The following is a 57,671-nucleotide window of genomic DNA, read 5'->3' on the forward strand; positions in this document are numbered from 1 at the left end:
CAGCTACAAGATGCCACGTCGGACGCATAACATGTGTTCGCAAAATCTCACCATCTCGCAAAGCCTTCTCCACAGTCTGAATCGTTGCCGATTTCAAACGCATTCCCACTGCCCATTTTACCATGGGATAATTCTGTGCCTGCATGGCTCCCATCCAGGAAACCAACTCTTTCGGCTTACGGAAAAGCGGATTCAGCAACTGCTGATTCTGTAAACGGATATTCGGTATCTTCATATAAATAAATTTTATAGCACAAATATAAAAATTCCTTGCAACAAATCACTATAAACAATAGAATCTTGAACTTCGGGAAAGGAGAATCAAAGAAAAATGCCTATTTTTGTCATCTCAAACCTAAGATGATAAAAACAATGCGTTATAGACTTTCAGCTCCTTCCGCAATAAAAGCCACCATTCAATTGCCGGCTTCCAAGAGTATCAGTAACCGTGCACTTATTATCAATGCATTGGCAGAAGGTAACTGTACTCCTGATAATCTGTCCGATTGTGACGATACACGTGTGATGATAAAAGCTCTCACCGACGGTGAAAATACAATAGACATCATGGCCGCCGGAACCGCTATGCGTTTCCTGACAGCTTATCTGAGTGTCACGCCCGGAGAACGAACCATCACGGGTACAGCACGTATGCAGCAACGTCCGATACAAATATTGGTCAATGCACTTCGTGAGTTGGGAGCGGAAATAGACTATGTTAATAATGAAGGATTCCCCCCCTTACGCATAAAAGGCGCAGAGCTGAAAGGAAATGAGATTACGCTGAAAGGAAATGTCAGTTCCCAATATATTTCCGCTTTGCTGATGATAGGCCCGGCACTTAAAAACGGACTTGTACTGCATTTGACCGGAGAGATTATCTCACGCCCCTACATCAACCTGACTTTACAGCTAATGCAGGATTTTGGCGCAAAAGCAGCATGGACTTCTCCGGAAAGTATCTCCGTAGCTCCACAACCTTATACAAGTATTCCTTTCACAGTGGAAAGTGACTGGAGCGCGGCTTCTTACTGGTATCAGATTGTAGCATTATCTCCCCGGGCAGAAATTGAATTATTGGGATTGTTCCATAACAGCTATCAGGGAGACAGTCGTGGGGCGGAAGTTTTCTCACGGTTAGGGATAACCACTGAGTTTACTCCTAAAGGAGTCAAGCTGAAAAAGACAGGGAAAGCACCGGAAAGACTGGAAGAAGACTTCGTTGATATTCCCGACTTGGCGCAGACATTTGTGGTGACTTGTGTCCTGATGAATATACCTTTCCGTTTCACAGGATTGCAAAGCCTGAAAATCAAAGAAACCGACCGCATTGCCGCTTTAAGAAACGAACTTAGAAAGCTGGGATACGTCATTGAAGAAGAGAACGACAGCATATTGACCTGGAACGGCGAACGTTGCGATCCCGATGAAACACCCGTCATTGCGACATATGAAGACCACCGGATGGCAATGGCCTTTGCTCCTGCTATATTCCGCTGTCCCAATATACAGATTGCAGACCCACAGGTCGTTACCAAATCATATCCGGGATATTGGGAGGATTTGAAACAGGCAGGTTTTCAGGTAACAGAAGAATAGTAATTACTGTCTTGTGGAAGATTTTAATAAATATACTTCTCACATCAACTATTCCCCTCTTGTAGACTTCGCACTGCAACAGGGGAAACAAATTCTTTATAAGAAAGGAGAATACTTTGTCCGCCAGGGAGAAATCTGCCGGACAATGGGATTCGTCGTTTCCGGCTCTTTCCGCTACTGCTGTACCAACAGTGCAGGCGAAAGCAGCATTGTAGGATACACCTTCGATGATTCTTTCGTCGGCAATTATCCGGCTTTCCAATTACAAGACCAGTCGAATGTAGATATACAAGCCTTGTGCGACAGTTCAGTGTATGTGGTTACTCACCAACAACTAGCCGACTTTTATGAAACGAACAACGAACATCAGAAATTGGGACGCCGCATTGCGGAAACGTTATTGTGGGAAATCTACGACCGGATGATTTCAATGTATAGCCTGACACCTGAAGAGCGGTATCTCGACATTATCAACCGTTGTCCCGACCTGTTGAAACTGATAACATTAAAAGAACTGGCATCCTACCTCCTGATTCGCCCAGAAACACTAAGCCGCATCCGAAGAAAAGTGGTACAAAAGTAATTTCTTGATTGAAATCAAGAAATTATCCACACCCGCTCCCTACTTTTGCAGGCAAACGTAGAGAAAATCATGAAGAAGATAATAATTATAGGCGCAACTTCCGGTATTGGCCGCGGGTTGGCGGAAGCGTATGTTCAGGAAGACTGTCTCATCGGTATTACCGGTCGCAGGGAAAACCTGCTGCAAGAGATTTGCGCCCAGGACAAAGACAAACTATTCTATCAAGTATGCGACATCACTGACACGCAGGCAACCATCCAATGCCTGGAAGCACTCGTACAGGAAATGGGCGGAATGGATATACTGATTATCTGTGCCGGCACGGGAGAACTCAATCCTGAACTTTCCTACCAACTGGAAGAGCCTACCCTATTGACCAATGTAATAGGATTCACCAACATAGCCGATTGGGGATTCCGGTACTTTGAGCAACAGAAAGGTGGTCATATGGTTGCTATTTCTTCCGTAGGCGGTACGCGTGGCAGTGGTGTCGCACCTGCTTACAATGCTTCAAAGGCTTATCAAATCAATTACATGGAAGGGCTAAGGCAGAAGGCTACCAAATCTCCTTATCCTATTCATACGACAGATGTCCGTCCGGGGTTTGTAGACACAGCGATGGCTAAAGGAGACGGATTGTTTTGGGTTACCCCAGTAGATAAAGCCGTGAAACAAATAAAGAGAGCCATTGCAAAAAAGAAAAAGATTGTTTTTATCTCAAAAAGATGGAGATATGTAGCATGGATTTTCAAATGTATACCGTCTATTCTCTATTGCAAAATGTAATAGCCTGTACACAAAACAACAAAAATCAACAATATATAGGAAAGCAACCAAGTTCTATAAGAACTTTCCGAAAGACATTTGAATCAATTAAAGAACTTGTTTTCATAAGTACATCAATCTATAGGGTTATAATTCAAAAATATATAATAAACTCCTGTTGATAATCCAGGGGGATATTGATATCAATTTGTGCTACTTTTAAGGCGTAAAATTCTATAACATCACTTTGCAAAAATAAGAACATTTTTTATAAATCCAAGCTGATATACTAAAAAAGATAATAAAATAATATTTTCATAGCGGAAATATTGGCATATATAGAAAAAACACAACTTAAAACTATATTATAGAAAGGTTATAAAGAAACAACTCATTGCATAAGTCCTTATAGTACTTAGTATTCCGACTGGCCTGCTATGCCACAATGATGTGTTTGCCAATTCTTACAGCAAAAGTGAGAATGAAATTTCAGCGATTGTCCAACAAACAAAAAAGATTACAGGAAATGTAACCAATGAGTCAGGTCAGCCGATCATAGGTGCTACCGTATTAGAGAAAGGACACACATCCAACGGTACCATTTCCGACATTGATGGTAATTTTACAATTACCGTACCTGCCAATGCAACTCTTACCATTTCCTACATAGGATATATGACGCAGGAAATAAAGATCGGGTATCAAACTTCTTTCAAAATCGTACTGAAAGATGATACAAAAGCATTGGATGAAATCATAGTTGTGGGATATGGTTCGCAAAAAAAAGCTAATTTAACCGGTGCAGTATCTTCCGTGAAAATGGATGAGGCATTGGGAGATCGCCCCTTGCTGAATGCCGCTGACGCGCTACAAGGAGCAGTTCCGGGATTGTTTGTTTCCAATGGAGGTAATGCCCCGGGAACAAGCAAATCCTTTCAGATTCGTGGTGCATATTCATTAGGTGTCAAGAACTCGGATGGAACCTATGGAAATACGATCAAGCCACTTGTTCTGATAGACAATGTGGAAGGTGATATCGACATGGTGAACCCGGAAGACATTGAATCTATCAATGTACTGAAAGATGCAGCTTCGGCCGCCATTTATGGAGCACGGGCAGCAGGAGGTGTCATCCTGGTTACTACCAAACGTCCTCAAGGTGCTTCCAGATTCGAACTGAACTACAACAACAACTTCGCATTTGGAAAGGCGGTAAACTTACCGAAACAGGCTCCCTTGATGGATTATCTGCAAGCCTATCTGGATTGTGGATACTCTGATGCATACTGGTCATTAGGTTCACCAAGTGTCAGCAAATGGATGGAATATCTCGCCGCTTACCAAAAAGATCCATCTGCATTCAATACAGTAGGCGATGGCATCTATGTGGATGGATCCGGAGTCCCCTATTACCTGAACGAGAAGGACTTATATAAGAACTTCATGGAAACCAGTTTTCAAATGACACACAACATATCCGCCAGTGGAGGAACCGACAAGCTTCGCTACCGCATATCAGGAGGTTACAATTCCAATGATGGTGTCCTGGTTTCCGACAGAGATAAATTCGAGCGTTTGAATGTAAATTCATTCATTTCCGCTGATGTCACAAAATGGTTTACTCAGGAAGTGACGATGAGCTATGCACACAGCCTACAAACTTCCCCTGGAGGAATGGGAGGAGTATACAACACCCGCTTAGTTTCTTATTATCCCGAAGGTGAATTACCGGCATCTGTCAATACACTGGCGGATGAAGATTTACCCTTATTTACTCCCCGTAATCAGATATTATATTCGAATCCGGTCAACAACAAGAATGATAATCCGCGTATTTTTCTGAAATCCATCCTTAAACCTCTCAAAGGACTGGAAGCTGTGTTTGAATATACATTTGACAAAAACATATATGATTATCACTGGTATACCGGACAATATGACTATACAACCATCCAAGGAGGAAGTTCTAAATCCTTTGTCGATGATTACCTTAGAAAATACAAACAACATACTAATTATAATTCCATCAATATTTATGCCACTTATACCAAAGATATAGCCAATCATCATTTCAAGGTAATGGCAGGTTTCAATCAGGAATCCAGTTATCAGGAAACCTTGGATACATACTCGTACAATCAAGCTGTGCTTGACGTCCCGGCAATGGCATCAGGAACGGGAACGATCAAAGCGACCGATTCTTATAGTGAATATGCCATCCGTGGCGGATTCTTCCGTGTCAACTACAACTATCATGACAAATATTTGCTGGAAGTAAACGGACGTTATGACGGTTCTTCCAAATTCCCCAAAGATTCACGGTTCGGGTTCTTCCCGTCAGTATCTGCCGGATGGCAAATCGCACAGGAGAAATTTATGGAATCCACCCGTCATTGGTTGGATGGTATGAAACTGCGTGCTTCTTATGGTGTCATTGGGAATCAAAACATCAATCCATATACATTCACACCGTCTATGAGCGTAAACAATAAGGCTACCTCATGGATCATAGACGATACATATGTAACCTCTATCAGTTCTTTACCTGCATTAGTCAGCCAAAACTTTTCATGGGAGAAAGTAGGGACAATAAATGTGGGAATAGATCTGAATATGTTCAATAACCGCCTGAACGGAGTATTCGAGTGGTATCAACGGAACACAAACGGGATGCTTGCGCCGGGCGTACAACTGCCGGCTGTCGTAGGTGCCAGCGCCCCTTATCAGAATACGGCTGATATGCGCACGCGAGGTTGGGAACTTAGCCTGAACTGGAGAGATCAGATAGGAAAAGTGGGCTACCGGTTAGGATTCAATCTCTCGGATTATAAATCGGAAATAATAAAATATGACGACAATGCAGCAACAAAGTTATTGAGTTCTTATTATCCGGGGCAGACACTAGGCGAAATTTGGGGATATGTCGTAGACGGATATTATACCGTAGATGATTTTGTAGATACTTCTTCCTGGCAACTCAAAGAGGGAGTCACTTCTATCAATGGTTACAATGTACGCCCCGGTGACGTGAAATTCAAGAACCTGCGTGATGATGACAGTTCGACCAACGTAATTACCAGCGGCGACAATACATTTGATAATCCGGGAGACCGCAAAGTGATTGGCAACACCACTCCGCGCTATCAATATGGAATAAACCTCGGATTGAATTATGCCGGATTTGACCTCAACGTCATATTGCAGGGAACAGGCAAGCGGGATTACTGGATTTCAAACGTTCTCACTTCTCCCATGAACGGTGACAATTTTGTTCCCTTATTTGAAGGTTTGAGTGATTACTGGATGCCCAAAGATCCGGATAACGGTGACTGGAGCGCAGTGAATCCGGATGCCAAGTATCCACGGCTCTACGGAAACCGCGGTAACTCCGGTTCAAACCTCCGGCAAAGTGACAAGTACTTGTCCGATGCCTCTTATCTGCGAATCAAGAACATTACTCTATCCTACAAACTACCTAAAAATTGGGTGAACCGGATTCTCCTGAATCAGATGAAAGCATTTGTCAGTATAGAGAACGTAGCGACATTCACTTCATTACCTTCGGGCATCGACCCTGAAAGGATTGAATGGAACTACCCGTCATTCCGCACCGTTTCATTTGGGATAAATATCACATTATAAACATTAAATCTGATACATAATCATGAAAAAGATACTATTACTTCTTACCCTTTTTACCGGGATAATGTTGACAGGATGCAATGATAGTTTTTTAGAGAAATATCCTGTGACCAGTCTGACTGAAGAAAATGCTTTCCAGTCATACGATAATTTTAAAGCCTTCATGTGGCCTTGTTATGAAATGTTTTCCAATACGAACATAGCTACGTCCACTACTGCCATCGGACGCAACTCCCATTACCTTGGTGATGTATACGCCGGATACCTGGAACAAAGAGGTGCAAGCAGTCAGAATAAATACGCATTCCAAACTGTGACGAACGCAACTTCCGGCAATGGATGGAATTTCTCTTCTTTCATCCGCCGTATCAATATCATGTTGTCTCATGTAGACGCTTCCAATATGACCGAAGGAGAAAAAAATCACTGGAAGGCTGTGGGATATTTTTTCCATTCATTTTGGTATATGGAGCTGATCGACCGTTTTGGAGATGTACCCTGGGTAGATACTCCATTGGACGACACTTCAGAAGAGGCTTACGGTTCACGTATGCCCCGCATCGAAGTAGCGGACAAAGTATTGGAACGGCTGCTATGGGCTGAATCGAATATCGGCGATGCGGCAACCTATATGAAAAAGGATGGTTCGAATACAATCAACCAAGACTGTGTGCGGGCTGCCATTTCCCGCTTCACTCTTCGCGAGGGTACTTGGAGAAAATATCATGAACTAGGAAGTTATGACAGATATTTCACAGAATGCAAGCGTGTCTCGCAACTGCTGATGCAAGATTATCCTTCCTTATATACAGGAACAGACGGGCAGCCTGCCGCCGGCTATGGTGAAATGTGGACTACGGATAATCTCAGCACAGTTCCGGGAATCATCCTTTACCAGCAATGGCTGGAAACAATCAAACCGGGAAATTCATGTTACTATGAGCATACTTCTTCACATGACATAGAAATGCATCAAGGAACAGTAGACCTGTATCTCTGCAAAGACGGAAAAACAATTTCCAATTCGGATTTATATGCCGGAGACAAAGACATCTATTCCACATTCCGTAATAGAGATCCACGTATGTATCATACTATCATGCCACCTTATAAAGTAGTGGACGGTAAAGGAGACTATACGACATGGTCGTACACCAGTGAGCCTGCCGACCGTGAATACATTGACATCATGGGAGCTAACGAATCATGCAGCAACCCGGGAGTGGGAATGAAACGTCTGCCGGGACAGAACTGGAGCGCTTCATTAGTACGGCGTATCCCCAACCTGCAAGGCGGTGCTCAATACACCATCGAAGGAAAGCAATACGGGCCACATGCTTATGTTGCCTGTCGGTCAGGATATTATGTATGGAAAAACTGGGATAACTGGGAAGAAAACTATAATAATGCGCAAGTAAACACAGCGGATAAGCCGATCTTCAAGATTGAAGAAGTTTTGTTGAATTATGCAGAAGCGATGTTCGAAACCAGTGAGTTTAACCAGACCGTTGCTGACGAAACCATAAATAAATTACGTACACGGGCAGGAGTATCCCCGATGACTATAGCGGACATTGATGAGAATTTCGATCCGAAACGTGGAAAATATTACCCGAAAGGGAATACAAACGGTATTCCGGTAGATCCGGTTTTGTGGGAAATACGCCGTGAACGTATTATTGAACTGATGGGTGAAGGATTCGGATTCTACGATGTACGACGTTGGAGAACAGCTCCCTGGTTTGTTAATATGCAGCAGAAAGGAATGTGGATTTCAAAAAGTGAGTTGAGTTCGCTTACTTTACTGAATGAAACCACCGGAACATCAGACGGTGCTAATGGCTCTATGACCGAAGGATATATTTATCTGTTCAATGATCCTGTCAAGGATGGTAAAGGCTGGCTGGAGAAATACTATTTATATCAGGTACCACTGGAAGAGATCGCTTTAAATCCTAACTTAACGCAAAATCCGGGCTGGGAATAACAAACAACTATATCAGTCCAATCTTTAGTTGTAAATCAACCGGTTCTCCTTCCCCCAAAGGAGAGCCGGTAAAAACTTCGAATGTAATTTAATCAATATGCCTTTTCATTCGCCATCTTCCACATATTCAAGAAGGAAGCCTTTGTGATTTCTACAATTTTATCCCAGTTCAACCGGTCGGCATGGTCGGAGGGTTGGTGATAATCGGGATGTCCGTCCGTATGATACCAAATGATAGGAATACCCACTTTAGCAAATGAACCATTATCGCTACCGCCTATCGGGTTAGCCCATGCACGGTAGTCCGGTTCTAACTGCAAACCGTATTTCTTAATATCTTCTTTCAGCCAATCACCAAAAGCAGGATGAGCAGCCGTATAAAAATAGACTACATGGCGAGATTGTTCGGGTTTGTTATTACGGCCAATCATATCAAAGTTCAAATAACCTCTGATTTGAGACATGAAAGGACAAGTCTGCACAAAGTATTTCGAGCCTAACAGTCCTTTTTCCTCTCCATCCCAAAAAGCGAAGATGACATTTCTTTCCGGTTGTTGTCCGCTGGCAACAAAAGCACGGGCTATTTGCAACACAGCCGATACACCGGATGCATTATCATCGGCGCCATTATAAATTTGGTCACCGTCAAGTGCAGGGTCTATTCCTAAGTGGTCGAAATGCGCGCCTACAATCACATATTCCTTGTTATTTTTACCGGGAATCATACCTAATACATTCCTCATGGAGAGCTTTTGGTGCACTTCCTGCTTTAGTTTGGCAATAGAATCGGGATGGACTTCCAAGCGTCCTTTCTTTTGACGCTCTTTGCGATAGGCATCAAAAGGTTGAAAATAACTGCCGTTTAAAGGGTGTACGCCCATCCATTGCAATAAAGAAACGATGTATTCCGAGGATACACGGGAACCATGAAATCCTGCTTCACGTCCTTGGAGTTCGTCACTTGCCAAAAAGTTAATCGTAGCTTCGGTAGAAGAGCGGTTGATGGTGTTCAGTGCTTTGTCTACGGGAGACTGGACAGGTTGGGCAAAGATAAGCATCGTTCCGCCCAATAAAAAAGAAATAAATAGATAAAATCTTCTTTTCATTAGATTCGAGTTCATGTTAACAATCAGTTTTTATTCGTGTCTATATACCAGTTTTTATTTTTAAGTATGCTCATATCACAGGTATTCTCTCCCGAATTGTCGTAGAAAGATATTCGATAATCCTTTTCATGTTCAGGAGTCGAAGGTTTATCACATGCTTTCAACGCACTAAATACCGCATTTAATTCATCCGCCTTTAAGTTGCAAGAATGACAACGCAGTATTTGCACCAGATCATTTGTCGGAATCAATAACTGAGTCAACTTTCTATTGAAGCTACAATCCAGGAAACGAAGCGAGCGATGCTTTGATAAATCCAATGTTGTCAATTGGTTGGAGCGACAGCTAAATTCTGACAACAAAGGCAACTTATCTAAAAAAGCCAATGAACTAAAAGCGCAGTTCTGTATATATAACCCGGCAATAGTCATCTTATCACCTAAATCAATAGTGGTCAGAGGATTATTATTACAATAGAGAGTTCGCAAAGCAGGCACTCCGTCCAGGGAAAGAGCAGTCAATCCATTACCGGCACAATTTAAGTCCTTCAGTTTGGGAAGGTTTACTATATTCAGGGAAGTCAACCGGGGATTGGTATAGATGTCCGCCCTTTCCAGTTGCTTGCACTGGTTTAGTTCAAGACGTTCCAGGTCAGACCAGTTGCCAATATTTATATCTTCCACATTAGGACATGAATTACTCAAATCAAGTTCCGTAGTACCCGAAAAGCTATTCAGATTCAAGCTTCTCATCCTGGGTAAATATCCCATGCGGAGATCGGTCGTGGGAAGAAGCAAGCCACTTACACTAAGAAAGTCCAGTTCTTCCGCCCATATTCTTACCCGATAACTTTTCCGGTTTCCATATTTGTAATTGATAGGTCCGGTCGTTCCCGGGTCTTCCACTTTTTGCAAACGTCCGTCGCCCCATTCAATAGCCATTCTTCCGCCGCCGGCAATCACTTCTATCTGCTTCCAGTCACTGGCGACTTCGACTGTAAACTGCAACGTATTATCATCCGTCAATTCGGGAATTTCAATATCATCTCCAAAGATTCTTTTATCTTCCGCACAGGATGTAAGCCCCAGGAACAGGCACAGTCCTATCAAAGCAAATAAATACTTATTTTCTTTCATTATGGCATATTTTGAAATCTAGTGTACAAAAATAGTAAAAGAAATAAGTAATCCCTTCAAATACAACAAAAAGTAAGCAGATTATGCCTTTTTACCCACATTCAAATTGGGCAAAAAGCGTCTGCTTACTCTTTCTTTATGCTATTAAAGCTCTGTTATCCTGTAATTCCCTGCTTATTTTGAAAAAGGAGACATACGGAAAGCATACTGATAAACCGTACCTTTCCGAATCTCGTACTTAGGTCGAGGACCCGGGCCGCAACTCGCGTTACCTAATCCACGCTGTATGCAATCTAAATTCAAAACGACTTCCGCACGGCGAATATCAGGCAAAGCGTGACCATATTTAACTTCAAACAAATCCTTATCCGTATAATGCAAAGCACTAAAATCGAAGGTATCGGCAGAAGTTATCTTTATCCCCTTCCCTTCCTTGTCCGTCAAGGTCAGCCAACGGGTATCACAACGTCCGCCCATCGTTTGTGAACGTGCATACTTTTCCTGCATATCGCTGGCGGATGATTGATACTTGCCAACGTATGCCGCATTCTTCCGGTCCTGATAATTTTCTATCGGTCCACGTCCATACCATTCCACCTGTTCTAATGAAGGGTTGAACAAAGCCTGCAAAGATAAACGGGGAAGATTGAACTCATCGTTTGTAGTAAAAGAGGCGTCCACATCTATTTCGCCATTGCCATACAAACGGTAAATCAACGTATGAGGAACCTTCACGTTTCCAACAGTTTGCTGTAACTGAATCGTTACCATAGCCGATTGATTGTCTTCCGCCCACTTCCATTCAAAACCGATAACTTCCGTTTTCGGTTCTTCCCATCTGCGCACGTCGTTATTAATGAAACGGAAAGTATTCAATGCCCATCCATCACGCAAATGGAGCATATTCTTTCCATTGTAACGAACTCCGGTCAGTTTGCCTGCTACCTTATCAAACGTAATTTCCACTTCGGGACTACGGAAGAATAAATAGCGTTTTTCTTCTTCCACCACTTTAAACGGATGTTCTTCTACAAGAGTGGAAGAAGTAACCGGTTGCAAACCTGTATGTGGAGCTTTCTGAAGCAAGAGCTGTTCCGTAGCTACGATGTGCCCGGCTTTCGCCCATACGCAATCCTCTTTCAGTTTCACTTCCAAATTCAGGAAGTATTCGCCTTCAGGAGTAAGATAACGGGAATAAGGAATCTGTACGGCACGATGTTCGCCCGGTTTGCCATCGGGCAGGGTAAATTCTTCTTCCATAACAGGTACGCCATCTTTCAGAATCACATAACGCAGATTAAAGTCATGCAAGTTAAGGAAAGCATAACGGTTGCGTACTCCCACACTATTCTCCCCATTCGGTTCGAGAGTGATATACTGATACACCTTTTTCACTTCCCATAACTTCGGAGTAATCCGACGGTCAGGGGTCACAATACCGTTACAGCAAAAGTCATTGTCATTAGGGCGGTCGCCAAAACTGCCACCAAAATAATAGTGGTCGGCAGGTTGTCCGGGCATATTCAATCCCTGGTCTACCCAGTCCCAGATACATCCGCCAATCATACGTTTGGAATGATTCTCTATATAATCCCAGTATTCTTCCAGGTTACCAATGGCATTTCCCATCGCGTGGGCATATTCACAAAGAAAATAAGGTTTATTGCGGGGCTGTTCGTCCTGTTCTACCATACCTTCAATCGAAGGATACATACGGGAGTCCATATCTGCCACATCATTCATTCCTTCATAGTGGATATAGCGGTCATCTATTGCTTTGGCGGCTTTATAAGTAGCTTCAAAGTTACGTCCGCCCCCCGATTCATTTCCCATAGACCAGAAAACAACCGAAGGGTGATTCTTATCCCGTTCCACCATTCGCACCATTCTGTCTACATAGGCTCCTTCCCAACTCTCACGGGTTGACAGAGACATATTGCCGTGACACTCGATGTCGGCCTCATCCATCACATACAATCCGTAATAGTCATACAGAGCATACATCTTCGGATCGTTTGGATAATGGCTGGTACGTACTGTGTTAAGATTGAAACGTTTGAAGAGAAGAATGTCTTCTATCATACTTTCCATCGGAACCGCTTTTCCAAACTGCGGATGCGTATCGTGACGATTGGCTCCTTTGAAAAGAACGAGCGCGTTGTTGATATATACTTTATTGTTCCTGATTTCTATCTTACGGAAACCATATTGCTGGGTAGTTGCTTCCAGTACATTTCCTGCCGTGTCAAGCAGTTCAAAATTGACTGTATATAAGTCAGGAGTTTCTGCGCTCCACAGTTGCGGGTCACGAATCGTAGTCTTGCCTTCGCACACATTCTCCTGTCCGCCGGAAATTTGTCCCGTAGGTATCGTAAACGAACGCAGGGATTCGCCTTTCGTATTGAATAAAGAAACATGTAAAGTTCCTTCCTGAGCTTTCTTTCCATAATTGTGCACATCCGCTTTCACTTTCAGTTCCGCTTTATCCAGGCGGTCGCTTATCAGAGAAGTCAGGTGGATATCACGCAGGCGAACTTTCGGTGTAGCCACGAGATAAACATCGCGGTGGATACCGCTTAAACGGAACATATCCTGGTCTTCCAGGAAGCTACCGTCACACCAACGGTAGACTTCTACGGCTACCGTATTCTTGCCCGGTTTCACGTAAGGGGTAATACGGAATTCCGCATCGTTATTCGCTCCCTGCGAATACCCCACTTTCTTACCGTTCACCCATATATAGGCGGCACTGTAAATACCATCGAAATGGATAAAAACTTCCTTATCCTTCCAATCGGCGGGAAGTGTAAAATCCCGGCGATAAGAACCTACCGCATTCGGTTCTTTTTCGACTGTGTAGCCGCGTTGTCCCTGTATGAAAGGGGGATTGTTACGGATAGGATAAGTGATGTTGGTATAAATCGGAGTGCCATATCCGTGCATTTCCCAGTTAGACGGGACAGGGATTTCTTTCCAATCGGATACATCATAATTCGTTTTATAGAAGTTTACCGGACGTTCGGACGGCTGTTTTACCCAGTTAAATTTCCAGTTACCATTCAGTAGCAGGTAACGGGAAGAGTTGGTACGTTCCCAAGGACGCATATAAACCGGATCCGCCTTCATCTCCTCCGGGTTGGCGAACGGAATAAATGTAGCCCTGCCTTCCTCTTTATTGACGGCATAGATACGTTCATTCTCCCAATCATGGGTACTCTTTACTTTCAGAGCTTCGGCTACTACTTTCAGGTTCGACTTCCGTATCTGCCACTGTTGGTTATTCTTCGAGGCATCCGCCTTTAATTGGAAGACAGGATCGCCCACCGGCCCCGCATCCGAAAAGCCTAAGTTATAGCCGGTTGCCACGTTGGTAAATATATAATTCCCGTTCGGCAAAGCGGTCACTTTCCATTGTTGGTTCGGGTTCCTGGCATCCGATGACCATTGGATGACGGGACAGGCTACCTCTCCTTTACCGCTATTATCAATGTTCATCTGCGTCAGCGGACTGGTAATGGTATAACATCCTTCCTGTTCACACGGAATCAAATTCCAAACTTGCGACTCTTTGTCCGCTTCTCTCTTACTGATAAACACTTTCGTATTGGTATCCAGATTCTCCTGATTGTCAAGAACAAGCCCGTTGACCGTATGGATTTCGTATCCTTGCTTCGGGTCAAATTGCTGTGCTACGGCAGAAGAGACTGAAAACGTCAGTGCAATCAATGCACTTCCAAAGATTTTTAATCGTTGCATATCTAATTTATTATGATTGGAAAAGAGATGATTGTTTATATACACCAAATGTATGAATTGCGGGACAAGCCTTACCGTCCAGAATACGCAAACGTACTTGTCCGGCTTTTACAGGGGCAAAACGTACAATCCATTTATTGCCGACAGACTGTTTATCCGTAGCTTCCGGAATAGGAATCCAGTTCTTGCCGTCTTCGGAATATTCCACACTCCATTTCGTAGTCCGGTGTCCCAGCTCTATGACTTCCTGTATCATCAGGCAGTCAAACTCGGTTTTCTTTGGTAAGGTGAAGACAATATCAGCTTTCACATTCCCGTCTTTTCCGGCAAAATAGGTTTCTTTCTTATCATCTATCATTTTCTCGGGGGCAAACTTGGTTCCTCGTACATTAGTGGCTTTTACTTTAGCTTTAGTCAACAGGTTGACACTGAAAGTTTCATCAATTCCTTGTTTTAGTAATGCCGCATGCAGTGAGTCGGTCGGATGAATCAGTCCCCGTCTGTCAGGCGGAAAATTAAGAAGTAATACACTATTGCGTCCTACGGAAGTGCAATAAATATCCCAAAGTTCACTGACGCTCTTCACGCGGTTATCTTCTTCGGCATGATAGAACCAGCTTGGACGGATAGAGACATCCGTTTCCGCAGGAACATACGCATCTCCTTTCGGACTGCCTTCATTCAGTCCCTTATAATACTGCGCTTCATCACGGATAGCTATCGAATCGGTCGTTGCCCAACAAGGGTCGCCCGCTTCTCCCGCTTCATTTCCCATCCAGCGGACATCTGCGAATGGATATGAATTCTTTGTTCCGAAGATAACGCAATCCGGTTGTTTCTCACGGACAATCTTATACCAGTGACGGTAAATCGGCGTTGTCAGTTCGTCAGCTCCGGCACCATCCCACCAGGTTTCCCATATCTTACCGTAGTCGCTCATCAACTCATTGAGTTGGCAGGCGTAATATTCTTTATAACGTTCGGTGGTATAAAGAGGAGAAAGATGTTCGTGACGATCGTGCGGCCCCAGGTAGATACCTGCTTTCAGTCCATATTCTTCACAAGCATCGACAAACTCACGGACTACATCCCCCTTGCCATTCTTCCAGGTGGCGTTCTTCACACTGTAGTCAGTGTATTTACTCGGCCACAGGCAAAATCCATCGGCATGTTTGGCGGTGAGGATAGCAGCGGGAATCCCCGCTGCTTTTAAAGTTCTCATCCATTGTCCGCAATCTAAAGCTGTCGGATTAAAAATTGCCGTACTGGCACGTCCGTCTCCTTCGTTCACAAATTCCTCGAAAGTGTTGATTCCAAAATGAAAGAACGCAATCATTTCACGATTGTACCATTCCAACTGTCTTTCACTCGGAGTCAGTCCACAAGGCGCAGGCGCTTGTTGTGCCATAGCCATGACGGAACAGGTAGTAGTTACGACTAATGCCAAGAGTTTTTTTATGTTCATGATATATAGATTACGAATAAGATTTAGTTAGTAGGTCCCAGGTTTTGTTTCACAAGTTGCACGAACTGGTCAACGGGGACAACACGTACATTATCATTCAGCCCGTCAATGACTGTTTTGATACATTGTTGGTCTTTTGTCCAGCAATGTACGAAAACAAAGGTGTATCCGTCCGCACTGTGCGGATTAGCAGAACGGCTGTTGATTTGGGAAATAACGGCTGCTTCTTCGCCCCTGCCGTTACTAAGACCTTCCCACAATACGCTTCTCTGCTCAATCACAGGTTTGCCGTTATCCGAAAACTTAATGCCGCCGGCTCCTGTCTCCCCATATCCCGTATAGAATATGGCATCAATATTAGGCTGAGCCAGATACTTGTTATAAACCTTGGAATTAGTCATAATTTTCTGATCCAGGATATTACAGATATTCAAACCTACCTTATCCACATACTCGTTAAGCTTAACCAGATATGCGTCCAAATCGGCGTCCGACATCTTACTAGGAAAAATATAACTGCTGCCACTCGGCCCTGCTACAAAGTAATCCCCTTCCTTGCTATTCTCATAATACCAACGCAATGCTGCCGGAGCCAGGTCATACAAAGAAGGCGAAATGGTATAGCCTACCGGGAATTGTCCATGCAGATCATGGTCGAAGTATCCCTGTTGTCCCCAAAGGTTAAAGGCGATATTGTCACCATCACTTACGAGGAATGTCACATAGTGTACGTTCTCTTCGGTAGTCACCTCTTTGGTTGCCGGACGTTGTTTTAATCCCGACGTATCATAGATGCTGCTCAATGTCGCCAGGTTCGCAGCCTGGTCGGTCGGCAGCATAGATACTCCCAGTTTGGAAGCATTATTCACCATTCCCCATTCATCCAGATCGTAATAACCGAAGCAATAGGCTCCCTCATCCAAGTCTGTCAGAATAGATGTGCGCCAAGTCCAGTCTTTACGGGCGTTATAGTCATAAAATGCAAAGGCGTTCGTCATCGTGATATAGTCACGCAGATGATGAAAAATCTCCGGTTTCATATCAGCCGCCAGGCTTTTATCCAACTGGTCTTTATAATTTTCATACAACCACTTTTCGTCGTGTGAACTTACATTCATTAATTCGGTAGTCACTCCCATCGCCTTGACCTTATCCACCAAAGATTCCTGAACGGCAATTCCACGTAGCAAACCACACAGAGAAGTAGCTACATTGACAGAATGGGATTGTCCGTCTGAATAAGGTTTATAAGTAATGTACCCTTTTATCACTCCTGTCTCTACATAATGTGCCACTAAAGACGACAATGAATTGTAGGTTTTCACAGGAATACCATATTTGTTCTGCATCTGCTTCAACCATACGGAAGAAGGGCCGCCCTCATTTATATAAACCTGATCGCCCGTTACTCTTGCCGCAAGTCCCGCCAAGGTGGAAAGGATTACTTTCTCGCCATCATTCAGTCCGGTGATAGACAAGGAATTCAAGGATTTCAATTCGCGCCCTTTCAGATGTACAAATCCTCTGCTCAACGGTTCGGACGGGTCGATGAGGTCATCTCCCGGTTCTTCAGGTTCTTCAGGATTTCCGGTGGAAGGAGTATATTTGGGTATAACCACACCTGCCGTCGGGTCTTCCATGCAAGAAGCCAGTAAGCAGAATGTTAATAATATATAGATGTATTTTTTCATGATGATTATCTTTCCTGTTACTTAATAATAGAAATCGCATTTATTTCAGCCACAGCAGTAGCCCATTTTCCACTATATACGGCTGTAATGGTCAAGCGGAAATAACGCGCCTGCTTGAATCCGGGGAAATAAGAACGGAATTCTTCTTTCGCTCCTGCGGGCAGGTCACTGTATGTTCCGGCTGATTCCCATTTGGTTCCGTCGAGACTGGTTTCCATCGTCATCTCCTGCGGCCATGCTTCACCGTGATCCCTGGATACATATTGAAAGCCGAGCATCTTCACTTCCTTGCCCATATCCACTACGATATGATGTGGAGGTTCAGGCTCATTGCCCTTCCATTGTGTATGCCAAAAAGTTCCTTTCAGCCCGTCGAAAGCATGAATGGCATGCCCGTTGTCCGAACCTTCGCCGCTGGTTTCTTCCGAAGACACTTCTACTATCTGCCACTCACTGCGATCCGCCAACGGCATCGCCCACACATCTTCTGCGCCACTCAACAGATAATATACTGTCTGCTGAATATGATCGGCTTGCGCTCCCTCTATGGAAGTGATGGTGATTGGTAATAAATAAGAGTCGAACGGCTGAATCTTTCCCTGGGCGTTGACTGCAAGTATCAAGTCGTCAGAAGAGCTCTTCCCTGCCTGAATAACCGCTTCCGTAGTGAGCGTATAGCAGTCTGAAGGAAGCAAAGGGTAATCTGTGCCGCATAAAGAATTATATTCGTTCACTTTGGCTTCGTCTACGCTCAACTGTACCTTAACGTCTCCCGACACTTCCTTACCGGAACGGGTAACATAATCACTGGCAGTCACGGCTACATGAAACACCTCTCTTAACTCTGTATCCAGGTCGAAATTCTTAATCTGCAAAGCTTTCGCTTCCGGGATATAGACTTTGCAAACATCATCATCACTACATCCACTCAGCAAGGCCAATGAACAAAACATCGCACCTGCCGCTATGATAAATCTATTTAGTTTCATACGAATAATCTTTCAAGGTTTACATTGTTATTAATATCCGGGATTTTGTCCGCCTGCCCATCCGTCTTCGCCGCCGTTCTGCTCACGGATTACCGGATTCTTATCCAACACATATTGCGGAATAGGCTGGTAATACATACGGGGCAGGAAAGTACGCTTGCCCACTTCGTGATAATTATATTCCCATACGCCGTCTCCGTCCGTATCTTCAACCTTCATACCGCCAATAGGCTTATTCATCACGCCATTCTCACCGTCACAAATCTTCCAGCGAAGAATATCCCACCAGCGTTTATCTTCGAATGCCAGTTCGATACGTCGATCCCTGCGGATAACTTCACGCAACTGGTTCTCCGTAATGCCCTGCGGATATGTGTCTTCAATGGAAGGCATATTACCGCCACGCGTTCTTACCATATCCAGGTATTCTACGGCTGTCGGTTTATCTCCCGCTTCCAAAGATGCTTCGGCATACATCAGCAATACATCCGCATAACGGAAGAAGATATAATTCGCCATACCGTTGCTCATTTGCAGATTATCCGCTCCATTCACAGATTCGTCAATCGTTTTGCGGGTATAGTAACCCGTATTCGTAACGTCACTTTCGGAAGAAGTATCTATCTCATTCGGACTGCCTACTCCTACGCGGGTAATGATTTCTTCACCCTGCCACATGGAGCCGTCATACAAGATACTCTGATAGAAACGTTTTTCACGACCTTTATATGGATTATTCTTATTATAACCGGAGGCAGGATCAGAGATCGGCAGTCCGTTTGCCATGCAATAGTCGTCTACAAGTTCCTGTGTAGGTTGCATATTCCCCCAACTGGACTGTACTCCTTTCACAAATACCGGGCCGAACAGACCTTCACGGCGTCCGCCGTTCTGCTTGGACATCTGGAAGTCGAAAATAACTTCATCATTATTATTCGTAGCTTCTGTCCAAAGATCGAGGATAGTGGGTTGCAAATGATACACCCCTAATCCTATCACATCTTGCAATGTCGCGGCAGCAGCTTCCCAACGTTTCTTATCCTTGCCGGGATTACGTAATTCACTGGCATGGAACAGTTCCACCCATCCTTTCAGTGTCAGGATTGCTCCTTTGGAAGCGCGTCCCAAATCGGCACCGCTACGACGGTCGGGAAGGTCTTCTTTGATTTCATCCAACTCTTTATCTATAAATTCAAATGTCTTCTGCGCAGTTTCACGCGGATAGAAAATATCCGTACTCACATTATTATCCAACACCTCTGTAATAATAGGCACACCGCCGTAAGCCATCCAAAGATAATGGTAGAACCAGGCACGCAGGAAACGTGCTTCGGCCAGGCGTTCTTTCTTATAATCGGCAGAAAATTCCGATTCCTTCACCTTGTTGATGAAAAGATTGCAGGAACGGATACGTTCATACTGTCCCTTCGCGTCATCGTTATTCTGACGTCCCCATTTCCACATATCCCATGGGCCGGGTATCCAACTGGTAGGAGACAACGCTCCGGTATATATAGTTGTCCGCGCATTCATCCATTCGGCTCCGACATATGAATTGTCCGAATATTGATCCAGATTCTGCGTTTCATTATTCAAATGAGGCAACTGATTATAAATGTCGTTCAGAAACATATCGGCATTCTCTTCCGATCCCCAAACCGTCGTATCTCCGAAACGGTCTTTCGGCTCTATCTCAAGCCAGTCTTCACAAGCAGACAGCAAAGCTAATGTTCCTGCCAGGCAAACTGTTTTTATTATAGTATGTATTCTCATATTCTATACTTTTTATGATGGTTAACTAATTAAAAAGTGACGTTCAGACCAAAAGCATATACTGCCTGCTGCATATAGTATTTACCATTGGCAGACTTGGCTTCCGGGTCTACAAGTTCTTTCATAAACGGAGTCCATGTCCATAGATTCTGACCGGAAGCATATACGCGCGCGGAGCTGATACCGATAAAGTTCAATGCCGAACGGGGCAAAGTGTAACCGATTTCAATACTTTTCAGACGAATGTAGGTAGCGTCACGAACCCACCAGGAAGAAGGCTGACGATGGTTGTTGACAGTCACCTCACTGGTCAGGCGCGGATAGCGAGCGTTCGGATTATCCGGTGTCCAGTGATCCTTGAACTGCAACTTGGTGGCAGAGCCCGAATCAAAGAACGGCATCACCAATGTTTCACCCAATGAAATGCTGGTACGGGTAGCTCCCTGAATCAAGGCATTCAAGTCGAAATTCTTCCATTGGATGCTGGGAGATAGACCGAAAATAATTTCGGGAGCCCAGTTGGAGTATCCGATTACCGTCTGGTCATGTTCATCAATCTTGCCGTCGGGCACTCCGTTAGGGCCGCTTAAATCCTTGTAACGCAAATCTCCCGGATATACTTGTCCCCAAGGCTGTGTAGCGATACCGGACTTCAACGAACCGTCGGGATTGAAATCATCATATGTGAAATAGCCCAGCGCATCATATCCGAACATTGTCCCGTCAGGACGTCCCGTTCTGCGGCGGTTCGGATTATTATATGTAGCTTCCGTTTCAAATACTTCATCCAGGATATTCCGCGCGAACGTAAATGTTCCCTTAGCGCCGACCATCCAGTCTTTGTTGATACGTTTATTGAAGTTCAAAGAGAAATCAACACCCTGGTTGTGCATGCTTCCCGCATTTACCTGCGACAAGGGAATACCATATTCTGCCGGAACCAAAGCATTAGGAGCCATCAGCATATTCGAACGTTTTTCATAAAAATAGTCCGCTTCTAAAGAAAGCATGCCGTTCAGTACGGAGAATTCTATACCGAAGTCAAACTTCTTCGCTTTCTCCCAAGTGATATTCGGGTTACCTTGCAGGTTTTCCCACATACCCATCATGGGCACTCCGCCGAAGTTGACAGCATTACCGAATCCATAATCACTCATGTACTGGTAAGAACTACCCGCCAGGTTTCCGGATTCACCGTATGACAGACGGAATTTCAATTTGTCCATCCATTCTATATCTTTCATAAAAGATTCTTCGCGCAAGTTCCATCCAAGTGAGAAGGCGGGGAAGAAACCGAAACGTTTGCCCGGAGCAAAGTAATAGTGTCCGTCATAACGTCCTGACACTTCAGCCATATAGCGGTTATCGTAATTGTATCCCAAACGGAATGCGTATCCCACCTGACGTTCCTTCCAGGAAGTTCCCCCGTTGCTTATATCAGCAGGGTCGCTGCTGCCCGCATTGATTTCATCAATGTCGATATTATAATTCAGACGCTTGGCATTCATGTTCCACACGTTTCTTTCGCGGGCTTCAATGACTCCCAGTCCGGTCACTGTATGCTTGCCGAAAGTCCGGGAGTAATTAATCATTCCCTGGTAGGTCATGCTCACACTCTCTTCAAAAGATTGTTCCAGATTCGGTTTCTCCGGTCCTTGGAATCCTTCCATATATTGATAGGGAGTTTGTGAGGCATCCAGCGTATAAACAGGGATTGGAGTCATATACTTCTTTTTCTTTATCCGGTACGGGTCGTAGTTGATAACGCCTTTAATGCTCAATCCTTTGACGAAAGGAAGTTGCTGTTCGATAGAAAGTGAAGTATTCAGCTGGTCGGCAGGTTCCTGGCGGTATCCGCTACGGTAGGCCAATCCGAAAAGGGATTTTCCTACATATTGTCCCCACAATCCATTGGAGTATTGGATAGCTGAAATAGGCGGTGTACGATAAGCCTGATACATGATGTCTCCCGTATCGGCTCCCGGATAGTTTTTCTTTTCGTGCCATCCGCCGAGACTTAAACTTATCTTCGTGTATTTGGTGGCATCCACGCTCAGGTTAGCCAGCAGGTTGAAACGCTGATAATCCGTAGTGCTCCACATACCTTGCTGATAGGAATATCCCAAAGATACGTAGTATTGGAATTTGTCGCTACCACCGGACAATTGCAAGTTGTGATTGGTGATTACAGAATTGCTTTGCACTAAATCGCGCAATCCGTTGCTGTTAGGATAACGGTCAGGGTCGGCATCCGGGTCGCCTGCACTTGTTTTACGATACATTTCGAGGTCATGCTGTGAATAGGCGTAATAATTAGGATAACCGGCATTCATAGCGGCTTCGTTTTTCATCAAAGCATATTCATAGGAGTTCACCTGGTCCGTGATGCGGGTGGGATTCTGGAAACCGATGTATCCGTTGTATGACAATACGGGAGCACCGCTTTTTCCTTTTTTAGTAGTTACCAGCACTACACCATTGGCACCCGCCATACCGTAAGGCGCTACGGCAGCCGCATCTTTCAGAATCGTAATATCTTCGATCATGTTTGGGTCGATGCGTGAGAAGTCACGGGGAACACCGTCTACCACTACCAGCGGAGACTGGTTTCCCAATGTAGCCACACCGCGGATTCTCAAATCAGAACCATCGGCTCCCGGTTCGCCCGAGCCTTGCTTCGCGATGACTCCGGCCATACGTCCCGCCAAACTGTTAGAGATATTGATAACCGGCTTTTGCGCAACATCTTTTGTTTTCATGCTCGAAACGGCAGCGGTAGAAGAGATTTTCTTCTGTGTACCGTAAGCCACGACGACTACTTCGTCCAGTATTTCAGAGTCTTCTTCCAGAATGATACGGACATTGTTCTGTCCATTTACTGATACGTTCTTAGTTGCAAAGCCCACATAGGTCACGGACAACACCGCGGTGGAAGGCAAAGCCAGAGTAAACTTACCGTCGATATCCGTGATTGTACCATTGGCTGCGCTCCCCTGCTCCATGATATTGGCTCCGATAATCGGCTCACCGCTTTTATCTACTACGCTCCCTTTGACTGTTATTTTTTTACCTATTGATTTCTTGTCTATCTGCGTTTTCTTCAGTGAAATGTAATTGTCCGCATATTCATACATCAATCCTAGCTGGGGCAATGCATTATCCAGCAGAATCTTTACCTGTTTATTATGAGCGTTGATTTTTACCTTTTGTTCGATATTGATGTCTTTTCCGTAGACAAACAAATATCCAGTCTGTTTTTCGATGTCGCGAATCAGTTCTTTTAGCGAAATCGAGTTCTTATTAATATTCACAACTGCTGTCTGTGCCTGTACCTGATATGTAAAAAGGTTAATAAACAGGAGCAAGGCAAGCAGTGAAAGGATTTTTTTCATAACTTTGCTAAGTGATTTTGTTAGTACTTTAATTTAGGTTCACTATCTTGTGAATCAAGGAAAGTATTAATAGCCGAGGAATTGGGGAAGGTGGTGCAACACTTTCCCCCTTTTTATTCCTCGTTTGATGTCTATTTACTTTCGTTTTTCTTCTTCCGTTGTGTTACATAGGCATTAAACTTTTTAATCTGGTTATTAATAAATAGTTATCTCTCGCAGTGAAATTATCTTGTATTCAAATAAACCTGCCCGGCTGATTGCCTTCAATATCGTTTCAATCTGGTCGCTTTGGCGGAACTTACCCGAAATTATCTTATCCAACAGGGATGGATTATCTACCACAAAGCTGACATCATACCACTGTTCCAACCTTTCAAGCACTTCGCCCAATGGCTTTTCTTCAAAATCATAAATACCTTGTTCGCGATATTCTTTTCCTTCAAAGTGAGAAACAGACTTCATCAATTTTCCTTCTACCAATGATACCTTTTCGTTAGGCATCAGAGTGATTGTTTCTTCCGGATACTCTGCTGAAATAACCTGTACTTTCCCGGAAAGCAGGTCTGTCTCAAACTTCTGACTGTTGCCATAGGCGTATACGTTGAATTCAGTTCCAAGCACTCTCACATCATATTTCTGTGTCTGCACCGTGAAAGGGCGTGAAGCATCTTTGGTCACAGTGAAGAATCCTTCTCCATCCAGTACAACGGTACGTGCATCGGACGAGAAAACAGAAGGCCACTTCAAGGTGGAGAGAGAACTCAGCCATGCCTCGCTACCGTCCGGCAGGGTCAGATGCACCCGTTGGCCTTTCGGAACTGTTATTTCAGTATAAGAAAGCGTTTCCGAATCGGCAAATATATACCAGGCAAGCATCCATGTCAAGGCAATCATCGCGGCAGCCGAAGAAGCGTACCGTATGAATTGTATAATCTGCTTCTTTCTTTGTTTCTTTTCCTGACGAAGCATCAGAGCTTCCAAATTCTGTTCACCCTTCAAAGAATCATCTTCACGGGGTAACAATCCTGATAGGCCGACGACATTTTGCATAGTAGCAAAATCCCGTTTCAGTTCTTCGTCCTTTGTCAGTTGGCTGAAAAGTTCCCGTTTCTCTTCTTCGGTCGGTTCTCCGAAAAAGTATTTATTCCATTGGTTATTCATATTATCGTTCATCATATTGCGCGCTTTTGATAAGAAGACACATAGGTTTGAGTTTACCACCAAAGGAAAATGAAAAAAAATAAAAGAAAGTGGAAATATCAGTTGATGACCTTTTATATAATACCTGATAATTCATTCTCTTACTCTGTTTGGTACGATAATCAGGCTTTCTTATGCAGATATGGCTGCTTTATCATATGTTTTATTTCTATTTATCAATCGCCGACTAGGGTTGTCTATATAGACAACTAGAATTGGCTGATTAGACAACTCGAGTCGGCTAAGTAGACAACGATAGTCGGCTTCTGTTATGCAAACTATTTAAATTGATGAAATCGGCATAGATGAGGCGAAGGCTATAAACTATGAAGGTGTAAACTATGAGGATACAAACTGTGAGGGTACAAACAGCGAAAGTACAAGCTGTGAAAGTACAAGCTATGAAAAAGGGAAGTATCTTATTTCAGACTCCGAACAGAAGCAATAAAGGCAGGCAATGGCGTAGTTCTTCCCGAAGTTTTTTCAGGGCGATAGCCATCTGTCCTTCCACTGTATTCTGCGAAATGCCAAGAGATTCGGCTATCTCACGGTATTTCATACCTTTGAGTTTACTCATGACGAATATTTCCCGGCAACGTTCCGGCAAGGTAGAAATCGCTTGATGAATCTTCTTTTCCACTTCATCTATCGACATTTGAGAGTCATCGAGAAGTTGTAAGCTATAAAGTTTCAGTTGAAATTCCTGTTCCGCAATATCGGAAAGTGGCTGTCTGCGGTCGATTACAGAAAGCTGCGAACGAAGAAAATTCAGGCAACGATGTTTGACGGCTGAAAAAAGATAAGCATCGGGTTGTTGAAGTTCGGGAAGTATCTCTCTATGCTCCCATAAGTAGAGAAAGAAATCCTGTACTATGTTTTCAGCGTCTCCCACCGCTCCCACATAAAGAGAGGCAAAACGTACCAAACGCGCATAGTAAGCCACATAGAGCTTGGAAAAGAGCTGTTGCGCTGTTGGTTGTTCGGAAGAAGTGAAAGAATGTATCATAAACCTCGTATTAGATGCACAAAGGTAACAAAAGGAATAAGAAAATACAAAAGGCAGTTATAAATAACTGATGGTATGACCGGTATAGATGCAACCCCACTTGGAAGCTCTCTATACCGGTCAATGAAAATATATACTGAAAACCTATTGAAACTACTTGGAATAAGAATAAGGGAAGTCCTTGGGTTGTGTACCTCGCTGTGTATTGGGCACGCTGTCCATTGACAGGTTCAGTTCTCCACCTTTCAATAACTCTTCATGAGTCAGATAGTTCCGGGAAAGTTCCGCGCCATTGAACAATGCCTTTTGTATATAGGGGCGGTCTGCCGCGTTCTCTGCTGCCGAAACTACAAACGTTTTTCCTTCGGGAAGATGCAAAGTCACCTTCTTAAACAGCGGAGAACCAATCGCATACTCCGGCATTCCCGGGCAAACGGGGTAGAATCCCATCGCGGAAAATACATACCAGGCGGATGTCTGACCATTATCTTCGTCTCCACAATATCCCTTGCTTCCTGAATTATAGAGTTTATCCATCACATTGCGGATGTGGTATTGAGTTTTCCAGGGCTGACCGATATAGTCATACAAATAAATGGCGTGCTGCACCGGCTGGTTGCCATGTGCATATTGTCCCATATCCAAAGCGACCATCTCGGCTATTTCGTGGATTACGAAACCGTATGTTCCATAATTATAGGTATTCGGAGCGACAAACATAGAGTCAAGGCGGGCAATCATCGGGTCGTGTCCACCCATCAATGAAGATAAACCTTCCGGGTCGTGAAATACGCTCCATGTCCAATGCCAGGAACTTCCTTCCGTGAAAGGGCCGCCCCATTCTGTTGCATCAAACTTATCACGCCAGTTACCTTTCGCATCTTTTGCCCACATAAAACCATGTTCAGGATAGTAGAGATTGCGGTAGTTCTGCGCTTTCCGGTAATACTGTTCTGCGATATCCTGCTTGCCCAATGTTTCGGCAAAACGGGCGACACACCAGTCTGCGTAAGCAAATTCCAGTGTTTTAGCCGTAGCTTCGTGAACTTCGGGATAAGGAATATATCCCAGCTCATCATAATACTCGAAACCGTCACGTCCTACGGAAGCTATTTCCGGATGACGGGCTTGTGTCTGATGAATCATGGCGTCCAATGCTTTCTCCGCATCTACCGTACGTATGCCTTTCATCCATGCATCTACCAACAGAGAGATGGAATTATTACCTATCATACAGCCACGATGACCGGGACTAGCCCATTCAGGCATAAAACCGCTTTCATTGTAGGCATTGATGATGGATTGCGTCACGCGCTCCGATACTTCCGGATAGAGCAGGGTAAACATCGGATGAACGGCACGGAAAGTATCCCAGAAACCATTGTCGGTGTACATATACCCGCTGTGCACCTTTCCGTCATACGGGCTGTAATAAACAGGATTTCCCTGCGAATCGAATTCGTAGAACTCGCGTGGGAAAAGGAGTGTGCGATACAAGCAAGAATAGAAAGTACGAAGTTGCTCTTCCGTACCACCTTCTGCTTCGACACGTCCCAGATAGTTGTTCCATTGTTCGCGGGCTTTATTGCTGATAAGTTTCACGTCTGCATCGACCACTTCACGATTGAAGTTGATGGCAGCCTGTTCGGGGCTGATAAAGGAAGAAGCCGCACGGATAGTCAGTTTCTCTCCTGCCGGAACGTCGAACTTTAAATATGCACAAGTATAATCGGCTGCCACATTGGTTTGGTGATGAAGGAGTGTGTCACCGTTATAAACTCCATATTCACTAACAGGGTGACTGAACTCTACCATAAAATAGTTGGCAAAATTATCCGGTACACCTCCGTTATTGTAACGGGAAGCCCCCTTTACCAATCGGTTGCCCGGCTCTATTGTGATGGAACTTCCGCCATTGTAGGCGTCTACTACCACATACTGTTCCTCTTTATCGGGGAAAGCAACTTCAAAAACAGCGCCACGGGAAGTAGCTGAAAGAGTCGTTTTCACACCATTATCAAACGCAATATTATAGTTATAAGGAGTCGATTTCTCCTGTTCGTGAGAGAAAGGAACCAGGCGTTCTTTATGGCTGACTTTCAGTTCACCGGCAAGCGGCATTATAGAGAATGTGCCGTAGTCATTAATCCAGGGACTGGGCTGGTGTGTCTGCCGGAAGCCACGCATCAGGCTGTCGGTGTACATGTACATCCATCCACTCCCATTCTCGCCCGTCTGCGGACTCCAGAAGTTCATGCCCCAAGGCACTGCCACAGCAGGATAAGTGTTGCCGTGCGAAAAAGCAAAAGTAGACTCGGTCCCCATCAAGGGATTCACGTAGTCTACATACTCTACAGCCTTCTTCGACTGTTGGCACGAAGCAAACAGAAGAGGAAGACAGATTGATAAGAAAAGCAATCTTGAAACCATATCTATTGTTATTTGCGTAAGTTCCACAAATCTCCGCATCGCTTTTCCTCTTTCAAAGAAAAGGAGAAAGCAGTGCGGAGAATCCGTGAAACTCAGGTTAATTAAAATACTTCATTCAGATATCTTTTTGTTTGTTCGGGACGCTGACTCATGCGCAGACGCCATACTAATTCTTGTAGATTGACTACTTCAAAGTTATCATTCAGATGTCCTGCACAAAGTTTTGCTGCACCGGCTCCACGAATGTTTCCGGATTGATTCTCTATCAGCGGGTCATCTGTCTGCCCATGATTCGAGAAACTACTCCATGCGTGTACACAAACCACAGAATAACTTTCCTGCTGTGCTTCCTGTTTCAGCTTTCCACCAATATAAGCTGGAGTTCCTTCCCGTTCGGCATTGCGATTTCCGAAATTCCAAAGGGAATATTTTACGGTAATCACCGGAATATCATATCCTGCCTTGTTGGTCACCCAAACAACTTCGCCGCCACCGCCCGCATAAGGGCTGTACTGAATCGCAACAATACCTTCCAATTGGTCGTTGGCATCTACATACGCCTGAAACGCTTCTTTGGCAGCTTCCGATTTTACATTCATCGCCATCACACCGAGCAACTTCACACGATGCTGGCGCATATGGGCTGCCAAACGGTCGGCCACGACTTTCAGGTTCTTTGTCCGGTCGGCATTCTTACTATAATTGTCTACATAGTAGTAGCCACCTCCCAACATTTCCAAGATGGAACAATTGGGTTTCTGCTGGCTCAACAGATTGTCGAATTGCGCAGGTGCCATCATCGGCAAGACCGAAGCAGGCATACCATATGTCATTCGCACCTCTTCAGCTTCCGGAACATTATAGAAATCCTTAAAGTCGTTCATCATCCACTGTATATTATCACCATCGGACAGGAAGAAAGAGACAAAATTCTTTTTCTTTGTATAATCAAAGAACTGCGGATTCTTGACATGAGCCAACACAGGTTGCTGACGCCGGGAATAAAGCAAAGAAGTCAACGAGTGATTATAACTCCAGTCGCAAGGAATCATCGGGTGTCCGCTCTTGGATACCAAGTCTACGAAAGCATCTTCGCTCACACCTTGCTCCCAGCCATATACCGGTGCATTAGGTTCCAACCAAGCCAGTATTTCTTTCAACAGAGCTGTGTTTTGTCCGCCTAGCGAACTTCCTTGACGCTTATTCAGGTTTAAGACAAACAAATCGTTCTTGATAGCGAACTCGCGTAGCTCACCAGTCTGCACCGGCATTATCACCAAGGCTTTATTACTACATTTATCTTTAAATTCCGCCCAAGCCTGAGCCGTAGATTTGCTTCTCGCATCATACTTCATGGTATATCCCGCTTCTTCGTAATATTCTTTATCACGAACATCTACGATTATAGAATTGTAAATATGCGAAGCTACAGAAGCTACGACTCCACTTTCAGGGTTGTTCTCAATATCTGTCAGTACATATCCGTCGAACATTCCTTTTAGCTGAATAGTCACTCCGTCGGACTGTCCATAATCATTGCGCGCCAATTCCAGTCCGCTCTGCATTCCCTGTTCGTGAACCCCCATATCTTCGAGTGCCTGTTTAGAGAGTTTATAAGAATCATTGCCACTGTGGTCGTGCAACCAAACGGCTATTTCACTTTTTCCCTGTTCCACCGCACGATTGGCTAATCCAGCTAATGATTGGCACATCAAGTGATACTGTAATCCCCGCACTTTCTCTGTTTGCCCCAAATCGTTGCGGCTACCCACTGTCACCACTTCCACACAGTTCCAGTATTTTTTCGGTTTCACTTTCATCTCGGGCATATAGTATTGTCCTACGTTACTGATAGGATCGTAGGCTTCTACATAAAGAGAGGTGTTATTTTCTTCGTCCAATCCCTGATTGATTTTCGGTGATTCATACACTTCGCAACTAGCCACTGTCAGGCTTAATAGCAGGGCAGCACCGCATATAGTCGTTTTCATAATTAATTCTTTCATTTGTTAGTTAACCATTTATCAATAACCTTCATTCTGAGATAATCCATCGACCTTGTTACGTTCATCCTGCGGGATGGGACGTAGCAAATGATTCTTATTCAAATTATCATATTTCACCACAAACGGGTTGTATGCAGGTACACGTGTGAGTAATGTCTGAGTACGTTTCAAGTCAAACCAACGGTCATGCTCTCCCATCAATTCGCGTGCACGTTCATCCATAATGACATTGATATTCAAATCCGTCAGTTTCATGGCCTCATAAGCAGTTGCGTCTTTGGCTGCACGCTTGCGTATGCTGTTGATTCTCTCTATTGCCAGTTTCTTATTTCCGGCGCCCAGATAAGCCTCAGCACACAATAAATAAGTATCTCCCAAACGGAATATCACATCTTCGCGAGAACCGCCTTCACCCCATTGTATCTTTGTATCCTTGAATTTCCGAATCATAGGCATACGGTCTGAAGCGATTTCCAAAACAGGCAATGCCGTGGATTGCGGATACCATACATATTCATCATCCTGCTTGAACGGATAGAATTTCTTCGCATTATTACTCATGCCCGACTTATCATTCCAGCGGGGAAAATAGATTCCCAATTTGCCATAGTCGGCATTATCCGGATTATTGATGTAGTATTCACGTTCAAAAGTAACATCATAACGAGTGTCTATTTCGGGATTTGCATAGAGTTCATGAGCTTTCGGATTCACCCAGTATTTACGGGAAGCGCTAGAGTAATCACTTTGGTTCTTCGTAAACAGTTCCGGTTCCAATGCCGTTATGCTAAAGCCAAACTGTGCCTGCTGCGGGTTTCCTCCTCCCCTGTAATTCTTATCCAGTCCGTATTGGATAGCCCAGATTACTTCGGAATTTGCCTGGTTGTTTTCATCAAACAAAGCCGCGAAGTTCTCCTGCAAAGCATAGCCCGAAGAAGGATTTTCTATCAGTAGATCAAATGTCGTAGCTGCATCGGAAAAATCATTAGCGTCGGCAAACGGTTTATATGCCCGTGTCAGATACATTTTTCCTAAGAAATGAAGTACTGCCGCATTGGTCACTTTTCCTGCGGAGTTGGTAGTCATATCCAACTGGTCTTTAATATCATTCAACTCAGTAATGATAAAAGTGTAGATAGCCTGTTCACTGGTACGTTCCGCCTTTTGAATTACTTCCGTACTCTCTTCAGTCAGTAAGGGTACGGGGCCAAAGGTTTCGACCAGATAATAGTAAGCCATCGCCCGGAAGAAGCGGGCTTGCGCAGTCAGCGAAGTATATTCATTTCCTGCAATAGCGGGCGTACAACGGTTCAGCAGGATATTGCTTTCCTGCGCAATCTTATAAAGCACCTTCCAATAATCGCCCACGATGGGAGCAGTAGAGTTGAAAGTCTTGTCATAGCCATTGAACATACGTTCGGCAGGTTCTTCGGAGATAGCCATATAGATATCTGTTCCGTAATATTGCAGTTCACCCGTATTAAAGACACTGCGATAACGGGCATTAATGTCAGTCAGCAATTTCTGTTGCCCTTCTTTCGTGTTGTAGAAATCGTCTGTTACTGCCGAAGGGTTATAACTGTCTAGAAAATCGGAGCATCCGCTCAGCAAGCATACTGCCAGCAATGCCACATATTTGATTTGTTCTTTTAGTCGTTTCATAAGGTTTTAAGTATTTAGAAGGTTAAATTCACTCCAAAAGTAAACGTCATCGGATAGAGCGACAGAGATTTATACACATCTTCGCCAATCGTTTCCGGGTCCGGACCGAGATAGTCGGTAAACGTAAACGGATTCTGCACATTGATATAAGCGCGTGCGTTTTTCATCTTCATCTTCTTCATCCAGTTTTCGGGGAGAGTATATCCCAACGTTATGTTCTGTACCTTCAGGAACGAACCGGAAATCTTACCTAATACCTGTGTATGGTATGATTGCGCACCAATCTGCTGATATTCGTTACTATGATTTTCAGGAGTCCAGTATTTCACATTTAGTTTGTTCCAATGCTCATTATCCCATGCGGTAAACATATACGTGAAGTCATCATTATAGACACCTCCGATGCGTGCATACATATAGAAAGAGAAGTCCCAGTTCTTATAAGCAAAGGTATTGGTCATACCTGCCGTCCAGTCGGGAGACGGAGTGCCGATAACTTTATGGTCGCGTTCATCAATCACATAGTTTTCATCGAGATCGGCTACCCGGATATGCCCCGGCACTTGTCCGTACTTCGCTGCCAGTTCTTTGTCTTCCATCTGCCAGATACCGACTTTCTCCAAGTCGTAAATAACCTTCATCGGCTGACCGATAAACCAGCGGTTTGCCAAGTCGTCCTTCTTATCTCCGTAGAGGTCTACAATCTTGTTGCGGTTCAGTGAGAAAGTAAGATTAGTCTTCCACGTAAAGTCTTTCGTGGCAACGTTTACCGTATTCAAACCGACTTCCACCCCTTTATTGGATGAAGTTCCTACGTTTTCAAGGATAGAAGCATACCCGTTGAGACTGCCTACCGAACGGGCAAATATCAAATCTTTCGTAGTACGGCTATACACGTCAACCGTACCGCTGATACGGTTGTTCAGGAATCCGAAGTCAATACCGTAGTTCCATTCCGAAGTCATCTCCCAACGAAGGTCTTTGTTACCTTTACGGTCGCCAAGTCCGAAAGCATTTTCTCCTTTCCCACCATAGATATAATGTGCCAAGTCCAGTTTCGTCCAGGTGATATCATGGTCGATACTGTTATTTCCCGATTTACCCCAGCTGACACGAAGTTTCAAACTATTCAGCCAATCTACATTTTTCAGGAAGTTTTCATTCTTCATCTGCCAACCGATAGCTGCCGACGGCATAAATCCCCATTGATTTCCGGTAGCCAAACGTGAAGTCCCGTCATAACGGCCTGTTACTGTAAATAAGTAGCGATCCATCAACGTGTAATTGGCACGTCCCATAAAAGAAAGCATGGATGATTCCCAGTAGTAACTCTTCACGTCACGGATTTCTTCGGCCGTTTCAATCGCATGCCAGTCGGAATTGTAAGGAAGACCGTCACCGCGCATTGACGAACCTTTATGGGTTTCTTTCTGCACACTGTACAGACCGATAGCGTTCAAGCGATGAATGTTTTTCCATGTTTTATCATAGGTGATAATGTTATCCCACACCCAGTTCATATTCCGTCCTTCGCTCCGATAGGCTTCCGGCGCGTTGAGTCCGCCCTTAGCTTGTGTCATCGTTCCGACCCATTCTCCGCTTACATCCGAGTCATATTGGACTGCCACTTGTGATTTCAGCTTCAACCCTTTAATCGGTTGATATTCCAGAAAGCCGGAGAAGTTTGTATAGTTCGCCTCTTTCTCCCTTTTATTATTTTCAATCTGAATGAACGGATTAATCTTGCTGGAAGTAGGCTGGCAATTAAACAGATAGCTTCCGTCTTTATCATACGGGCTGACCGTAGGCGGCAAGAAATACGCATTAATCAATGCGTCATTGGCTCCTTCATTCGTATTATTCAAGGAGATATAGCTATTGATTCCCGTTTTGATTTTATCCGAGAAGCGATATTCTAATCCGATGTTAGCGGTGATACGCTCAAAACTTTCGTCACCTACCATACCATCGTCCTTCAAGTATCCCAAGCCAAAAGAGAAAGATAGTTTTTCCGTTCCACCGGTAGCAGAGATAGAGTGGCTGGTAGTCAATGCATTCTGAGACAGCTCGCGCAACCAGTCATAATATTCACCATGTTTGATACGACGTTTCTCATCAGTAGTCAGGAAGTCCGGACGGTTCAAAGAAGCATCTCCGTATTTCTTTTTCCACAAAGCGGTGCGGTAATCCACATATTCCATACCGTTCCCCATATTACCAATCATTTCAGGAATACGTGTGGGGGTCTTGAATCCTACATAACCGGCATAGTCAATGCTGAATCCCTGACGCTTGTTAGCTCCTTTGGTAGTGATAATCACCACACCGTTTGCACCCCGCGAACCATAGATGGCACTGGAAGAAGCATCTTTCAGAATGTCGATGGACTCAATATCGGCGGCGTTCAAATGCCGCATACCTGTCTGTGAGGGTACTCCGTCAATCACATATAGGGGTTCGTTGGAGAAATTAAAAGAGTTGATACCACGGATTTCTATTTTCGTATCCGAGCCGGGACGGTTGGAAGTCTTGTTCACCAGTACCCCGCCGACACGTCCGTTCAGCGTCTCGGTTACGTCAGTGGTAACTAATTTGCTCAATTCCCTACTGCTTACGGATTGGATAGAACCTGTCAGGTCTTTCTTTTCCACTGTGCCGTAACCTATTACCACTACTTCATTCAACTGCTTGGAGTCGTCCTGCAACTGAATGGTCAACTGAGTCTGATTCTGGCTGACGGTGATTTCCTGTGTTACGTATCCTATAAAAGAGACGGAAATCGTTTTTCCTTTCGGCACTTGAATGCTAAAGTTTCCATCCAAATCGGTCACTGTGCCGGTAGACATTCCTACGACCTGGATACTGGCTCCGGGTAGCGGCTCTTTCAGAGCATCTACCACAACACCTTTCACCGTAAGCACTTGTTGTGCCTGTACGCTTACCCATCCACACGCCAAAAACAGCAGGCAAAGGAAAGCTCTTATCTTTATTGTATTATTCTTCATAATCTTCGTCTGTTTATCAAGGTTAGTTTCCGGCTTTAAACCACTTGTAGTTTCCTACAATCTTTGCAGTATGTTTTCCTGTTTTGTCGGGAATGTTAGTGACATCCTCAGCCACCGACGTAAAGTCCCATGCGCACACTAGTCCGCTTTCCGTTCCTGTCACGTCCGAGTTCATTAATGACTTGATTTCATCGGCAGATTTCGCTGTGCTCCACATACGGAATTTCTTTAGGAATCCGGTCATACAGCGCGCTTTGTCCGTAGGTTCCTGAAATGCCCACATATTCCGGTTGCGTGTATTAGGCATATAATTCTGCAATACTCCGGCATCATTCTTCACATCATTCGTCTTGCTGAAGAATAGCTCACCATTGATATACATCTTCAGTTGACCTTCCGAAAGTGTACCGTCCCAGACTGTCACAATATGATTCCACTTTCCAAAATTATCGGGATAAGCACGTCCCTCTTCCAAGACGCGGCCTTCTTGCGGCCCCATACCGATAGTGGTACGAAGATTAGAACCTAAAAAATTAATCATCCATCCCTCATTGGGTTGGTTACCATCAAAGGTAGCGAGGAAAGTTCCGATTCCCGACTCGAAGAAACCGGCGTCATACTTCAGCCAGCCTTCTACTGTAAAAGTAGTGCCACCACCATAAGCAGGGTCGGAACCGAATTCGATACGTCCCTTACCGTCAATACCGAATATTTTCAATTCGGCTGGTGTCCCCGGTTGCAATGTCTCTTGATAAGAATCCAGAAATTCGGCAATCGCCTTTTCGGCAGAGATACAGTAGTTGTCAATCTCATACTGTAGAACAAACTGTCCTGCCATACCTTTAGAAATACCCTTTTGTAGCTCGTCAACAGCTTTCTGCAAACTTTGGGCATTTGCCAACGGGAAAGTGCCGTCGCTTGTACCGATCTTCGCGGTATCAAGCATGTTTGTCATGTCGGTCAGATGTGCATGCATACATTCAAGGGCAATAGGCCTCACTGAATCGCTGCTATCGCTCTTGCACGAGCTCATACACCAAACCAACAAGCAAAGGAAACTAAGTTTCATAATGAATCTTGTTTTCATACGTATTAGGTTTTTAAATAAAACAATAAGTAAAATAACATCGCTGCAAATCTAATGTAGCAAGGTTAAGTAACTTATTAGCGGCGGGTTAATGACGGGTTAATAAGCCCAAATATTTCATTAACCAATGGAATATTACTGAAAAGAAAGGGGATTGCTGCCCATCACGTCAGCATAAGAAACCGGATAATCTTCATTCATCAATTGTTTATACTCACGGACAAAAAGAGAATATTGCATAATGGCTTCCTGCGACGAACCCATAGAATGGAATGCATGCATACAATAAGCCAATGCGGTCTCACTAACCGGATCTACCCGGAAGAGCAGATGACAGAAACGGATAACGGTATCATACTTACGCTGTTGGTACAAACGTTCTATTTCCAATGGCAGGAATGAAGACAGGAATTCTTCTACCTTCTGTTTAAAATGATCCAATATCCCCGCATCCATACCTTCCAGAAATTTGCCGCGCATCAATAAGATGCCCAGTTCGCTCTCCACTTCTTCGGCATTCTTCAATTCACGGAAACGGAAATAATCGCAATAACAGTCTGTTAATACTAACCTGAAATAGCCTTTATCATGGACAAGTTCCACTCCGTCCAGTTCTGTCAAGTTCTTACGTATCTGATTAATCGTTACCCCTTTCAGGTTTTTAACCTTATCATCCGGCTTATCCGGCCAAAACACTTCATTCAAAGAAGCTGACAGAACACCATTGTGGGTACTGTGAAGCAAAATATACACAAGCACCTGCCGTAAGCGCGAGCTAAACAAATGGGTTATGTCACGTCCATTGCGGTCAATCACTGTAAAAGAGCCGAATAAATAAATCGAGTTGGAGCGCACGATTGACTCGTATGCTTTTTCTTTGGAAAGTGTATTCTTCGTTGAAGCATTCTTTACCGGTTCTTTCAGAACAGAGGTCGACGCAAGTACAGGGGTTTGTGCCGAAACACTCTCTTTGAAGTGCTTCCGCCGTTTACCGAAGAAGAAGAATCCGGCACAGATCAGTACTATTCCACCTACACTTGCGAGAATCCATCCCCAATGAAGGGTGAAAGAAGACTTTGAACCATAAGAACGAATCTCTTCCAAAGAAACCGGAGGATCGGATAACACATAGGTCCGAATGACCGAATGGCCTTCTTTATCAAATTCTGTGGTCGTACAATAATACTCATGCGTCAACGGATTATAATAAAGATTCGCATTCGTCATAATCTCCTCAGACCGCATCGGAATAGAATCACCCAATATCTTCATGGTTCCGTCGGCAACCGTCAAACGATAAAGTTGCAGATAGGTATCCGAAATATATTCCGGGTAGCACAGGGCGTACACATATTGTTCATCGGGTGTCAGTATCATATCCCGCGCAACGACAAGACGATGTTCAGAAGCATTTTGCCATAGGCGCTTTATGGCATTTCGCTTTCTATCGAGCAAATAGAAATCCTGGAGATAATTCCTGCCTACACTTTGTTCGCCTGACTCATTCCCCATCCCTCCGAAAATATAAATATGTTCCCGGCTCTTGTTTACTGCCATGCCTGAGAAATAACGGGGGACAATCCAATCACCGGAATAGGAAAGGCTATCCCACCGGTCTGTGGCAATATCATATTCGAGAAATGTATTGTTATAACGCTTATTACCAAATCCGCCGAATATAAGATACTTCCCGGAAGTTTCGTCCCAAAAGCCATCGTGATGATGCAACTGTACAGGCAAAGCAGCTGTACCCGTTTGCTTCCATTCTCGCTTGTCCAAATCGAGAGCTGCCACGGTGGCATCGCCCAATGGCAGGTTGTTCAGCTCATATACATAGAGTTTTCCATCGGTGGTATTCATAAAGTGAGTTGCCAGTTGCAGTTTTACAGGCAGCTTATTCGCATAAGGATAAGTTTGTGACTGACGTTTCAGTAAATTATAGGTAAGAAGCGAGTCCTGATTGAAAACAATCAATCGCTGACTATCCGGCTCAAAGGTGATGCCGGAAGGGGTTTGAGAGCGATATTCAAAAAGCTCTTCCCAATGATAAGAACCGTTGATAAGCCAAACGGGATTAATGACCGTACCCAATACTTTCCCGGTAGAGGTATGTACGTCTCCCCCTTCATTCTCATTCAGCGGGAAAGTGTATGAATAGCTTTTATCACCTTCCAACTTCATATTCCGGATTGCGAAAGTGGGTATATCCAGAATGTAATCATGGCGTCCAAAGAATAATTGGGGACAAAAGTCGCCTTTCAATCCTAAAGATTTAATTATCTTTTCATGGTTGCCGATATGGATGGTTAGTTGATCTTGCTGTAAATCAAACTGGAACGACACCGGAATCCATTGATATGCCAATGCGTCATTCCGTAAGTTCAGGGAGTAATGATTCTCCTTTCCATCCGTATTGAACTTGAATGTGCTGTTATCACCGTCCAGATAAGTATATGTGAAACTGTATTTCGTCTTTCCCTGATTCTCTTTCAACAGAAATACATATCCGAAAGTATCAAAATCACGAATGGATAATTCAAAGCTCAACTGAAAGTTTTTGGTGAAACAAGGTACTTCCCCTTCCTCAAATATCTGAAGAGAAGTCCTTTCTTTTATCTGCCTGTCATTAGCTTGGAATAACAATCCTTGCGAATAGGCAAACATAGTAACTTCAAGTAAAAGAAATAAAAGGCAAAGCCTACGCTGTATCATAGTCATTCGATTTATCATCACAAATATACGGGATTTTTTAATAATCACTGAATGTTATCACTACTGAATGCAAATTTATAAGTAACTTTGCAGAAATTTGATTTAGTACGATTATGTGGATACTCATTATAAGTCTGGTGCTGCTGGGTGTTATCGCACTGATAGCCGGAATCATCCGCAACAAGAGACTGCAAAAGAAAATAGAGAGAGGCGAACTAGACCGCATGCCGGAAGTGAAGGAAGTGGATACCGAATGTTGCGGACAACATGAAGTGTGCGAAAAAGATAGCCTGTTGGCTGCTGTCAGCAAGAAGGTAGAATATTACGATGACGAAGAACTGGATCTGTTCATAGGTCGCGAAGGGAATGCGTACACGGAAGATGAGACAGAACTGTTTCGGGATGTACTGTATACCACCAAAGATGATGAAGTGGCCGGATGGGTACGCAGCCTTCAACTCCGTGGCATCGAATTGCCGGACGACCTCAAAGATGAAGTGTTCCTGATTATCGGAGAAAGAAGAATCGTAGAGAAGAAAGAAGACTGACAAACATAGACCTTGTTTATCAGATTCGTAATTCAGAACTTATAATTAGTAAATTAAATCAGTGGATCTACTACAATATACATTCTTTCAACATGCCCTGTTAGGGAGCCTGCTCGCAAGTATTGCCTGCGGGATTATAGGTACATACATCGTTACTCGTCGTCTGGTATTTATCAGTGGCGGAATTACCCATGCTTCTTTTGGAGGGATAGGATTAGGGTTGTTTGCGGGAATTTCCCCGATACTTTCTGCTGCTGTCTTTTCCGTGCTGTCCGCCTTTGGCGTCGAATGGCTTAGCAGGCGGAAAGATATGCGTGAAGATTCCGCTATTGCCGTATTCTGGACGTTGGGAATGGCATTAGGTATCATGTTCAGCTTTCTGTCGCCGGGATTCGCTCCCGACCTCTCCGCCTATCTTTTCGGGAATATCCTGACTATCAATCAGGCTGACTTATGGATGCTTGGTATATTAGCGCTGATATTGACTGGATTCTTTTACCTGTTTATCCGACCTATCGTATATATCGCTTTCGACCGTGAGTTTGCGCGTTCACAGAAGATTCCGGTAGAGATATTTGAATATGTGCTGATGATGTTTATCGCATTGACGATAGTAGCCTGTCTGCGCATGGTAGGTATCGTGCTAGCCATCTCCCTTCTCACCATTCCGCAGATGACTGCCAACTTATTCACTTACAGTTTCAAGAAAATAATCTGGCTGTCCATCGGTATCGGCTTTTTGGGATGCCTGGGCGGGTTGTTCATTTCTTATCATTGGAAAGTCCCTTCGGGAGCTTCCATTATATTCTTCTCTATCCTGATTTATGCTGTTTGCAAAATAGGAAAGAGTTGTTGCAGGAAATAGTCATTATAATAGAATTAGTATATGGAAATCAAAATTCAATCACTGGAAAGTATCCATGAAGCAGCCCGCGAATTTATCGCTGCTATGGGCGACAACACTGTATTTGCTTTATACGGAAAGATGGGTGCCGGCAAAACGACATTTGTCAAAGCACTCTGCGAAGAATTGGGCGTGGAAGACGTTATCAGCTCCCCTACCTTTGCCATCGTCAACGAATATCGTTCGGACGAGTCAGGTGAATTGATTTATCACTTCGACTTTTACCGTATCAAGAAACTAAGCGAAGTGTACGACATGGGATACGAAGATTATTTCTACAGCGGCGCTCTTTGCTTCATCGAATGGCCGGAGCTTGTAGAGGAACTACTTCCGGGTGACGCTGTGAAAGTGACGATTGAAGAATTGGAAGACGGAAGCAGAGTTATCAAACTATGACCGGACAATATATCGTACAAGGAATCTTTGCGCTGGCAGGAATTGTGTCCCTGCTGGCGTCATTGCTCAACTGGGACTGGTTCTTCACAACGCGCAATGCACAGACCATTATCCGGAACGTAGGACGAAACCGGGCACGGCTCTTTTATGGCATATTGGGAATTATCATTATTGGCATGGCTGTCTTCTTTTTTATAGAGACTCGGAAAGCCATCACTCTTTGACGTAACTTTTTTTTCAGACAAAAGAGCAAAAGCACAAAAGATTACAGAAATATGATCTTTTGTTCTTATGTCTAAAGCAACTGCCGTGCTTTCATCTCCAAATACTTATTAATCACATCAATCGAAAGGTTCTCCGGTGTAGTCAATAAGGAATAGATACCATTCTGCTTCAAGGTAGAAACAACCAGTCGTTTTTCGTAAGCAAACTTTTCTGCAATCACATGACGGTAATAGCCTTCCGTATCTTTGGCAGGAGTAGCTATGTACTCTTTCAAATCAGCATCCTCGAAAAAGACAACGAGCAGACGATGCTGGCGATTCAGTTGTTTCAAATAAGCTAACTGCCTGTTCATACTGGATATACTGGAGAAATTCGTATATAACACCAGCAGGCTTCGCTTACTGATATGCTTATTCAGATGCACACAAAGAGCCGAGAAGTCCGTTTCCCCGAAAGTTGTCTTCTGGCTATAAAGTTTTTCAAGTAATGTCTGCATATGCCCCGGCTGCTTGGAAGCAGGAACGAACGTATCGAAATGCTCATCAAAAGTCACCAATCCCGCTTTGTCCTCTTTCTGCATTGCCACATACGAAAGCACCAACGAAGCGTTTATCGCATAATCCAGCAAAGTCATTCCGCGAAAAGCCTGTTGCATCACTCTACCCTTGTCTATCACATTATAAATCTGCTGTGAACGCTCATCCTGATAAACATTCACCATAAGCTCATGCCGACGGGCACTCGCCTTCCAGTTTATCGTACGGTAATCATCGCCTTTCACATACTCCTTTATCTGCTCGAATTCAGTATGATGACCTATCCGGCGAATACGCTTTATTCCCAGTTCGGTAAGATTATCACTGATAGCCAGCAATTCATACTGATGAAGCATCAGATAAGACGGATATACTTTTATATCCATCGGTTCGCCGCAAGTGTACCGACGGGAAACCAAACCTATCCGCCCGGTTACAAAAACCCGGATATGCCCGAAAGAATAAACACCCCGACGAGTAGGGCGAAGACGGTAACTGACTGTCTTTCCTTCATTTGCCCGGAGTTCTACACGAAAGTCAATATCTCGTTTTTGAAATATAAAAGGGATTTCGTCAATGATTTCCAAAGAAACAGGACGCGGATAACTGCTCTCCACCCGAATACTTACTTCGTTCTCGTCACCATTGGAGAAACGGTCGGCACAATGTCGGAATGCCTGAATCCCACGAATAGAATAAAGCAGATAACCATCCGCCAGTACAGTCAAGAAAAAGGCAAAAAGTACCCATTGCCCGATGACAAAAAGCGGAGCAAAGGCGTATCCACTACCCAACAAGAGGATAATTATGACGAGGGCAATATAGAAACGACGGGTTAAATACAAGGATATTAAGTTTTAAGTTCTAAGTATTAAGTTCCAAGTTTTAAGTAGTAAGTTTTTAATAAGCAGAAGTTTCCGTCTTCCGTTTACTTAGGCACCTCTACTTTATCAATCAATCTCTGCGTCACTTTCACAGGAGAATATCCTTCCATTTCCGCTTCCGCAGTCAGGATAAGACGATGCTGAAGCACGTAAGGAGCTACAAACTTAATGTCTTCCGGCATCACGAAGTCCCGTCCCTGCAAGAGAGCGTATGCTTTCGAAGATTGCAGCATGGCTACGGATGCACGTGGAGAAGCTCCCAGGTACACCGCTTTGCTGGTACGCGTCTGTTGCACAATCAATGCGATGTATTGAAGCAGCGTACGGTCTACAAATACCTGATTCATAAAAGCACGAAGCGACAGAAGTTCTTCTTTTGTGATGGAAGGCGTGATGTTGTCCAGTTTCACCAATGCGGCATTGGTATGATGGCGCTCAAGGATATTCACTTCCTCTTCAAGGGAAGGATAGTCCATCGTAATCTTCATCAAGAAACGGTCGAGTTGCGCTTCGGGAAGTTTGTACGTTCCTTCCTGCTCCACAGGATTCTGTGTGGCAAGAATCGTATATAGTTCACCCATCCGGTGCGTAGTTCCGTCGATACTGATTTGACGTTCTTCCATTACTTCAAACAGAGCCGACTGCGTCTTGGCAGGGGCACGGTTGATTTCGTCAACCAATACGATATCCGCAAAAATCGGTCCCTGATGGAAATCAAAGCCATTGGTTTTCATGTTGAATACCGTCGTACCCAATACATCACTCGGCATCAAGTCCGGCGTAAACTGGATACGGCTGAAGTCAGCATCAATCAGGCGAGCCGTCAAACGTGCCAACAATGTCTTTGCAACTCCCGGCACTCCCTCTATCAGTACATGACCGTTAGCCAGAATTGCCGTCAGCACCAAATCCACCGTCTGCTCCTGTCCGACAATGACGGAAGCAATCCGGTCTTTCAACTCCTGTATCTTCTCGGAAAAGAGAGTTAAATCCACTCGCTGTTCTGTATTCTCTTCCATAAATTTCTTCTTTAGATATGATTGATTATTTCATTCATTTTATCAATAAACACTTTCATCTGCTCCGAGTCAATGGCACGTCCACCGTAAAGCACCGGCCTGACTTCATGGATAAATTTAGCAATCTCTTCAGCATCCATCCCTGTCTTCCGGGCAATCCGCTCGAAAGAGCGTTTGTCATCCGCCACTTCCTCTATATCCACCTGAATTTCCCTCCGCAACTCTTCTGCCAAGTAAGCAAACTTCTTGCGAATCAGGTCAACATGGTCTTTCTTCTGAAAATAAAGAGTACCTATCAATTCAGTAAATTCGAGTGATTTGTTGGCCGGTTCACGGACAACGGGAATGGCTCGCTGCTTTCTCTTTGCGGTAAATATCATAAAGAGCAGGATGGTAATCATCGTCAGATACAAAGCCCAACGAAGCGGCTGGTGCGCAAGCAGATAGCGGAAAGGTGACTGTTGCACCTGTGCCGTCGCTTTCATATATCCTTCACTACGGACAATAGGAAGTTCTCCCATCTGCGATAACAGACGGAATATATAATTTACATTATTTTCGTCCAATACTCCATAGTTCGTAAACAACAACGGAGTAGATACAAGTATGATTTCTCCCTCACCCCACGGGCGGGCCATCGCCAGCAACGGATGATAGTTACTGTACACTTTTACCGAATCTGAATCATCCAACGCGTCACCGATAGCATCCGTCATATCCTTTTCTGCCAACTTCCGTACGACCTGCGAATCATAACGCCTGAAACTGGAATTACAGAATTGCGGATAACAACGGTATAACTGACGGGAATAAACAGAATCGGCCACCCAATAAATGCTGTCTTTCCTGAAAATGGAAGAAGCGTATTTCCTGAAAGCAGCCGCATTAAAATGGGAATAGGTACAATAAAATCCCAACGTATCTTCCAGCAATTTAGGATAGTTATTGCTCACCAACATTATCTTATTACCCCGTTCCGCCATTTTCAATAAAGCATTTACATCCGCTTTCACCATAGACAAGCTACTGGCAATCACCAATATTCCCATCTTGTCTACCGTGTCTTCATCCATCTGATAGAAGGTTTCCTTAGACAGGGAATAGCCATGCGGCAAAGAAGAAGACAGCAGGCTGTCGAACAACGCACAACCGAGAGGTTGTTCGTCATAGTGACTAAAAGTAGGTGTCCACACAAACTTCTTCGGCAGATTATACTCTATCGCAAACATTATCAGCAGGAAAGCTACAATAAAGACGATAAACCAACGACTCGCTTTCATGAAACGCCTCCTTTCCTTATTTCTTCCTGTAAGGTCTGCATGGTGCGGAAAAGTTCTTCCGTTGCCTCAAAGTTTCCGTAACGCACTCGCAAGAAGTGATTGGTAAGCTGGCGGAAAGCCGGCAACCGTACTTCAGCAAGATACTGTGTAGGCGTTTTATAAAGTTGCCAGTCAATGCGTTCCGCATCACTTAGCTGTTTCAATGTCTGCAAATAAAGTAAACGTACCGCTTCCCGATAGTCCTGACGGGAAAGCGCATCGGTAATCCCTCCCGGAAAATCTACACCATAAATCGTATCTTCCCCTACTGTATAAGGTAATGCGTTCTTACGTGAACGCATGAACAGTTCGGGACGTTTTCTGTAGACGAACCAAATAATCAGGAGCAGGATAATAATACCGATGCATATCAGGATAAGCCCTGAATATTCTTCAGCAAAACGGCTGCCGAATATTTTGCGCATGAATTCCCCGAACTGTTTGCTGAACCACTCGAACAGGTTAAGTTCGGGAGTAATCAGCTCACGGTTATAGTTGTATGCCGGATCGGACTGCCAAAGGGCAATCTGCGCCGTATCACAGACCAATGTATCAGCCGGGGAAGTGATATTCATCTATTCGGGAGTTGCTTTAGAATTTATCGAAATTGTCAATATCGCTTTCTACTGTAATGCTGTCTACTACTTCGGATGCATGGCCATACTGATAAACCAGTCCGACAATGCTGAATATTGCTGATAGATAAGAGCCATACAACATAAGAATAGAGAACAGATATTGTGCAAAGTTCAGTCCGACAGATGAAGCAACTTCGCCACCGTCACTCATGGCAAAAATCATTTTCACAATATAGATAACATACCACGGAATAGAAACAATTCCTTGCAGTACACTGGCAATGATTCCCATCACAATCAAAATCAGGAAGACTCCTCCCCAAGTGGCAAATCCCAAACGGAATGTTTTCTTGAAGGCCTCGCCCATTGAAATATCCTCAAACAAATAGATAGGTGACATCAAAGCCAAAGGAATCATGCAAGCAAACAGCAACGGGAAAGTAAGCAGTAATGTAAAAGGAGTCAGCCAAGCCAATAAGCCTATTATAATAATGGCAAAGATAAGTAAGAAGCTAATAACTACTCCCATGATAAACAATCTCTTGACATTGTGAAGCAACAACGGTTTTATGTCACTGAATACAATGCCGTTCAATCGTTCTTCACGCTCATTATACAATCGCACCATTGCATAAATCAAGGAGGTCAACAGCAAGGCACCTAAACATGAAAAGAAGATAACTCCCGCATAATTCAATGCAAAGGTAGGTCCCAACATAGCGAAAGGATTGTCGCTCACTCTTCCTGCGGACTGCATAGCGCTCATGTCTATCATACTTCCCATCAACCCGCTGAAATTAGCAGCTTGAATCAAGCAGATAGGGAGCATCAGATACGTTGAATACTTGAACAACTGTTTCCAATTCTCTTTTATAAAGTCAAAAGAAGCGTTCAACTTTTCGCCGAAGGGGCGTTTTACGTACATCGCAATCTTAGGTTTCTGTGATTCCATGTTTTTTTCTATTTGGTAAATAAATATAGTAGAAAATGATAAATGCTAAAGAAGTGAGGATCACACCCAGCCTCAACATATCAGGAAGTTCGGTGTGACGGGTGATGAAGCCTTCGATAAAGCCAGCCATAATAAATACAGGGACAGTACCAATTACTATTTTCAGTCCCCGCTTCGCTCCTCTCCGGAAAGATTCCAGTCTTGAATAAGTTCCGGGAAACAACCATCCGTTGCCTAAAGCTAATCCGGCAGCACCGGCTACGATAATTGCCCAAATTTCAAGCGTTCCGTGCAGCCAGATAGCAAGGCTGGATTCCCAAAGCAAATCGTGTTGATGAAAGAAGGTCTGAAAAGCTCCTACCATAATTCCGTTGGACAGAAGCATATATCCTGTACCGAAACTGGTGAATATTCCCATTACAAAACAGTTGAAAGACACCATCACATTATTAAGCGTAATTCCCAAAAACATAGGAACTTCTGAAGAGCCGCCATATACCGCCATCGGTTCTCCATTGGCTATATTCTCCAACGTCATATCTACATAGCCGTTTCCCAAAATCAAACGGACAAAATCAGGATCATTCGCGGCAGATAATATACCAATCAGTACGCTGGATATAAAAATAAGAAAGGAAGTCAGCAGTTCACGGCGTGCGTCATACATTGTTTGCGGAACTTCCCGTGTCCAAAAGGTAATAATTCGCCCCCACTTTTCGCGCTTGTTCCGATAGATTTCGTTGTGCAATGCCGAAGCCAGGTTATTCAAATAAATCGTAATGCGGGATGCGGGGAAGTGTGTCTGGGCAAATGCCAGGTCAGCAGTCAGATCCGTATAGGCGTCGGCGAGTTGGTCGGGGGACAGGCTTCCCGCCCGCTCCACTACCTTTTCAGTCTCTTTCCATTTTTCAATGTTCCGACGGATAAACGTAACTTCTTTCATGCTTTTCAAGAGTTTTCGGATAAGTTTTGTCCGAAAGCAGAAGCAAAAGTAAGAGAATTAGATTATATTTGCAACGGAATCCTAAAAATGTTTAACCATAAATGGCAGAATCTACGATAATCACCGGACAATTCGTCCGTATCAGCCAAACACCCGCCAGTATCGGCGAGCGATTCCTGGCATTAGTCATCGATTATTTCCTTATCGTGGTTTATGTATATTCTACAATTGCCCTATTAATGGAGCTTCGGTTATCATCGGGATTCAGGTCATTCTTTTTCCTGTGTATCATCTATTTACCGATACTTGGCTATTCTTTTCTTTGCGAGACATTCAATCATGGACAGAGCTTTGGCAAGAAGTTGATGAATATACGTGTTGTTAAGGTAGATGGCTCTACTCCCACCGTCAGTTCTTATCTGCTGCGTTGGCTCCTTTTCATTATTGATGGGCCATTGACAAGTGGCTTAGGAATTTTTGTTGTTCTGCTTACTAAAAACAATCAACGACTAGGCGACCTTGCTGCCGGTACTATGGTGATTAAAGAAAAGAACTATCGCAAGATACACGTCAGTCTTGACGAATTCGATTACCTGACCAAAAATTATAATCCAGTCTATCCACAATCTGCGGATTTATCACTGGAACAAGTAAATGTGATTACACGGACATTGGAATCCGGCGAAAAAGATAGAATACGACGCATTACAGCACTTGCCAAGAAGGTGCAGTCACTTCTTTCCATCACTCCGCGAGATGGTAATCAAGAGAAATTCCTTCAGACGGTGTTAAGGGATTATCAGTATTATGCGTTAGAAGAAATATAAAGAAAGTTTCCCCGTAATGCAACTGTTGTTTCCCCGTAAACAAACTAGAGTTTCCCCTATGGGGGAACAACAGTTGTACTAAGGGGAAACTATGGTTTCCCTACGGGGAACTTTTCTTATCTCCTAGAGGAACGTCGCCATCATCAGAGCTTCGATATTTTACTCCTTTATATTATCGCCACCTTAACAACTAAGTCCAAAGAATATCTCTTGCAGATGCTTCTCATCTGCATCCCAAATACCAAAAATGAATAAAAGCCTGAAGGATTTGCATCCTCCAGGCTTTTATTCATTTTATCAACTAATGAGACTGGACGTTGTTAGTCCACCTGCCCCAAAGAGTTTCCGTATTCCATTTCTCCCTGAACCACAAAAAGAATATCTTCAGGATCGTATTCTCCTTGTTCGTCACTCTTAGCTTCTTTCACGATGAAAGCTACAACCTCTTCCAAGTCAATGTTAACATAACCGTCTTCATCGGGTTGAGCATCGAGGATTCCGCTTTCAGCGTAATATTCGTCTATCAAATCAAGGAAGTAATACAACTCGTCGTCCGAGAATTTCTCCTTCAGTTCTTGAGGCAGATAGTTCTTGATGAACTCGACGGTCTTTTCGTCGTCAGCATCTGCAATAAAAAAATCTTCTTCCAGTCCCATAATTATTTAAGTATTAAGTGATAGGTATAAGTATGACCGCTTAGAGCAAGTTCTTTACTTTTTCGGCAAAGACAGGTTTGCCAACAGCACCTACCTGCTTATCTACAATCGCACCATCCTTAAAAAAGAGTACGGTAGGAATGTTGCGGATACCGTATTCGGCAGCCATATCACCATTTTCGTCTACATCGCATTTACCGATGATTACTTGTCCTTCAAACTCCATAGCCAGTTCTTCTATGATAGGACCCACCATTTTACAAGGGCCACACCAGGGAGCCCAAAAATCTACTACAACCGGTTTTCCTTCTGCAAGGATTTCCTTATAGTTGCTGTCTGTAATTTCTAAAGCCATATTCTTTAAATATTAATGATTAATGTTATTTTGTTACTATTAACGCCACAAATATAATCAATTTATTCGAGTTGGTATTACTGAATCCACTCTTATCATATAAACAATTTGATTAATAATCAAATTACAACTTCTGTTAGGGTTTATTCTATGGAAACGTGCAACGGTCTTTAAATGAGAACCGTTCATTTAACAGACAGTCATATTTGATATGTTGAATTTTATTCGTACATTTGGTGCAACTATCGCATATGGTTTAAAGTTGATAATTATAAACGTGAATTGCTAAAATATTAATGTAACACAAGGTATAGACGCCTGACACTTTATCGTACATATCATGAAAAAGAAACATTTAACAGCTACTCTTCTTCTAAGCTTGCTATTGGTTAGTCCTGCCATACAAGCACAAAAAAAACTTCTGCCTGCCGAACAAGAAATAGAATTGAAATATGGAGCCGACCGTTTAGGCAAAAGACAGGACGCAGCCATGCAAAAGTTTAGAGATAACCGTTTGGGAGCTTTCATTCACTGGGGATTGTATGCCATTCCCGGTGGAGAGTGGAACGGAAAAACCTATCAGGGAGCAGCCGAATGGTTGAAATCGTGGGCCAAAGTACCATCTAATGAATGGTTGCAACTAATGGACCAATGGAACCCTCAAAAGTTTAATGCAAAGAAATGGGCACAAATGGCCAAAGAATCCGGAGTGAAGTACGTGAAAATCACGACCAAACACCACGAAGGTTTTTGTTTATGGCCCAGCAAGTATTCCCAATATACTGTTGCCAATACTCCGTATAAAAAAGATATCCTGGGAGAATTGGTAAAAGCCTATAACGATGCCGGCATTGATGTGCATTTCTATTTTTCAGTCATGGATTGGAGCCATCCTGACTGGCGTTACAAAATCAATTCGGAAGAAGACAGCGTCGCTTTCCAACGTTTTCTCACATTCACCGACAATCAACTTAAAGAACTGGCCACCCGCTATCCCACAGTGAAAGATTTCTGGTTCGACGGCACATGGGATGCAAGCATCAAACAGAATGGCTGGTGGACAGCACACGTCGAACGTATGTTGAAAGAACTTGTTCCCGGTGTAACAATCAACAGCCGCCTTCGTGCCGACGATTATGGGAAACGCCACTTTGACAGTAACGGCCACCTCATGGGCGATTATGAATCAGCCTATGAACGACGTTTGCCCGACCCCGTAAAAGACTTGCATGTAACTAAATGGGATTGGGAAGCTTGCATGACCATCCCCGAAAATCAATGGGGATACCATAAAGACTGGTCATTGAGTTACGTAAAAAGCCCGGTCGAAGTGTTGGACCGTATCGTACATGCCGTTTCACTGGGTGGCAACATGGCAGTCAATTTCGGCCCTCAACCCGATGGGGATTTCCGATCGGAAGAAAAAGAATTGAGTAGCTTCATCGGCAAATGGATGAAGAAAAACGGAGAATGCATTTACGCCTGCGATTATGCAGGATGGGCCAAACAAGACTGGGGATACTATACACGCAAAAAGGATGAGATTTATATGATTGTCTTCAATCTTCCTTACTCAGGCCAGCTTACTGCCAAAACACCCAAAGGCGTCCAAATTGCCGAAGCCACCCTGTTGAACGGACAGTCCGTCAAGGTCACCGAAGTAGCCCGTAATGAATATAATATAGGTATACCGACACAAACGCCCAATGAGCCATTTGTCATCAAACTGAAAATAAAGACATCTGATAGTCCGGTTAGCAAATACAAAGAAGCACTTACATAAGTTTGGTCTATAATAAGCGGGTATAATAACAGACCTGAAATCTTGAAGTAAAATAATCCTATGGACAATTTTACCTCTTTAAAAAGAAAAAAAGGACACATCAGTTCTTTTTTTCTGCCGATATTTGCACCTATTATTATCAACAATAAAAATATGAAAATCACCATTCGTTTTATTCTAGCAATATTACTTATCATAAGTGATATTTCCTTTGCCAAAGCACAATCCGGTAAACAGAGTTCTATTGACATTCAAAATGAGTTTGAGGTGCTAATGAAAAAAATCAGACTGGACTTTGCTCAAAACCCTCAAATAAAAGAAGCACTCAATAAATACAATGAAAAAGACGGCTCTTTTATAGATGTGGATTATGCTAGCATACGGCGCACGGAATGGCCGCCAATGACACATATTGAACGTTTGTATGATTTTGCTTTTGCCTATACAAATCCTAAAAACAAATATTACAAAGACAGTAGCCTATTTAATAAGATACAAAAAGGACTGGAATTTTGGCATGAACGCAACCCGTGGTGTCATAACTGGTGGTATAATCAAATAGCCGAGCCGCAATGCCTGGGCATATTACTGATACGAATGCGAACCGGGGAACAGCGTCTTCCGGCAGAACTGGAAAGTAAACTCTTAAAAAGAATCAAAGAAGATGGTGGGCATCCTGCCAAATGGACGGGAGCAAACCGTACGGACATCGCTTTACATTGGATATACCGTTCTTGCCTGACACAAAACGAGAGTGACCTGAAAATAGCCCTTGAAAATGCGTATAGCCCGGTAGTCTACACAACCAAAGAGGGTTTCCAACATGACAACAGTTATTTTCAACATGGTGTACAACTTTATATAGGAGGTTATGGAGATGAGATTCTGAAAGGTATCACTCAAGTAGCAATGTACACGAAAGGTACGCAATATGCCATCTCCGAAGATAAATTAGCCATAGTGAGTAAATTCATGCGTGAGACTTATTATTCAACTATCAGAGGTCAGTATATGTTGTTCGACGTATTGGGAAGAGGTGTCAGCCGTCCCGATATTACGAAGAAGACGAATACGATTTTATTTGCCAGGCGTATGATTGACCTCGATCCCGCTCATGCAGACGAGTTCCAAACGATCATCAAACGTATAGAAGGAGAAGAACCCGCCAATTATGGACTCACGCCGAAGCACACCCATTACTTCCGCGGCGACTATACGTTGCACGTACGCCCGGAGTACACATTTGACGTGCGTATGGTATCCAACCGTACCAGTCGTTGCGAGTACGGAAACGGGGAAAACTTAAAGACGTATTTCATGTCTGACGGATGTACCAATATCGTAGTGGACGGCAATGAATATGCCAATATATTTCCTGTATGGAACTGGGCACGCATCCCCGGAGTCACCGCCCCGCAAATGAGTGACATCCCGAAAGCCAAAAGTGATTGGCAGACGCGAGGAACTTCCACTTTTGCCGGAGGAGTATCCGATAGTATTTACGGTGCATCTGCTTATTCTTACACAGATGATTATGCGAATATAAACACCCAGGCAAAGAAAGCATGGTTCTTCTTTGATGAAGAAGTAGTATGCCTTGGTGCATGTATCAGTTCCACTGCTTCAGAAGAAGTATTCACAACTGTCAATCAAAGCCTGCTTTTGGATAAGGAAGTTACGGTTTCTTCCAATAAAAAAGTTTCAACTATTGGAAAAGAATCTTTCAGCTATATAATCCCCGATTGGATACTCCACAATAAAATCGGCTATATATTTCCCGAAAATGGAAATGTATTCGTCAGCAACCAAACACAGAGCGGCAATTGGTATGACATCAATAACACGGCATCCAAACAGCCTTTGCAAAAAGGAATATTCACTATCGGCTTCAATCATGGGGAAAAACCATCTAATGCCAGCTATGCTTATATCGTAGTTCCCGGAAAGCAGACAGTGAAAGACATGAAGAAATATCAGAAAAGCAAAAACATTGAAATCCTCGCCAATACAGAAGAGCAACAGATAGTCAGAAATAAAAAGCTAGGTATCTGGCAAATGATATTTTATCAGGCTGGAGAATTTAAGAACAAGGATATAGCAGTTAAGGTAAATCAAGGCTGTGCACTTATGATTAAAGAGAATAATAAATATAAGGTGGAAATCCATATAGCTGATCCTGCACAGACACAGTCAATCATAGAAGCCGACATCTGTATTCCACGCAAATCTAAAGAAATCAAAAAGATTTGTTGTGATTTCAATCACAGTGGAATCTATGCAGGAGCTTCGCAAAAGCGGGAACTTCAATACTAAATCTCCTATCTTTTCTTTATAAAACAAATATCCCTAACATAAAACAAGGAGACAAATACTTTTCCAAAGTAAATGTCTCCTTGTTTCATTATATCACAATTTGTATCAGTTTATATGGAATCCGAGTTCTGGGCGGTCTTTTAAATAAGTGATTAAATCGCGACCTACCGAAAGCTTAATCGGGCGGGAAATCAAATCGACCGACACACGATTCACATCGACATCGTCCGTCACCTTGAAGTAGAGTTCCGTATTTCCCGGATGCTCTTTGGTCAACGACGCAAGCTCTTTGACTAAAGAGGAGTTCAATACCGACAGAGGTATCATGATTGTTATTTTCTGCACAAGTTCATCCTTCACGTCCGGGAGAAGTTCCATAGAAGTAATTTTCACTTCCAATTCATCCTGCCGCCACTGTTTTGCCTGGCAACGGGCTTTGATATATAGGAAAGTTCCTTCATTGAGGTACCCTTGATAAGTCACCCAGTCATTTCCCCAAAATGGGATTTCGGTAGAACCGGAATAGTCCTCTATCTTGGCGATGCCGTAAGGGTTTCCGTTTTTGCTGATTCCACGACGGACACTGGTCACAATTCCGCCCATCGTTATCTCACGACCGGCAAGCGCAGCCTTATCTTCCAAATCCGCCATACGCGTGTTGCAGACATGATCCAGTACAATCGAAAATTCATCCAGCGGGTGAGCGGACAAATAGATACCTACCAAATCACGTTCACGGTTCAAACGGTCAAGATCGTTCCAGCGTTCCACACCTTGCGGTATTTCAGGAGTTGCCACGTCAATTACGTTGTCACCACCAAACAGAGAGTTGACCGCAGCCGACTTATCCGCCTGATAACGGTTACCATAGCGCATCAGGGTTTCAAGAAATACTTCCCCTTTGGAGTTGACAGCGAAGTATTGTTCGCGTTTCAGTTCCGGGAAACTGTCGAAGCCACCCGCCAATGCAAGACATTCCATATTCTTTTTGTTGCAGGCATTAAGGTTGACACGCTGTACAAAGTCGAAAATTCCGGTGAAAGGACCGTTCTTCTCGCGTTCTTCCATGATACTTTGCACGGCGGCTTCGCCTACACCTTTCACAGCACCGAGTCCGAAACGGATATTACCGTCATGGTTTACGGTGAATTTCAGGTTACTCTCATTGACATCCGGCCCTAAAGTCAGAATACCCATTGCCTTACATTCGTCCATCAGTTTCGTGATGTCGGTAATGTTGGACAAACTTCGGCTCATTACAGCCGCCATATATTCGGAAGGGTAGTTCGCTTTCAGATAAGCTGTCTGATAAGCTACCCATGAATAGCAAGTTGCGTGAGATTTATTGAAAGCGTAGGACGCAAACTTCTCCCAGTCCGCCCAAATCTTTTCAAGGACTTTCGGATTGTGTCCATTCTTTCGACCGCCTTCGATAAATTTAGGCTTCATGTGATCCAGCTTATCACGCAGCTTCTTACCCATCGCTTTACGAAGAGCATCGGACTCACCACGGGTAAAGTCCGCCAGCAGACGTGACAAAAGCATCACCTGTTCTTGATAGACCGTGATACCATACGTATCACTCAAGTATTTCTCCATTACCGGAATATCATACTCAATCGGCTTGCGTCCGTGCTTACGGTCGATAAAATCAGGGATATAATCCATCGGTCCCGGACGATAGAGAGCATTCATGGCAATCAAATCTTCGAATGTAGAAGGTTGCAATTCGCGCAAGTACTTCTGCATACCGGCAGATTCAAACTGGAATGTACCGATCGTACGGCCGTCACTATATAGTTTATAGGTCGCAGGGTCACAGATGTCTATGGTATCTACATCTACTAAGATGCTACGACTCAGGCGGATATTTTCAACAGCTTCTTTTATGATGGACAATGTTTTCAGTCCCAGGAAGTCCATCTTAATCAATCCGGTATCCTCAATTACCGAGCCTTCATACTGTGTGACGAGCATCTTTTCACCCGTTTCCTTATCATCGGCGGTGCTGACAGGCACCCAGTCGGTAATATCATCACGGCAGATAATCGTACCACAAGCATGCACACCCGTACCACGAACATTGCCCTCGAGCATCTTGGCATACTTGAGCGTATCCCGCACCAATGGGTCGGGCGATACTTCCGCCGCCTGCAATTCGGGAACATATTCGATGGCATTGCGCAGGTTCAGCTTCTTGTCGGGAATTTTATCCGGCACTAATTTTGCCAGGCGGTCTGATTCGGAAAGAGGAAGTTTCTGCACACGGGCAACGTCTTTAATCGCCAGCTTCGTAGCCATTGTACCATAAGTGATGATATGGGCTACTTTTTCCTGTCCATATTTATTAGTTACCCAACGAAGCACATCGCCTCGTCCGTCATCATCAAAGTCAATATCAATATCAGGCAAAGAGATACGGTCGGGGTTCAGAAAACGTTCAAACAGCAAATCATATTTGATAGGGTCAATCTTCGTTATCTGCAAACAATAAGCTACTGCCGAACCGGCAGCAGAACCACGTCCCGGTCCAATAGACACCCCCATGCTACGTCCTGCTGCAATAAAGTCTTGCACAATCAGGAAGTACCCCGGGAAACCCATTGTCTTCATGATATACAGTTCGAATTTCAATCGTTCTTTGACTTCATCCGACAAGGGGTCGCCATATACTTTTTTTGCTCCGTCGAATGCCAGTTTAGCCAGATAGTCACCTTCCAGTTTAATACGATAGAGTTTATCATATCCGCCCAAACGCTTTATCTTGTTTTTTGCATCCTCTTCACTCAAGACTACATTCCCATTTTCGTCTTGCGTAAACTCGTCGAATAAATCTTTCTCCGTATACTTCTGCCGATACCCTTCCTCCGTTCCGAAATCTTCGGGAATGGCGAAAGTCGGCATAATAGGTGCATGGTCGATGGAGTAATATTCTACTTTATTGAGGAGTTCCAATGTATTGCTTAATGCTTCAGGCACGTCCGCAAAGAGTTCATTCATCTCTTCACGTGTCTTCATCCACTCCTGTTTTGTGTAAAGCATACGACCCGGATCATCCAAATCCTTGCCGGTACTCAAACAAATCAGCCGGTCATGCGCTTCGGCATTTTCTTCATCCACAAAGTGAACGTCGTTCGTACAAATCAGTTTGATGTTGAACTTCTGTGCATACTCCATCAAGTGTTTGTTCACATTCACCTGCAATGGGTAACATTCGTGATTGGCACGGGGAACAGTCGCTTTATGACGTTGCAGCTCAAGATAGAAATCGTCACCAAACAAGTTCTTATACCACTGTATAGCTTCTTCGGCTTCCGCGAATTGCCCGGCAGTAATCCGTTTCGGTATTTCACCACCAAGGCAGGCCGAACAGACCATCAGTCCTTCATGATACTTCTCAAGTTCGCTGCGGTCTGTACGCGGACGCATATAGTACCCTCGCGTCCATGCGTGCGATACTAATTTAATAAGGTTATGATAACCTTTCTCATTCTTTGCCAATACGATCAAGTGATAACCACTCTGGTCGGGTTTTCCCTCTTTCAGATCCATCGTGCGGCGTGCCACATACATTTCACAACCGATGATGGGTTTGAAGAGTTTGTTTTCCGCTTCTACTATCTTGGCTTTGCAAGCGGCAATCTCCGCTTCTTTATCTGCACATTCTATCGTACCGGCTTCGATTCCTGCTATTCGCTTCTTCAGGTCTTTGATTTCACCTTTCGGGCCGCTATTCTTTTTATTGACGTAGTTCGTAAATTCCTTGATACCGAACATATTTCCATGGTCGGTCACAGCAATACCCTTCATTCCATTCTTCATTGCTTTATCGACCAGACGAGCGACGCTTGCCTGACCATCCAAGAGAGAATATTGGGTATGGACATGTAAATGAACGAAATCCTGCATAATGATAAGTAGTTAAATTGAAGGCATAAAATTACTACCTCTTGGGTTATAAACAAAAATAATCCTCAAAAAGTTATCAACATTCGCATTTCTATGCCCATTTACTTGCTGATATTTTAAATTAAGTATATTTTTGCAGTCAATATCATTAAACAGCATTCATGAGCCGACTAAAGAAATTGAAGAAAATACGTATTCACCGTGAAGGAACACATATATTATGGGCTAGCTTCTTGCTATTGCTATTGATTAATGCCGCTCTTTATTGGGGAATCGATTGCAAAATTCCATTTTATGTGGTAGCAGTGGCGAGTATCGCAGTCTATCTGCTAATGGTGAATTTCTTCCGTTGTCCGATCCGCCTCTTCGGGCAGGACACTGAGAAAATAGTCGTTGCGCCTGCCGACGGGAAAATCGTCGTGATCGAAGAAGTCGATGAAAACGAGTATTTCCATGATCGCCGTTTGATGATTTCTATATTTATGAGCATTGTGAATGTTCATGCCAACTGGTATCCGGTGGACGGCACTAT

The 57,671-nt window shown here is 43.8% G+C and carries 39 protein-coding genes (2 of these 39 cut by a window edge); 13 read left to right on the plus strand and 26 right to left on the minus strand.

Features of this window, described 5'->3' with window-relative positions; translation table 11 throughout:
* On the minus strand, positions 1-235 hold the 5' portion of the coding sequence (locus HC965_RS22860; protein ID WP_191033642.1) for a winged helix DNA-binding domain-containing protein. It extends 827 nt beyond the left edge of the window; only the first 235 of its 1,062 coding nucleotides appear in the window; it begins with the start codon at positions 233-235; its stop codon lies off the left edge, out of view.
* 137 nt (positions 236-372) lie between these two features.
* Here HC965_RS22860 and HC965_RS22865 point away from each other — a divergent pair, with 137 nt between their 5' ends.
* The 5 genes from HC965_RS22865 (at position 373) to HC965_RS22885 (ending at position 8,576) form a co-directional block, all read left to right on the plus strand.
* Positions 373-1,599, plus strand: coding sequence for a 3-phosphoshikimate 1-carboxyvinyltransferase (locus HC965_RS22865; protein WP_191033643.1), 1,227 nt, complete (start codon positions 373-375; stop codon positions 1,597-1,599).
* Between the two features lie 13 nt (positions 1,600-1,612).
* On the plus strand, positions 1,613-2,182 hold the full coding sequence (locus tag HC965_RS22870; protein ID WP_191033644.1) for a Crp/Fnr family transcriptional regulator: 570 nt from the start codon (positions 1,613-1,615) through the stop codon (positions 2,180-2,182).
* A 69-nt stretch (positions 2,183-2,251) separates the two neighbouring features.
* Complete coding sequence (locus HC965_RS22875) at positions 2,252-2,968, plus strand: SDR family NAD(P)-dependent oxidoreductase (RefSeq protein WP_191033645.1); 717 nt, start codon at positions 2,252-2,254, stop codon at positions 2,966-2,968.
* A 429-nt stretch (positions 2,969-3,397) separates the two neighbouring features.
* Positions 3,398-6,589: a TonB-dependent receptor gene (locus HC965_RS22880; protein WP_191033646.1), complete on the plus strand. Its 3,192-nt coding sequence runs from the start codon at positions 3,398-3,400 to the stop codon at positions 6,587-6,589.
* 22 nt (positions 6,590-6,611) lie between these two features.
* Complete coding sequence (locus HC965_RS22885; protein WP_191033647.1) at positions 6,612-8,576, plus strand: RagB/SusD family nutrient uptake outer membrane protein; 1,965 nt, start codon at positions 6,612-6,614, stop codon at positions 8,574-8,576.
* Between the two features lie 92 nt (positions 8,577-8,668).
* Here the strand turns inward: HC965_RS22885 and HC965_RS22890 are convergent, their stop codons facing one another.
* The 16 genes from HC965_RS22890 to HC965_RS22965 all read right to left on the minus strand — a co-directional run bounded on the left by HC965_RS22890 (position 8,669) and on the right by HC965_RS22965 (position 38,992).
* Positions 8,669-9,634, minus strand: a complete 966-nt coding sequence (locus tag HC965_RS22890) for a M28 family metallopeptidase (protein WP_370539994.1) — start codon at positions 9,632-9,634, stop codon at positions 8,669-8,671.
* Between the two features lie 71 nt (positions 9,635-9,705).
* Positions 9,706-10,818 carry a leucine-rich repeat domain-containing protein gene (locus HC965_RS22895; RefSeq protein ID WP_191033649.1) on the minus strand — a complete coding sequence of 371 codons (1,113 nt, stop codon included), beginning with the start codon at positions 10,816-10,818 and terminating at the stop codon, positions 9,706-9,708.
* 174 nt (positions 10,819-10,992) lie between these two features.
* Positions 10,993-14,574 (minus strand): glycoside hydrolase family 2 TIM barrel-domain containing protein, encoded by a 3,582-nt coding sequence (locus HC965_RS22900; RefSeq protein ID WP_191033650.1) that lies wholly within the window; start codon positions 14,572-14,574, stop codon positions 10,993-10,995.
* Between the two features lie 10 nt (positions 14,575-14,584).
* Positions 14,585-15,988 carry an alpha-L-fucosidase gene (locus tag HC965_RS22905; protein ID WP_223855010.1) on the minus strand — a complete coding sequence of 468 codons (1,404 nt, stop codon included), beginning with the start codon at positions 15,986-15,988 and terminating at the stop codon, positions 14,585-14,587.
* A 74-nt stretch (positions 15,989-16,062) separates the two neighbouring features.
* Positions 16,063-17,730 carry a GxGYxYP domain-containing protein gene (locus HC965_RS22910; protein ID WP_191033652.1) on the minus strand — a complete coding sequence of 556 codons (1,668 nt, stop codon included), beginning with the start codon at positions 17,728-17,730 and terminating at the stop codon, positions 16,063-16,065.
* Between the two features lie 17 nt (positions 17,731-17,747).
* Positions 17,748-18,719, minus strand: a complete 972-nt coding sequence (locus tag HC965_RS22915) for a BT_3987 domain-containing protein (RefSeq protein ID WP_223854991.1) — start codon at positions 18,717-18,719, stop codon at positions 17,748-17,750.
* A 30-nt stretch (positions 18,720-18,749) separates the two neighbouring features.
* Positions 18,750-20,492 (minus strand): RagB/SusD family nutrient uptake outer membrane protein, encoded by a 1,743-nt coding sequence (locus tag HC965_RS22920; RefSeq protein WP_191033653.1) that lies wholly within the window; start codon positions 20,490-20,492, stop codon positions 18,750-18,752.
* 29 nt (positions 20,493-20,521) lie between these two features.
* A complete protein-coding gene (locus HC965_RS22925) occupies positions 20,522-23,884 on the minus strand; it encodes a TonB-dependent receptor (RefSeq protein WP_191033654.1) in 3,363 nt (1,120 codons plus the stop codon).
* Between the two features lie 195 nt (positions 23,885-24,079).
* Entirely contained in the window at positions 24,080-25,060 is a 981-nt protein-coding gene (locus HC965_RS22930; RefSeq protein WP_223854992.1) for a FecR family protein, read from the minus strand.
* A 448-nt stretch (positions 25,061-25,508) separates the two neighbouring features.
* On the minus strand, positions 25,509-26,090 hold the full coding sequence (locus tag HC965_RS22935; RefSeq protein ID WP_191033655.1) for an RNA polymerase sigma-70 factor: 582 nt from the start codon (positions 26,088-26,090) through the stop codon (positions 25,509-25,511).
* A 153-nt stretch (positions 26,091-26,243) separates the two neighbouring features.
* Complete coding sequence (locus tag HC965_RS22940; protein WP_191033656.1) at positions 26,244-28,520, minus strand: GH92 family glycosyl hydrolase; 2,277 nt, start codon at positions 28,518-28,520, stop codon at positions 26,244-26,246.
* A gap of 101 nt (positions 28,521-28,621) precedes the next feature.
* Positions 28,622-30,526, minus strand: a complete 1,905-nt coding sequence (locus tag HC965_RS22945; protein ID WP_191033657.1) for a GxGYxYP domain-containing protein — start codon at positions 30,524-30,526, stop codon at positions 28,622-28,624.
* 18 nt (positions 30,527-30,544) lie between these two features.
* Entirely contained in the window at positions 30,545-32,188 is a 1,644-nt protein-coding gene (locus HC965_RS22950; protein WP_191033658.1) for a RagB/SusD family nutrient uptake outer membrane protein, read from the minus strand.
* A gap of 14 nt (positions 32,189-32,202) precedes the next feature.
* The gene (locus tag HC965_RS22955; protein ID WP_191033659.1) at positions 32,203-35,193 is read right to left on the minus strand and encodes a TonB-dependent receptor; all 2,991 of its coding nucleotides are present in this window, start codon (positions 35,191-35,193) and stop codon (positions 32,203-32,205) included.
* A 22-nt stretch (positions 35,194-35,215) separates the two neighbouring features.
* The gene (locus HC965_RS22960) at positions 35,216-36,280 is read right to left on the minus strand and encodes a LamG domain-containing protein (RefSeq protein WP_191033660.1); all 1,065 of its coding nucleotides are present in this window, start codon (positions 36,278-36,280) and stop codon (positions 35,216-35,218) included.
* A 135-nt stretch (positions 36,281-36,415) separates the two neighbouring features.
* Positions 36,416-38,992, minus strand: a complete 2,577-nt coding sequence (locus tag HC965_RS22965) for a kelch repeat-containing protein (RefSeq protein ID WP_191033892.1) — start codon at positions 38,990-38,992, stop codon at positions 36,416-36,418.
* 113 nt (positions 38,993-39,105) lie between these two features.
* On the opposite strand from HC965_RS22965, the gene HC965_RS22970 reads away from it, so the two are divergent.
* From HC965_RS22970 to HC965_RS22985, 4 genes are all read left to right on the plus strand, one after another.
* Positions 39,106-39,540 (plus strand): phospholipase, encoded by a 435-nt coding sequence (locus tag HC965_RS22970; RefSeq protein WP_191033661.1) that lies wholly within the window; start codon positions 39,106-39,108, stop codon positions 39,538-39,540.
* A gap of 61 nt (positions 39,541-39,601) precedes the next feature.
* Entirely contained in the window at positions 39,602-40,405 is an 804-nt protein-coding gene (locus HC965_RS22975; protein ID WP_022140326.1) for a metal ABC transporter permease, read from the plus strand.
* A gap of 21 nt (positions 40,406-40,426) precedes the next feature.
* Complete coding sequence (gene tsaE, locus HC965_RS22980; protein WP_191033662.1) at positions 40,427-40,840, plus strand: tRNA (adenosine(37)-N6)-threonylcarbamoyltransferase complex ATPase subunit type 1 TsaE; 414 nt, start codon at positions 40,427-40,429, stop codon at positions 40,838-40,840.
* Complete coding sequence (locus HC965_RS22985) at positions 40,837-41,064, plus strand: immunity 17 family protein (RefSeq protein WP_191033663.1); 228 nt, start codon at positions 40,837-40,839, stop codon at positions 41,062-41,064. The genes tsaE and HC965_RS22985 overlap by 4 nt, the downstream gene beginning before the upstream one ends.
* Before the next feature lie 71 nt (positions 41,065-41,135).
* On the opposite strand, the gene HC965_RS22990 is transcribed toward HC965_RS22985, so the two are convergent.
* From HC965_RS22990 to HC965_RS23015, 6 genes are all read right to left on the minus strand, one after another.
* On the minus strand, positions 41,136-42,446 hold the full coding sequence (locus HC965_RS22990; RefSeq protein WP_191033664.1) for a DUF58 domain-containing protein: 1,311 nt from the start codon (positions 42,444-42,446) through the stop codon (positions 41,136-41,138).
* A gap of 83 nt (positions 42,447-42,529) precedes the next feature.
* On the minus strand, positions 42,530-43,504 hold the full coding sequence (locus HC965_RS22995; RefSeq protein ID WP_191033665.1) for a MoxR family ATPase: 975 nt from the start codon (positions 43,502-43,504) through the stop codon (positions 42,530-42,532).
* A gap of 11 nt (positions 43,505-43,515) precedes the next feature.
* Complete coding sequence (locus HC965_RS23000; protein ID WP_191033666.1) at positions 43,516-44,784, minus strand: DUF4350 domain-containing protein; 1,269 nt, start codon at positions 44,782-44,784, stop codon at positions 43,516-43,518.
* Positions 44,781-45,398, minus strand: a complete 618-nt coding sequence (locus tag HC965_RS23005; protein WP_191033667.1) for a DUF4129 domain-containing protein — start codon at positions 45,396-45,398, stop codon at positions 44,781-44,783. Before HC965_RS23005 ends, HC965_RS23000 begins: the two co-directional genes overlap by 4 nt.
* Positions 45,399-45,414: 16 nt before the next feature.
* On the minus strand, positions 45,415-46,353 hold the full coding sequence (locus HC965_RS23010; RefSeq protein ID WP_191033668.1) for a hypothetical protein: 939 nt from the start codon (positions 46,351-46,353) through the stop codon (positions 45,415-45,417).
* Positions 46,334-47,296, minus strand: a complete 963-nt coding sequence (locus HC965_RS23015) for a stage II sporulation protein M (RefSeq protein ID WP_191033669.1) — start codon at positions 47,294-47,296, stop codon at positions 46,334-46,336. The genes HC965_RS23010 and HC965_RS23015 overlap by 20 nt, the downstream gene beginning before the upstream one ends.
* A gap of 101 nt (positions 47,297-47,397) precedes the next feature.
* Here HC965_RS23015 and HC965_RS23020 point away from each other — a divergent pair, with 101 nt between their 5' ends.
* Positions 47,398-48,123 carry an RDD family protein gene (locus HC965_RS23020; protein ID WP_191033670.1) on the plus strand — a complete coding sequence of 242 codons (726 nt, stop codon included), beginning with the start codon at positions 47,398-47,400 and terminating at the stop codon, positions 48,121-48,123.
* A gap of 320 nt (positions 48,124-48,443) precedes the next feature.
* Here HC965_RS23020 and HC965_RS23025 read toward each other — a convergent pair whose 3' ends face one another.
* Both HC965_RS23025 and trxA read right to left on the minus strand, forming a co-directional pair.
* Entirely contained in the window at positions 48,444-48,779 is a 336-nt protein-coding gene (locus HC965_RS23025; RefSeq protein ID WP_191033671.1) for a hypothetical protein, read from the minus strand.
* 40 nt (positions 48,780-48,819) lie between these two features.
* Positions 48,820-49,134, minus strand: coding sequence for a thioredoxin (trxA, locus tag HC965_RS23030; protein ID WP_191033672.1), 315 nt, complete (start codon positions 49,132-49,134; stop codon positions 48,820-48,822).
* Between the two features lie 340 nt (positions 49,135-49,474).
* On the opposite strand from trxA, the gene HC965_RS23035 reads away from it, so the two are divergent.
* Positions 49,475-50,917 (plus strand): alpha-L-fucosidase, encoded by a 1,443-nt coding sequence (locus HC965_RS23035; protein WP_191033673.1) that lies wholly within the window; start codon positions 49,475-49,477, stop codon positions 50,915-50,917.
* 153 nt (positions 50,918-51,070) lie between these two features.
* Positions 51,071-53,230, plus strand: coding sequence for a polysaccharide lyase 8 family protein (locus HC965_RS23040; protein WP_191033674.1), 2,160 nt, complete (start codon positions 51,071-51,073; stop codon positions 53,228-53,230).
* Between the two features lie 105 nt (positions 53,231-53,335).
* On the opposite strand, the gene dnaE is transcribed toward HC965_RS23040, so the two are convergent.
* Entirely contained in the window at positions 53,336-57,139 is a 3,804-nt protein-coding gene (gene dnaE / locus HC965_RS23045; protein ID WP_191033675.1) for a DNA polymerase III subunit alpha, read from the minus strand.
* Positions 57,140-57,300: 161 nt separating this feature from the next.
* Between dnaE and HC965_RS23050 the strand changes: the two genes are divergently transcribed.
* A protein-coding gene (locus HC965_RS23050) for a phosphatidylserine decarboxylase family protein (protein WP_022140340.1) crosses the window boundary here: on the plus strand, positions 57,301-57,671 show its 5' portion. Its footprint extends 316 nt past the window's final position; only the first 371 of its 687 coding nucleotides appear in the window; its start codon is at positions 57,301-57,303; its stop codon lies beyond the right edge, outside the window.

This window comes from Bacteroides sp. GM023, assembly GCF_014750685.1.
Lineage (GTDB): Bacteria > Bacteroidota > Bacteroidia > Bacteroidales > Bacteroidaceae > Bacteroides.

What these genes read in the sequence shown, in the direction of transcription:
- HC965_RS22865 (WP_191033643.1), top strand. Translation starts at nt 373, where the DNA reads ATGCGTTATAGACTTTCAGCTCCTTCCGCAATAAAAGCCACCATTCAA.
- HC965_RS22875 (WP_191033645.1), top strand. Translation starts at nt 2,252, where the DNA reads ATGAAGAAGATAATAATTATAGGCGCAACTTCCGGTATTGGCCGCGGG.
- HC965_RS22885 (WP_191033647.1), top strand. Translation starts at nt 6,612, where the DNA reads ATGAAAAAGATACTATTACTTCTTACCCTTTTTACCGGGATAATGTTG.
- HC965_RS22890 (WP_370539994.1), bottom strand. Translation starts at nt 9,634, where the DNA reads ATGCTTATCTTTGCCCAACCTGTCCAGTCTCCCGTAGACAAAGCACTG.
- HC965_RS22895 (WP_191033649.1), bottom strand. Translation starts at nt 10,818, where the DNA reads ATGAAAGAAAATAAGTATTTATTTGCTTTGATAGGACTGTGCCTGTTC.
- HC965_RS22900 (WP_191033650.1), bottom strand. Translation starts at nt 14,574, where the DNA reads ATGCAACGATTAAAAATCTTTGGAAGTGCATTGATTGCACTGACGTTT.
- HC965_RS22905 (WP_223855010.1), bottom strand. Translation starts at nt 15,988, where the DNA reads ATGGCTATGGCACAACAAGCGCCTGCGCCTTGTGGACTGACTCCGAGT.
- HC965_RS22910 (WP_191033652.1), bottom strand. Translation starts at nt 17,730, where the DNA reads ATGAAAAAATACATCTATATATTATTAACATTCTGCTTACTGGCTTCT.
- HC965_RS22915 (WP_223854991.1), bottom strand. Translation starts at nt 18,719, where the DNA reads ATGAAACTAAATAGATTTATCATAGCGGCAGGTGCGATGTTTTGTTCA.
- HC965_RS22920 (WP_191033653.1), bottom strand. Translation starts at nt 20,492, where the DNA reads ATGAGAATACATACTATAATAAAAACAGTTTGCCTGGCAGGAACATTA.
- HC965_RS22925 (WP_191033654.1), bottom strand. Translation starts at nt 23,884, where the DNA reads ATGAAAAAAATCCTTTCACTGCTTGCCTTGCTCCTGTTTATTAACCTT.
- HC965_RS22930 (WP_223854992.1), bottom strand. Translation starts at nt 25,060, where the DNA reads ATGATGAACGATAATATGAATAACCAATGGAATAAATACTTTTTCGGA.
- HC965_RS22935 (WP_191033655.1), bottom strand. Translation starts at nt 26,090, where the DNA reads ATGATACATTCTTTCACTTCTTCCGAACAACCAACAGCGCAACAGCTC.
- HC965_RS22940 (WP_191033656.1), bottom strand. Translation starts at nt 28,520, where the DNA reads ATGGTTTCAAGATTGCTTTTCTTATCAATCTGTCTTCCTCTTCTGTTT.
- HC965_RS22945 (WP_191033657.1), bottom strand. Translation starts at nt 30,526, where the DNA reads ATGAAAGAATTAATTATGAAAACGACTATATGCGGTGCTGCCCTGCTA.
- HC965_RS22950 (WP_191033658.1), bottom strand. Translation starts at nt 32,188, where the DNA reads ATGAAACGACTAAAAGAACAAATCAAATATGTGGCATTGCTGGCAGTA.
- HC965_RS22955 (WP_191033659.1), bottom strand. Translation starts at nt 35,193, where the DNA reads ATGAAGAATAATACAATAAAGATAAGAGCTTTCCTTTGCCTGCTGTTT.
- HC965_RS22960 (WP_191033660.1), bottom strand. Translation starts at nt 36,280, where the DNA reads ATGAAAACAAGATTCATTATGAAACTTAGTTTCCTTTGCTTGTTGGTT.
- HC965_RS22965 (WP_191033892.1), bottom strand. Translation starts at nt 38,992, where the DNA reads ATGATACAGCGTAGGCTTTGCCTTTTATTTCTTTTACTTGAAGTTACT.
- HC965_RS22970 (WP_191033661.1), top strand. Translation starts at nt 39,106, where the DNA reads ATGTGGATACTCATTATAAGTCTGGTGCTGCTGGGTGTTATCGCACTG.
- tsaE (WP_191033662.1), top strand. Translation starts at nt 40,427, where the DNA reads ATGGAAATCAAAATTCAATCACTGGAAAGTATCCATGAAGCAGCCCGC.
- HC965_RS22985 (WP_191033663.1), top strand. Translation starts at nt 40,837, where the DNA reads ATGACCGGACAATATATCGTACAAGGAATCTTTGCGCTGGCAGGAATT.
- HC965_RS22995 (WP_191033665.1), bottom strand. Translation starts at nt 43,504, where the DNA reads ATGGAAGAGAATACAGAACAGCGAGTGGATTTAACTCTCTTTTCCGAG.
- HC965_RS23000 (WP_191033666.1), bottom strand. Translation starts at nt 44,784, where the DNA reads ATGAAAGCGAGTCGTTGGTTTATCGTCTTTATTGTAGCTTTCCTGCTG.
- HC965_RS23005 (WP_191033667.1), bottom strand. Translation starts at nt 45,398, where the DNA reads ATGAATATCACTTCCCCGGCTGATACATTGGTCTGTGATACGGCGCAG.
- HC965_RS23010 (WP_191033668.1), bottom strand. Translation starts at nt 46,353, where the DNA reads ATGGAATCACAGAAACCTAAGATTGCGATGTACGTAAAACGCCCCTTC.
- HC965_RS23015 (WP_191033669.1), bottom strand. Translation starts at nt 47,296, where the DNA reads ATGAAAGAAGTTACGTTTATCCGTCGGAACATTGAAAAATGGAAAGAG.
- HC965_RS23020 (WP_191033670.1), top strand. Translation starts at nt 47,398, where the DNA reads ATGGCAGAATCTACGATAATCACCGGACAATTCGTCCGTATCAGCCAA.
- HC965_RS23025 (WP_191033671.1), bottom strand. Translation starts at nt 48,779, where the DNA reads ATGGGACTGGAAGAAGATTTTTTTATTGCAGATGCTGACGACGAAAAG.
- trxA (WP_191033672.1), bottom strand. Translation starts at nt 49,134, where the DNA reads ATGGCTTTAGAAATTACAGACAGCAACTATAAGGAAATCCTTGCAGAA.
- HC965_RS23035 (WP_191033673.1), top strand. Translation starts at nt 49,475, where the DNA reads ATGAAAAAGAAACATTTAACAGCTACTCTTCTTCTAAGCTTGCTATTG.
- HC965_RS23040 (WP_191033674.1), top strand. Translation starts at nt 51,071, where the DNA reads ATGAAAATCACCATTCGTTTTATTCTAGCAATATTACTTATCATAAGT.
- dnaE (WP_191033675.1), bottom strand. Translation starts at nt 57,139, where the DNA reads ATGCAGGATTTCGTTCATTTACATGTCCATACCCAATATTCTCTCTTG.